This is a genomic window from Candidatus Eisenbacteria bacterium, from assembly GCA_030017955.1.
Taxonomy (GTDB): Bacteria; Eisenbacteria; RBG-16-71-46; order JASEGR01; family JASEGR01; genus JASEGR01.
The window spans coordinates 1-53,805 of sequence record JASEGR010000008.1 but is presented as its reverse complement, the minus strand read 5'-3'; the positions used below and the strand labels follow the sequence as shown (position 1 = coordinate 53,805).

Sequence of the window (53,805 nt, the reverse complement as noted above, 5' to 3'; positions counted from 1 at the left end):
GGTTGATCCGGTCTGACCCTTCGCTGACATATAAATCTCACTCAGAAATCTGGTCCCAGGGGACAGGTACGCCTTCGCGACGACACGCACTCGCTTCCCAACCCGAACCGGGACAGAAAAACACTATCCACAATGCGACTCCCCGCCAACGGACCATGCAAACCGTAACTTGTGGCACTCGATACCATGTTCATGTAAGTTTATGCATAAAGCAGGCTAGCCCATTGCTCTATCAGAAACACAACTCCCTGGCCCGTAGCCTTGTTGCGTCCAAGACTCCCGCCCGATTCTATTGGCTTGCCTGTGACAACGTGGGTGCATCGGTGCCTCTCATGGGGAGGGACTGTGGACAAGTACGTATCCATAATCCAGGCCATGATCTGGGCATTTGTGTTTACATCGGGCGCAGGGATGTCGTACTCAGGTCCAATGTTATTCCCTAGTGCAAACGTAAAGCGACGTGTAATGCGCTCAAGTTCATTCAAGCTGAACCGGGTCGGATCGATCTGAATCCCCCCCTTTGCCCCACCGAAAGGGATATCCGCGATGGCGCTCTTCCATGTCATCCATGTCGCCAGTGCTCGCACTTCGTCAATGTCCACCGACGGATGGTACCGAAGTCCTCCCTTGAATGGGCCCAAGGCGTTGTTGTGTTGGACACGGTAACCTGTGAGCACCTCGATGTGTCCGTTGTCCATTCGCACAGGAAAATGAACGGTGAGCTCGTTGGTGGTGGTGCTAAGAATGTTCCGGATATCCGGGTCGAGTTTCATGATGTCGGCCGCGTTGTCAAACTGCCTGCTTGCATTTCGGTAAGCGCTCGTTCTTTCCTCTTCGACTAGTTCCTTGACTGCTCGCATTGACTATCCTCCTTTGTCCAATGATGATGTAGCATAAGACTTCCGCCGGTTAGCTCAGCAACTAGCCAACGACATGGACCAGTTCCCTCATGTGTTTAGTACACTTCAAGTTCGAACAGACCTGCATCGTTAACCCATGGCGGTCAATCATGGGAACCATCGGTGCTCCGCACTTCCCACAGTTTCCTGCCGGAAGAAACTCTGCGTGGCAGTGGGGGCAGAAGAAATTCACGACTCCTTCCCGCGATAATTCGTACTCGCATTCCACGGAGTAACTGCACGGTATGGAGGAGAACCTCAGCCACCCGCACTCCACGCCGAAGGAGGCTGTAATGTTGATTGATGGATGACCGTCAACCGGATGCTCCTGGCACATCAGACTGTGGTTGCAATGCGAGCATCTGATCTTGCGGGATTGGAGGGCTCCCCTTGCGTCGTTTCGACTGTCCTTGTCTTCCTCCGCGGGTCTGAGCCTGAAAGAGTCGTGGAAGGTAACAAGGGAATAAATGTCAGGCAGTGAACGTCCCGTACTGTAAGCCAAGATTCTCAGGGCTTCTTTCGGGAGGTAGCCGAAGGTGTTCTGTATGTCGAGAAGTATCGAGACAAGCCCACGCTCCTCCTTATCATGTCTCTCTATGATCCGGAATATTGTTTCGGAATTCATATCATTTCTCCTGTGCAGATAATGTTCTCGCGTTGGCTCCCTGGCCGTGCCAGGTGTCAAATTCAGATACCCATTCATTTTCTTGCACTTTTCAAAACCGCCCCCTCTCTCCGGATTTCCCATCTGTCCCGCCTTTCGCTGCGCGGGTCTTCTGAGAGGAAGGGCTCACAATCGTACAGTTTTTGATGACCCCCAACGCAGAAGGGGCCGAGCCTTTGTCCCCGATGGAATCGCCTTTCCCCTCCGGCAGATTCTTTCTCCTCTTGAATTCGTTGAAGGCACGAGCCACATGATCAAGCAACTCAGAAGGACTGAATGGCTTCTCCGCATAGCACAAGCAACCGTTGCGCGAAAGCCCTGCCACGGTGTCCTTGTCCCTGTACCCCGACATGACAAGAACCGGGATGACGGCATTGATCCTAAGCAGCTCTTCGACTAGTTCGGACCCTGTCAGTCCCGGCATTTGGACGTCCACCACCAGGAGATCAAAGGACTTGGAATGCTTCGCTGATTCCACGATCCGTGCCAGCGCTTCAACGCCGTCACTTACGATCGTGACTTCGTACCCAGCTTTCCTGAGTACCAGAGAAAGACCAAGCCGGCTGTGCTTTTCATCATCCGCTACAAGGATATTCTTCTTCCTCACCTTGACTCTCATTTGAATTAGCCTGCGCATTCCGACATCAGCGCTCTACACAGCCGTAAGGCACTTGCAAGGAATAGGCCGATTCCTCGCGTGTTGCTTAATCCTTTGGGAATCTTGAGATTATGGGAGAGTCAGGCGGACGAGGAGGCAGTGAAATGGTGCAACATATGTTGACGAGTCTTTCCTCATCAATGCCAATGTCTTTCGTAATCTAGAGATTGGAAGGATCGAAAACGGAGGGGATGCAAGGAATGTTGCACCCTTCTGACGCTGGAATCTACTCTACTTTGCTCTCAGGCGCCTGTTCAGTGCCTGGCGGCTTATTCCTAACAGCCGGGCTGCAATGCCCTGGTTGTTGCCGGACCGCTTCAAGGCCTCCGCAAGAAGCTGTTCCTCAGCCTTCTTAAGGGTCGGCAGCTCTTCCGGAAAGACAACAGAAGCTCCCTCCTCGATCCGTGAGGGCTCCTTTGTCACGTCGTTGGCTGAGTCTGTTTCTCGGCCAATCGCTTTCTTGAAATGCACCAAGGACAGGATCCCAGACTTATGACTGCTGACAGCATCGAAGATCATGGCCCTCAGTTCCCTAATATTCCCGGGGAAGTTGTAGGTGCCCAGAAGAGTGAGGAGCTCTTTCGGAGCGGTCGGTGCTTTCTTTCCAAGGGCCTTGGCAGCTTCTTTGAGGAAATGGTCGATCAGAAGAGGCAAGTCACTTAGACGCTCACGCAGCGGCGGGATGTGGACATGATGTGTTCGCAATCTGTAATAAATATCCTGCCGGATTTTACCAGATTTCAGTAGGGCATGAATATTTTGGTTGGTTGCCACAATGATTCTGGAGTCCGTGTGTTGGGGAAGATCCGACCCAAGAGGAAAATATTCGCGCTCCTGCAAGAGTCGCAGAAGCTTTACTTGAGAAGAAGGGCTCAGGTCTCCTATTTCATCAAGAAAGAGGGTTCCTCGCTGCGCCTGTTCTATCATACCGCTTCGAGCCTCATCAGCACCCGTGAATGCACCCTTCTTATGCCCGAAGAGAGTATCGGCGAAGACGTTATCGTCCAGGCCTGCCACATTGACGGGAACAAAAACCCCTTCACGTCTGCTTAAGGTGTGGGTTGACTTGGCAATCAGTTCTTTGCCAACTCCGGTCTCACCTGTAATTAGCACTGGCTGGGAGGTCCTGGCGATAGCTTCAACGTATTGGAAGATAGATTTCATGGCCTCGTTTTGGGTAACTGTCTCAAAGAAAGCTTCAGGATATTCCAGCCCGCTCGAAAGAATGCGCGTTCTCAGCATATTGTTTTCACGTCTCAATTCACTCAGCTCAATGGCGCAGTTGACTGTCGTGATGAGCCGGTTTTTTTCCACGGGCTTGACAAGGTAGTCGAAGGCCCCAAATCTCATACATCTGACGGCCGTTTCCACTTCGTTTGCGCCGGTGATGATGATTACAGGAATATCGGGGAAGTCTCTCGTGACACTAACAAGGATCTCCTCGCCCGACATCTTTGGCATCCAGAGATCAAGCAGGATCAACTCCATCTCCTGACTTGCGATCATAGCGATTGCTTTCGAACTGTCCTGACATGCCAAGATGTTGTTTATCCCGCCAGCATACAGGGTTATGCGGAAGCTCTGAAGAGCCTGAGCTTCGTCATCAATAAGCAGTATCGGGAGAGAAGGAAAGATGGGTCTATTCATCGCACCGCTGCATTATTTGAATTCTGATCACTTGAGACAGGCAAGATGAGTGTGGCTACAGTTTCCTTTCCGAGCTCCGACGTGAAACTCAGTGTCCCATTGTGATCTTTTACGATGCCTGCTGAGACCGATAATCCGAGGCCGGTTCCACCGGTTTGTCTCTTGCTGGTGAAGAACGGGTCCATGATATGGGGCAGATGTTCGCGCGGAATCCCTCTACCTTCATCCCGCACTATGACCACAACCCTGCGTGGATTTTTCTCATATTCGGTTGAGACATAGATGCCTTTGTGCCTATCCGGGAGCGCCTCACATGAGTTCTGCACTAGGTTGACGACAACTTGCTCTAACCTGTGGAAATCCCCCTTGATGGGGGGAATCTCTTTTCCATACTGGACAGAGAAACATTTCGTTGACCTTCTTGTCAGGTTGTTCAGCAAGGTCAGAGCTGATTTTACCACCAGGTTGATGTCAACGGACTGCTCCAGGTTCGGCGTTTCTGCCCGGGCAAAGTCCTTCAAGCTCTGAACAATTTTTTTGATCCGTTGAGATCCTTCCAGGATTCCGGAAAACAGGATCGGGATGTCTTCCCGCATTTCAGAGTAGGAAATACCACCCATCATGAAATCCCCATGTTCCCTGTAGTATTGCTCCAATATTGGAGCGATGCTCTCCCACGTTTCAGCTAATATGGGCGCATTCAACATGATGAAGCTGTTAGGATTGTTGATCTCGTGCGCGACCCCTGACACCAGGGTGCCGAGAGCAGCCATCTTGTCGAGTTGGATCAGTTGCTCGCGCTGCCTTTCGGCCTGCTCCTCAGCCTGCTTGTATCCGATGATTCTTTCCACATGTTCTGAAATGGTATCGAGGAGACTCCTCTCTTCCTCTAGAAATGGGGCTGGCTCGTTCTCAGGCACGGCTTTCACATAGTAAACCTCAAGGGTGCCTGCTCTCTTGCCCTGCAGAAAGATATCTGACGACTGTTTCCACTTTGACTTCCGGAAGTTTTTGGTTCTCAACTCTCGGTCCTGGAGAACAAGTCTCGCACATGTGCTTTCAGGATACTGCCAGGCTGACGGAATGAGTTCAACGATGGTTTGAAGCAGATCGTTGAGAGAGACGTCTCGTCTATCACTGAGCCTGGAAATACTGTAAAGACAGTTCAGCTCTTTGACCCGCTCCTGAAGCTGCCGGCTGAGTTCGCGTGCCTGGTCCTCCGCCGATCGATGCTTGGAGTACTTTGATTTCAGATTGGAAAGCTGATGCCGCAGTGTCCGAAGTTCGTGAACGACCTCGGGGTTTGTTTTCGCTTTATTTCTCGCAGTCACAATAGGGACTCCGCCTTGTTTTGCAACCGGTTCTCACCAACGATTCTAAAGTCGCAACGGAATCTTTGTTGAAAGTCCTTGCAGAAATGCAGGGAGACCAGGAAATCATATCACCGACAATCCTTTTCACACCGTGAAAAAGACGCATCAGAGACGCATCGCAGAGCTTGCTTTCTGTCCTTACACTTCCCATTCTGACTCGGCGTGGCAGTGGATCGTCCACCCCCGTTAGAGTCTGTAAAAACGAGCTCGGAGGAGGGGCAACGTTTTTCCTCACGTCCGCCGCACTGGCTGCTACGACTTTTTCCATGCCGAGCTTCACCCATCGGTCTTCTCCCCGACGCCCATGCTGCGTCTGAGGCTTCTCTACCAGCCCCCTGGCTCACAAGCTCACAGTTCCCAAATCCCAGCCTCTCAACAAAGACGAATTTCCTGCTTCGCGCGAAGTAGTACCGTATCTCGTATGCAGCCGAATCCATACTCGTAGGCCGTGGGCCAAACGACCATCAAGTACTTTCCCGGCGAAATAGAGAATGTGAATACTCCCGAAAAGCTGACCTCTGAGGAAACCGTGTCACTCACTGTACCTGTCCGACACTACGTTTCGTCTCAGAATTTGTTCTTCCACCTGCCTGCCCTTTGTGTCATAGAAGACCATCAACATATCTAAGGCAGCCTCAACTCCAGCTTCTGACGACAGTTGCCGGAACTGCCTCACGGCTGGATAACGCCAGAGTTTCTCTCCCTTGCCAAGGCTATTGTCTTTTGTCCCTCCAGTCAAGTGAGACTCACACTTCCCCAGTGATGGTACTCCCGTCCCTTCAGACAACAACAGGACGGTTTTCCGCAGGGCCCATCCAATGAGACCAAGCTTCCCTGAACCATCCGGGGGCCTAACTTCTTCAAAGAGAGAATGAGATTGTATCTTCTTCTGAATTGCCTTTTCACAATCCAGTGCAGAACCACCGCCAAGCGAGTTCGGCAACAGGGTCATACTTGACGTTGCCTGCGCGTTTTTCTCTTTGACTGATACGGCTGGCAATGGTAAGTTTGGACCGCATTTTAATCAGAAACGCTAAATCAGCGAATCGGCAACAGGCAATCTTTGTGGAGGAGGTATTTGATGCCCAGGCACAAATCGCCGGCGAAAAGGGCGAGGCAGACGCTCAAGCGGAGTTTGAGGAACAAAGGAGTGAAATCAAGACTTAAGACCGAGATAAAGAAACTTGGAGCGGCAACTTCCAAGGAAGAGGCTTCAGCGAACCTGAGCGTTGTCTCTTCCCTTCTCGATAAGGCCTCAAGGAAAGGCATACTCAATAGAAGAACTGTCAGCCGGCAGAAATCCAGGCTGAGCATATCTGTGAACAAATTGCAGAAGTGATAAAGATCGGACCCTGCAACCGGAGCCAAGGCGCCGGGCAGAACGGCACGGACTTCCCTTAAATCAACCGCTCAGGAACTTGTTGAGCACTGACGGCAGTTTGTCCCTATCCACCATCTCTACAGCACCCGTTCTTCGATGCCTTACCTCCACCTTTTTCTCGCTCAGCGTTTTTGCACCAACTGTGATTCTCACCGGAATACCAATAAGATCGGCATCCTTGAATTTGTTGCCGGGTCTTTCATCCCGGTCGTCCAGAAGAACGTCAAACCCCTTGCCAACCAGCTCCTCGTAGATTGACTCAGCAATATTCACCGCCTCAGGTTCATTCATGTTCACGACAAGAATCAGCACCTGATACGGGGCAAGCGACGGCGGCCATATAATTCCATCCGAGTCATGGCTCTGCTCAATCACTGCCGCTACCGTCCTCGTTATTCCGATTCCATAGCAGCCCATTATGAATGGCTTCTCTTTCCCCTCCCTGTCGAGGAATTTTGCCCCCATACTGGTGCTGTATTTCGTACCCAGCTCGAAAATCTGCCCGACCTCTATTCCCCTGAATGATTTCAGCTTCTTCTCGCAGCGGGGGCATCTATCGCCTTCACGCGCCACGGCAATATCTGCGTATTCCCCAATCGCGAAATCACGACCAGGATTTGCGTCCACGAAATGGTAGTCTTCTTCATTTGCCCCCACGACAATGTTCTTCATGTTCCTGACGCGGTTGTCAGCAACTATCCTCACTCCCCTCAGGCCAACCGGTCCCGAATACCCCATTGGTCCGCCGGTTACCTTGAAAACCTCTTCGGGCGCTGCCATCTCGAAAGGCATTCCTCCCAGAACCCTTCTACCCTTTGCCTCGCTCATCTCCCTGTCACCCGGAATAAGAAACGCGCAGATCTTGTCCTGAGATTTCACAATCAGGGTCTTTATGAGCCTCCGCGAAGGAACTCCGAGAAATAGTGTCACCTCTTCAACTGACCTCTTCCCCGGCGTGTGGGCTTTCGTCATCGGCCTTTCGGCTTCAGAGGGAGACTCTTCAGTCCCGGTCCCGGCCCTGTCGCTGGAAGCAGCATATCCGCAGTCACAACTTAGGATCTCTGCTTCTCCCGATTTTGCCAGCACCGTGAATTCATGCGTGATATCCCCTCCGATCGCCCCGGAATCGGCTTCAACTATCACGAAGTTAAGTCCGCACCGTGAGAATATTCTTGAATATGCCTCCTTCATGTCGGCATAAACTTTCATCAACGAGTCAGCGTCTTCATGAAAGCTATACGCATCCTTCATCATGAATTCCCGTGCTCTTATCACTCCAAAGCGGGGCCTGATCTCGTCTCTGAACTTCGTCTGGATTTGATAGAGAATGAGCGGAAGCTCCCTGTACGACCTTACCTCTTTCCTCGTAAGGTCGGTGACGACCTCCTCGTGTGTAGGCCCCAGAGCATATTCGCGTTTCTGCCTGTCAATGGGCCGCAGCAATTCCTCTCCATAGATATCCCATCTGCCGGATTCCTTCCAGAGCTCAGCTGGATGAAGAATCGGCATGAGGGTCTCCTGCCCGCCTATCCTGTTCATCTCCTCCCTGACTATCGCTTCCACTTTCTTGACGACCTTCAAGCCAAGCGGGAGAAACGTGTAAACCCCTCCGGTCAGTTTCCTTATCATTCCTGACCTGATCATCAGCTTGTGACTCGTGATCTCCGCATCAGAGGGATCTTCTTTCAATGTCGGTATGAAAGCCTTTGTCCAGCGCAACATTTCCTCCTTTCATCCGGCCCGAGCACTTCTTCTTCCTCAGAAATTCCATCCTACTGAAAATTCAGAATAAGTCCGGGGCTCGATTCTACCGCCGTATATACGCCTGACAAAGTCTATTCTTATGACAGGCAGGTATCCGCTCCCCAGGAATACGCCGACCCCGGTGCTGCCTACCGGTTCCTGAAGAGCCGTATCTCCTGCCGTCGCCCAATCGGTGAAAATGGCGCCCCGCAGGGTCGGGAATTCGAGCGAGCCCATCGGCAGAGAGAAAATGAGTTTATCAATGAGTGGAAACCTTATCTCTAGATTACCAAGAAAAGCCCTTGTGCCGGAGAGTGCCCTCCTCTCGAATCCTCTCAGCGTGCCGCTGCCGCCGAGAAAGTACCGCTGAGGTTCCTTCCCTACGCTCGTTCTGCCGCAGACCCTTGCTGCTACCACGCCGCCCCTGAAGAGCTTTGTGTATTTCCGTGCGTCAAAAAGAAGGCTCAGGGAATTCCCATCCACCCTCTTCAGATCTCTCGTTGCACCCAAAGTCAGATAGAATCTGAGACCGCTGCTTATCCCTGAGGCAGTCCAAAAGCCGGTGTCCCTGACAAGAGAGAGATAAAGTGAAGAGAGAACCGTGTCCTCGACTTTGCCTGAACGGTAGAGATGCTTTTCGACATTTCTCAAGACAGCTGTCCCGTCCAGTCTCTGGAATTTTGAAAATGGATAACTCGTTATGAGAAGCCCGCCCGCCCTCTCCTCTCTTCTCACAACGTCAAGCTCCTCATCGTAGAGCCGGGTAAGTCTGAAGACTCCCAGGCCGTAATTGAGTCTTTTCGAAAGATTGAGATAGGTCATGCCGACGTCGAAGTAGTCAAAGAAGTCACCCCCGAACATCGCTTCGCTTGATACAAGAAAATAAAGCTGCTCATTTCCAAGGACGTCTGTCAGGGCGAGCTGTCCGAGTCCGCCGCTCCCGAAATCCGGGTCGTAAGCAACTGCTGTTTGCGCCGCATCCAGCCCAAACTTTCTTCTGTACGGTCTGACGCGGTAGTTTGTCGTCGACTTGTAGCCCGGAGTCCAGGACTGATGGTAGGGTCTTGCTTCTCCGCTCTGCCAGGCGAGTGAGTCTTTCAGGTCTATCCTGTATATGTGAAACTCCCTTCCTTCGTAGCCGGAGAACAGAAGCCCATTCCCGGACGGTTCCCAGTCGGGATGAAATGGTGATGAAAGAAGTGCCGTGGCTCTTGCATAGCTGCCGTCCCTGGAGACGACATACAGCTCAAACTGTCCGTCCCGGTCAGATCTGAAGCAGACCCGCTCTCCGTCAGGGTTCCACGATGGATCGTAGTCATGATAGGGTCCCGCGGTAAGCTGGAGAATTTTGCCCGATGCAACGCTGAGCACAAAGAGATTCGAACAGCCCGCCTTGCCGTCGGCACCTCTGTCTGACGAGAAAACTACTTCATCTCTTGCCGGTGACCAGTCCGGGTCCCGGTCGTCAAAAGGGTCGTCCGTGAGCTGGGTCGATTTGCCTTCCGGGATCTCGACAAGGTATAGATCGCTTTTCCCGGCCATGGTGGCGCCGCTGAATACTATTTTTGTTCTGTCCGGCGACCAGGATGGGGAAGACAGGGACACAAGTGAAGGAAACTCGAACTTCTTGAGGACCTTTCCCGATTTGATGTCGAGGATGTTCAGGACATCATTCCCTCCGCTTTTCGAGACAAAAGCCAGCTCTTCTTTCGAGTTCACGGAAAGCCTGCTCCGAAAAGGATGAAGTGATTCGAAGCCGCTGGAGAACCCGCTTTTCACCAATCTCCGGGACTTCTGGCTTGAGGAGCTCAACTTGCGCTCGTTGATGTCTGAGTATCCTTTCTCGTTTGAAAGATAGACGAACTCTTCGTCTTTCGACTCGCCATCCTGATTGAAACAGTACGGCCGGATGTTGATCGTCCCGGATGAGGTGAGTCTCTCACCCACTTCCTCCAGGGATTTGCGGTCTCCAATAAGAGGGTAGTATCTTCTTCTCAGCTCCTGAACCCATTCTCTATTGAGGACCGAAAGGTCGCTTCCCGTAACAAATCTTATGACGTCCTCAAACCTTTCCTTCCTCCACCAGTTGTCCATTATGTCCAGTATGCAATTTTCCCCGTACTTCTCAGTAAGGAACAGAAGGAATGAATGTCCCTCTTTGTAGAGAAGAAGACTCCCCGATATCTTCCAGAGTTCTCCAACCGGGACAAGCCGGCCTGTAAGAACAGCATCCCCAAGAATCATGTCCGCTTCGGAATCCCACGGCCCGGACCAGATTTCCGCAAGTCCTTCAGAGAACCAGAGAGGGGGAAACGCATAGCGGGTGGTCTTGTGCTTTTTGAGAACGAAATCAAGTTTCTCAAGCATGAACGCGTGAACAAGTTCATGTCTCAGTACCTTGATGAACCGGTAGTATGACCCGGTGTGAGGGACAAGCACCCTTCCTCTGATGAGTTCGGTAAGCCCGCCAACTTCCTCGGGAATCAGGAAAGGAATGACGTTCGTTTGCTCCATGTAATGATGAGAGCTGTAGACGATGAGCGGAATCCTGCCCGGGGGTTTGAAATTGAATCGTCTCTGGTACTCGACGCAGATAGATTCGGCCTCCTGGGCCGCGAAGTAGGCGAGCTCACGTTCTTCAGGATAGAAATGCAGATTCACGCTCGGGGTCTCGATCACCGACCACCGCAGCCGCGAATACTGGACCTTGTTCATTCCGAATATGCCCTGCGCAGAAAGAAGAGAAGGGAATAGGACCGCGAGGGTAATTGAGAAAGCAATTGCACGGATTAATCTCACGCCTGCTCCATGTCGCGCATCGTGTACCGTCCCGGCCTTCTGCCGATTATGAATTTCGCGGCCTTCAGAGCCCCGGCCGCAAAACAGTCCCTGCTTTCCACCTTGTGGCAGACAGTTATCCTCTCACCTTTTCCTGCAAAGATGATCTCATGTTCTCCGACTATTGTGCCGCCTCTCACCGCGTGGATTCCCAGCTCTGAGGCAGGTCTTGCGCCGACTTTCCCTTCCCTCCCGTGCTTGAGGACATCAGGAAAGCTCCACCCCTTCGCCTCGCAGATTACCTCTGCAATGCCTAGAGCAGTCCCGCTCGGAGAGTCCTTCTTCTCCCTGTGATGTTTCTCTACAATCTCGATATCGTACCCATCACCAAGCTTGGCTGCCAGCATACGGGAGGCCTCCGTGAGTATTTTCACTCCCCAGCTCATGTTCGGAGAAACAAAAATCGGGGAACTCTTGCCGGCAGTCTCTATCTCTTTCATCTCGAGGGACCCCAACCCGGTAGTTCCGATTACCATCGGCTTGCCAATTCTGCCGCAGATCTTGGCATGCATGGCAGAAGCTTCCGGACTCGTGAATTCAATGACCACCTGGCACCGCTCCACAACCCGGCTCAGATCATCGACAATCTCGCAGGGGGGGGGTTCTCCTTTGTAGTCCTTGGCTTCGACCCCGCCAACGACCTCAAATTCACCGGAGAGGCGGGCAATCTCGATGATCCTCCTGCCCATCTTTCCGCCTGCCCCGCAGACGACAATTCTGACAGCGCCTTCGGTTTTCAATTCAGTCATCCTCTCTTTCGCGCACCTATCTGGCGCCCAGAGGTTCTCTTGGTTTGAGGCCGTGCCGTGTCAGCGCCTCTCTTATCACCCGTTCGCTTTCCTTTCCAACCGGGACAAGAGGAAGCCGTAGGTCGCCTTCAATCAACCCCAGAAGTTCAAGAGCCTTCTTGACCGGCGACGGGTTGGTTTCTACAAACATTGCCTTTGAAAGCGGAAAGAGTTTCATATGCTTCTCTCTTGACAGGGCTTCCTTTCCGGAAAGAAAACTCTCTACCATCTCAACTACATCTTCTGGGACAACGTTTGCCGTAACAGAAACCACTCCCTTGGCGCCGATCGACAGCATCGGCAAGGTCAATGAATCGTCGCCCGAAAGAACAGTGATACTGCACTTCGAGAGGATCGCGCTTACCTGGTCGAGCAGTCCGCTTGCCTCCTTTATTGCGACGATGCTCTTGATTTCGGAGAGCCGTGCAACCGTGTCAGGAAGTATGTTCACACCTGTCCTGCCCGGGACATTATAGATCACGAGCGGGATGTTCACTGCTTCCGCCACTGCCTCGTAGTGCCTGAAGAGCCCCTCCTGGGTAGGCTTGTTATAATATGGCGTGATCAGCATCGCACCGTCGAGGCCGCATTCCTTGACGAGTCTTGTAAGTTCAATCGACGTGGAGGTCGCATTCGTGCCGCTCCCGCCCACAACAGACACCCTGCCCCCAGAGATCTCCTTTGTCAGTTTGAAGAGTCTCTTTTTCTCATCCAGAGTAAGCGTTGCAGCTTCGCCGGTACAGCCGGCAGGCACAATTCCCTGAACCCCGCCCTCGATGAGCCGCTCAACGTGAGAGGCAAACGCCTCCTCGTCAACCTGGCCTTTTCTAAAAGGCGTAACGCTTGCCACAAAGACTCCTTCAAACATCTGACTCCCTCCTTTCAACCAATGTATTGCGGTAAGACTTCCCCTTCAAATAATACTTGAGCATCTCCGCGTAACCATATCTCATTAAAAGTTTTACCAGACTCATTGAACGCGGCTTCGAGCCACACTCCGCTTTCGGTCAATACTTTAACCGGAGACGGAATTCCCCATGCCCTTGAAGCTACCAATGCCGCCGCAACTGCACCGGTCCCGCATCCCCGGGTCTCAGCCTCGACTCCCCGCTCATAGGTTCGGACCCTGATTTTCCGGCCCCCTAACCTCTGGACAAAATCCACATTCGTTCCGTGAGGTCTGAACGAAGTGTGATTTCTCAGCGTCCTGCCGAGCCCCGCCACATCAATCGTTCTGACATTGTCAACCAGGACGACAAAGTGCGGGACGCCCGTGTTTATGAGACTCCCGGCCATTTTCTTTCTGGTTACTTCGACTCTCATGTCTTCGCGGATCATGCGGCTGTCTGACATTTTCAGGGAAACTGATGCTCTTTGCACTTTCGCTTCGTGAGGCCCGTCAATGGCTTGAAAACAGACTTCTTTTGTGCCCCGGGCTACGATGGATATGAACCGTGCAAAACACCTCCCGCCGTTTCCACACATTTCCGCTTCACTTCCATCCCTGTTGAAATAACGCATTTTGAGGCCGCGGCGACCCGTGTTTTCGAGAAGAAGAAGGCCGTCCGCGCCGATCAGCTTCCGGTCGCAGAGCCTTCTTGCAGCGAGATTTCTCCTCTTGATGACGCCCTTTCTATTGTCTATCACGACGAAGTCATTCCCGGCTCCTGCCATCTTGAGAAACGGGATCTTTCTGGAGGTCATTGCGTCCTCTACTGTTTCGGAAGAGGAGGGAACTTCGCCTTGCTATCTTCCTCGGGCTTGACCATGACAGTCGTCTTTTCGGAGAAGACCTCTCCGGGATTCTGCTTTTCATTCCCATCGGTGTCTCTGAAGCACCAGACCGAGTACTCCCCGGCAGGCACCCTGTCAATCCTGAAGTGTCCAAGTGTATCTGCCTTTGCCGAAAATGAGACTGTGGAATCGCCGGTAGAAACTGCGCGCCCGAAGATCTGCTTCTCTTGCTTCGCCGAAAGAGAGTCACCGACACTGCCGAGAATAATGCCGGGTTCTTTCGGGTCGGCCACAAACCAGGCTGGCAGTTTGACCGATTCATTTCCCTTTTCCAGTTGAATCGGCCATTTGTATTTCGCAAGTACGTCATCCTCTTCATCGTAGGCCCTGTTTCCATTTCTGTCCACGAAGCAGAAGAGGTCGTAGCTCGTTTCCGGCTCAATTCCCGGCATCCTGAAATCCCCTGCCTTGCCGGCCTGGCAGATTCTGCCGATTCCGTCCTCGGTCGCCCGGAACGGCACCCCGGAGGGAACCATGTACAGCATCGCATTCTCGACCCGGACTCTCCTGCCTTCCAGTTTTCCCGTCACCACTCCATTGAGCATGACCTCTCCGGTCGAGAACAAGAAAAGCTTAGGCTCGCCCATAAGATTTCCATGCGAGTCCCTGGCTCCCGCACCGATCAGAACTGTGTACGTGGTGTCCGGACGAAGAGGTTCGAGGGGAGTCAGAATCAGGTTATTCTGCTTCCAGCCTGCTGAAGAAGTCTGAATCGGAGGCCTGGTGAAGAGCCAGTCCTCTACGGTCCGCCTCTCCATTCTCTCACTGAATCCGATGCTGATCCTGCAATCGAGCGGAACCCTGGCCTGGCCGGAATCAGGAAAGGTCGAACTGACCGCCGGCGGCGAAAAATCAATGGGGCCTCCCGGAGGAGGACCCTTTCTCGCGCAGGATGGAAGAACACCGAGAGCTAGAACAAGAAGGAGCAGGTTCCTTCCATTCACTTTTTTCTCCCGAGTAGAGTTGCAAGAAGGCCGTTTTGAAGGTGCATTCTGTTTTCCGCCTCATCGAAAACGATTGAGTTCGGCCCGTCAATAACATCATCTGTGATCTCATCTCCTCTGTGAGCCGGGAGACAATGCATGACGAGACAGTTCTTCTTAGCCAGAGAAACCGCGGTTCGGTTCACCTGATAGGGCTTGAATTGGCGGGCTCTTGCTTCTCTCTCAGATTCCTTGCCCATGCTTGCCCAGACGTCGGTGTATATGACATCGGCTCCTTTCGCGGCCTCCCGGGGATCCTGTGTCAGCAGAACCTTGCCCTTCCCTTTCTTTCCGGCTTCGGCCAGGACATCCGGGTCAGGTGAATATCCCTGCGGATGAGCGACTCGAAGCTCAAACCCGAATCTCTGCGTGGCATCAATCCATGAATTGCACACGTTGTTCCCGTCGCCAAGGTAAGCGACAATCATCTTGTCCGGGTCAAGATTCTTCTCCTTCAGCGTAAATATGTCGGCAAGCACCTGGCATGGATGATGGATGTCCGTGAGCCCGTTTACCACCGGTATTGACGAAGCTGATGCAAGCCTCTCAACCCATTCATTCCGGAAAGTTCTTATCATTATTCCATCCCCATACCTCGAAAGGACCTTTCCAACATCCTCCAGCTTCTCCCTTGAATCAACGCCGATCTCCTCATCCCTGAGGTGAACGGCTCTCCCCCCGAGGCGCGCCATACCGACCTCGAAACTGACTCTGGTCCTGAGGCTGGGTTTGTGAAAAATCATGATAAGAGTTTTCCCTTTGAGAGGCGCCTGGCCGGTCTCCGACGGAGATCCTCTTTTCAATTCAAATGCCGTGTTGAATATGCCATCTATTTCATCCCTTGTCAGATCAGGAATGCGAATGAAGTCTTTCTTCACAACGCTCCTTTCAGAGAATGTACCTGCTCAGGTCCTGGTCCTCAGCAATCCGTCCAAGCTTCTCCTTTACCATTTCCTTTGTCACAAGTATTTCCTTATCGCCGCAGTCTGGAGCCTCGAAGAGTATTTCTTCAAGCAGAAGGGTCAGAACAGTGTGCAGCCTTCTTGCACCTATGTTTTCTGTTCTCTCATTCACCAGACTTGCGATTTCTGCAATTGCATCTATTCCTCCATCCGTGAAGGCTATCTTCACGGCTTCCGTGTCAAGGAGCGCCGTGTATTGTTTGAGCAGGGCGTTCCTGGGTTCCCTTAGAATTCTCTTAAAGTCGTCACTTGACAGGCTGTCAAGCTCAACCCTTATAGGAAATCTTCCCTGAAGCTCCGGAATCAGGTCGGATGGCTTGGAGCCATGGAATGCCCCTGCGGCGATGAAAAGAATGTGGTCAGTCTTCACCATTCCATATTTTGTTGGAACAGAGCAGCCCTCAACCACAGGAAGAATATCCCTTTGAACTCCCTCTCGTGAGACATCCGGTCCCATCGTGCTCTTGTCCGCAACTATCTTGTCAATCTCATCAATAAATATTATGCCCGAGTTCTGGGCCCTGGCCAACGCCTCCTGAACGACTTTATCCATGTCGACAAGCTTGTCCACCTCTTCCTGGAAAAGGAGCTGCTTTGCTTCCCTGACCTTTACCTTCTTTCTTTTCTTTCTGGTGGGAAGGAGTCCTCCAAATGCTTCCTGGATGTTCAAGTCCATCTCTTCCATGCCCGAGGCCGAGAAGATCTCAATCGTAGGGTACACGTGTGATCTTACCTCGAGTTCGACGATTCGTTCGTCAAGCTTGCCCTCTCTCAGCTGTTTTCTCAGTTTCTCCCTGGTCTCCTGGACATCCGCAACAGCGCCGGAGTTCTCCTGAGTCGGCTCCTCCTTCACTTTCTTTCTCGGTCTCGGAAGGAGAGTGTCCAGAAGCCTCTCTTCAGCTTGTTGGCCGGCGACTTCCATGACCTCGCCGGATTTCTCCTGCTTGACCATGCCCACCGAGAGCTCAACCAAATCCCTCACCATCGATTCAACATCACGTCCCACGTAGCCGACCTCAGTGAATTTCGACGCTTCGACTTTTATAAACGCACATCCTCCAAGCCTCGCGAGTCTCCTCGCGATCTCGGTTTTCCCAACGCCGGTCGGCCCAATGAGTATTATGTTGTTGGGCATGATCTCTTCCTTGAGATCGCCTTTCACCCGCTGCCTTCTCCATCTATTCCTCATGGCTATGGCAACGCATTTCTTGGCGTTGTCCTGCCCGACAACATATTGGTCAAGCTCCTTGACTATCTGCCTTGGGGTGAGCTCCTTCTCTTTTTTCAACACAGTTCCATCAGCCTCAGAAGTCTTGTCAGTCAGCTCGCGGGGCAAAGTTCTCACAGCTCCTCCACAACGATGTTTGCGTTAGTGTACACACAGATTTTGGAAGCTATCTCAAGCGCTTCCTTCACAATTGACGCGGCATCCAGGTCTGAATGTTTCATAAGGGCACGGCATGCAGCCAGGGCATAAGGACCGCCGGAGCCAATCGACACAATTCCATCTTCCAGCTCGATGACCTCGCCTGTTCCGGTTATGATCATTGAATGCTCGTGTGATACAACTGCAAGCTGCGCTTCAAGTCTTCTGAGTATCCTGTCAGTCCTCCATTCCTTGGCCAGTTCAACAGCGGCCCTTCGCAGGTCGCCCTTGAATTCCTCAAGCTTCTCCTCAAACTTCTCGAAGAGGGTGAGCACATCGGCTGCCGCGCCGGCAGAACCGGCCAGAATCTTGCCGTGAAACATCCTTCTCACCTTCCTTGCATTCTCTTTCATTATAGTATCGCCAAACGTGAGCTGACCGTCTCCGCCGAGCGCAGCTCGTCCGCCCTTGCGAACACCAACGATAGTAGTCCCTCTTATCATGCCTTACCCTCCCTCGACTCAAGCCCTCGGATGGGCCTGGCTGTAAGCTCTTTTCAGTCTATCAGGTGTCACGTGCGTGTAGATCTCAGTGCTCCTCAGCGAAGAATGTCCGAGGAGTTTCTGAACAGCCCGGATCTCTGCGCCCCTGTCGAGCAGGTGAGTCGCAAAAGAATGCCTCACGACGTGAGGAGAAAGCTTGGAGAGAGTTGACACTTTCCCCAGCCATCTCTTTACAATTCTCTCCACGGTCCTCGGACTGACCCTGTTTCCTCCCCGTCCCGAGAACAACGGCTCTGCGGTCCGCCCGGGAAATTTCTTTCTCTCGGCAAGATACTCCTGAACGGCAGATATAGCCATTCTGCCCACGGGCACTATCCTCTCCTTTTTGCCTTTTCCCCTTACTCTCAGAAGGCGTTCGCCTGTGTTCAGATCAGTAACATCGAGGCCAACGAGCTCCCTTAATCTTATCCCTGTACTGTACAGAAGTTCAAGGACTGCCCTGGCCATCTTCCCGGCCTCCCCTTTCTCTTCCACAGTCGAGAAGAGCTCTTCCATCTCCTTCGCCGAGAGGAAATTCGGGAGAGATTTCACAATTCTCGGCGAGCGCACTGATTTGCCAGGGTTCTGAGAAAGAATCTTCTTCTCGCAAAGGTAGCTGAAGAAGGACCGGACCGACGACAGCTTCCGTGCGACACTTCTTCCAGAATATCCACGAGACGTGAGCGATGCGGTGAACTTTCTGACTTCTTCATTCGTTATGCTCCACGGACCTTCTCCAGCCTTCCTGCCGACAAAATCCGCGAATTGGGAAAGGTCTTTTCTGTACGACTCAATCGTAAACCCGGAACTGCCTCTTGCCTTGAGCTCAAGGAGAAAACCTTCAACAAGATTCATCATCTCAGAGCTTCTCCAACAAATGGCCTCATGCTCTCCTCGGCCCTTCTGGAAAGCAGCTCCCGCTTTTCCTTTGCAGGTCTCTTTCGCTTCGCCAGCGGGGGAAGGAGCCCGAAGTTGAAATTTGTCGGCTGGAATCTGTGAGGGACAGGCGTAGTCAGGAAGATCATCAGAGAGCCAAGCGCCGTCTGCCTGGGAAGTATGACGGGCGGTCTTCCTTCGACTGCTCTCACGACATTTATCCCTGCATACAGCCCTGATGCAATCGCCTCACTATAACCTTCACAGCCGATTATCTGTCCTGCAAAGAACAGTCCGCGCTCCTTGAGACACTCAAGATTCACGCCTATGAAGCCCGGCGAGCTCAAATACGTGTTTCTGTGAACGCTTCCGTATCTCAGAAAAGTCGCGTTCTCAAGTCCTGGAATCATTCTCAGCACCCGTCTTTGTTCGGCCTGTTTCAGTTTGGTCTGAAACCCCACGAGACTGTACATGGTTCTCTCTCTGTTCTCGGGTCTCAGCTGGACCGCAGCATAAGGTCTTGTTCCAGTCTTCGGATCGACGAGGCCGACCGGCTTCATCGGGCCGAATGCGAGAGTTTCCGGGCCTCTTCTTGCCATCTCCTCTATGGGAAGGCATCCCTCAAAGAAGTACTGTCTCTCAAAATCCCTGAGAGGTGTGACTTCCGCGTCGAGAAGTGCCCTGCTGAATTTCCTGAACTCCTCCCGGGAGAGCGGGAGGTTCAGGTAACCTCCTTTTCCCTTGTCGTAGCGTGACTGAACAAATGCCTTTGAGAGGTCAATGCTCTCTCCGTCCACGATCGGCGATATCGCATCGAAGAAAAAGAGGCTTTCTCTTCCTGCAAGTTTCGCTATCGCATCTGCCATCCGCCGGCTCGTCAGCGGGCCGGTTGCTACTATTGCCGGGGGCTCAGGCAACTCGCAGACCTCCTCTCTCCTCACTTCTATGAGGGGATGCGAGCTGAGAACCCTTTCGACCTCGTTCGAGAACTCCTCTCTGTTAACGCAAAGAGCGGTGCCGGCAGGGACGCTAACAGACTCCGCGATTCTGATGAGGAGAGAGCCAAGCTCCTTGAGCTCCCTCTTGAGAAGTCCCGCTCCGGTGATGGGATCCTGAGACTTGAACGAATTGCTGCAGACTAGCTCGGCAAGATATGGGGTCTTGTGGGCCTCGGTTTCCACGAGCGGTCTCATCTCATGGAGAACTACAGGCACTCCTCTCTCTGCAATCTGCCAGGAGGCCTCGCAGCCAGCAAGGCCTCCACCCGCGACATGAACCTTCTTCACGGTTCTTCATCTCTTTCTGCCTTGCATCGCGGGCACTTCAGCATTACTCCGCCGTCTTTGGCCGTCTTCTCAACAGTCAGTGGGAAGCCGCATTCCCCGCAAGGCGCCCCCCTTGGCTTATCCCATGTCGCAAACTTGCACTTTGGATAGCTGCTGCATCCATAGAATACCTTGCCTCTTTTCGAGGTCTTCTCAACCAGTGAGCCGTCGCAGCCTTCTGACGGACATCGAATCCCCAGACTAAGCGGTTTGGTCCCCTTGCAGTCAGGATACTTCGTACAGGCAAGGAACCGGCCGAATCTCCCCCTCTTTATGGCCATCTTTGAACCGCATAGATCGCAGAAGACGTCTTTCTCCAGCTCATCGCTTTCGTCTTCCACCGGTTTTGTGAATTTGCAGTCCGGGTAGCCGGGACAGGCGAGAAATACTCCTCTTCTGCCGAACTTCCTCACCATTTTCTTGCCGCACTTCTCGCATATCACGTCGGTTTCAGTCTGGACGGAGCTCTTGAACTCAGCTTTCTTTCCTTCAGCTTCCTCAAGGCTCTTGCGGAAAGGCTCGTAGAAGTCTCTCACGACATCCACCCAATCCTCCTTTCCGGATTCAATCCCATCAAGCTCATCTTCCATTTTTGCCGTGAACTCTATTTCAAATATGTCGGGAAACGTCTTGAGGAGAAGCTCAAAGACCGCCATGCCGAGCTCGGTTGGCGTTATGTTGCCCTTCTCCTTCACCACATAATCCCGCGCCGTAAGAGTGCCAAGGATGGTGGCGTAAGTGCTCGGCCTGCCCACCCCCTTTTGCTCAAGGATCTTGATGAGCGTGGCCTCGGAGTACCTGGGAGGCGGCTGGGTGAAATGCTGTTCGGGCCAAAGCTGGTCAAGGTTCAGATTATCTCCTTCCTCAATATGAGGAATCCTGTCTTCCTTCTTAGGTTCGTTTATGTCATAAACCTTTGAGAACCCATCGAAGACCTTGATCGTGGCGGCGGTCCTGAAAATCGCCTTGCCGCCGGCGATATCAACGGTCGTAATGCTGTATCTCACCGGGGTCATCTGGGAGCCGACAAACCTGCTCCAAATGAGCCTGTATATCTTGAGCTGATCCTGTGAAAGGGACTTCGCCACTGATTCAGGGGTCCTGGACGTGGATGTCGGCCTTATTGCCTCGTGAGCTCCCTGCGTTCGTGACCTGTCCGCAAAAAAGTTTGGAGAGTCCGGCAGATAGTCTTTCCCGAACTGACTCGCGATAAGCCTTCTCGCCTCCGATATTGCATCCGCTGAAATTCTTGTGGAATCGGTTCTCATGTAGGTGATAAGTCCGGACGTTCCTTCTTCGCCCAACTCAACGCCTTCATAGAGCTGCTGGGCAATGGCCATGGTCCGCTGCGCGGAGAATCTGAATCTTCTGGATGCCTCCTGCTGAAGAGTGCTCGTAATGAAAGGAGGATATGCAGCTTTAGGCCGTTCAACTTTCCTAACAGCGGCCACCGAGAACTTCTCACCCATGAGCGAGGCGATGACGTCTTTTGCCTCTGCCTCTATCTTGAATTCGGGCTTACCTTCCCCGACCTTCACGAGCTTTGCCTCGAACTTTTCGTCTTTCTTCGTGACAAATCTTCCGTGAACCGACCAGTACTCACTCACCCGGAAGGCCGCTATCTCTTTTTCTCTTTCCGCAACAAGCCTCAGCGCAACGGATTGAACCCTGCCTGCACTGAGCCCCCGCCTCACGGTAGTCCACAGGAACGGGCTGACCTTGTACCCGAAAATCCTGTCCAGGACGCGCCTGGCCTGCTGGGCGTTTACCTTGTTCATGTCTATCTTGCCGGGATTCTTGAGCGCTTCTTCAATCGCCTTCCTGGTTATTTCGTAGAGCGTGAGCCTCCTGACATCGATCCTCCCGCTGTCGAGATGATTTGACAAATGCCAGGCTATGGCTTCTCCTTCGCGATCCGGATCAGGCGCAAGGTAAACCATGCTTGCCTTCCCCGCGGCTTCTTTCAGCTCTTTCAGGATCTTCTTCTTCGCTGTTATCACCTTGTACTCGGGCTCGAAATTGTTTTCGATATCAACTCCAAGCTTGCTTTTGGGGAGGTCAACAACGTGACCGTTCGATGCGGCGACTTTGGCCTTGCCGCCGAGAAACTTGCCGATGGTTCTCGCCTTGGAAGGAGACTCGACTATTATCAGGGGAGTTCCTTCCTTTTGCTTTCCCTTCTGTTTCGGAGCGCGCGATGGAGTTTTAGGCACCGTGACACCTCTTGAATTTTTTCCCGCTGCCGCAGGGACATGGGTCGTTCCTTCCAACCTTCACAAGATGCTTTGGCTGTGCTTTTGGCGCCCAGGCTGCGGCAGGAACTTCACCTCCGAAGGCAGAGACAGAAGCATGCGAAAGCTCTCGCGTTTCCGGCACTCTGGTTGGGACCGGTTCCGGCTCTCTTCTTAGTGTGGTCCGCATTATCCTTTTCAGCGTATCCTCCGAAATCTGCTGAGTCATTTCCATGAACATCCGGAAAGCTTCACTCTTGTATTCGAGCAGCGGGTCCTTCTGCCCGTATGCCCGGAGGCTTATGCCCTCCTTCAGAATGTCTACTTCGTGGAGGTGGTCCTTCCATTTCTCGTCAATAATCATCAGATAGACGTACCTCTCGATTTCCCTCATCAACGGGGGCGAGATCTCTGCCTCTTTCCTCTTGTATGCCTCTTTTGCCTCCGCGGTGAAATGCTCAACCGCTTCTTCCCAGCTGACCCTGGTTTCCATGAATTCCTTGAACTGGAAGGGGCTCAAGAAAATGAGCGCGAGCTCTTCGGCAAACTCTTCAATCTCCCATTCGTCGGAGGGAAGTTTCTTATCGAGCATTCGCTCCGCCTTGTCCCGCACAACATCTTCGATCAGGCGCATCATTTCCTCAGAGAGGTCACCGCCCTCGAGCACGCTTAGCCGCAAGCCGTATATGACCTCCCTTTGCTGGTTCATCACATTGTCATACTCGAGCAGGTGTTTTCTTATGTCGAAGTTGTATGCCTCGACCCGCTTCTGCGCCCTTTCTATCGCCTTGGTCACAAGCGGATGCTCGATCACATCGCCTTCCTGAACACCCATTCTCTCCATTACCGAGGCGATTCTCTCGGAACCGAAGAGCCTCATCAGGTCATCCTCAAGTGACAGATAGAAGCTTGAAGATCCAGGGTCACCCTGTCGCCCGCTTCTTCCCCTGAGCTGCCTGTCAATCCTCCTGCTCTCGTGCCTCTCGGTTCCGATGATATGGAGACCGCACGGCACTTCTTCCAGACACTTCTCTCTTTTCAGAGTCTCCGCGCATTCAGAGCAGTTGTCGCTGCACTCTATGCAGCAGCTTGAGCACTTCACCACTCCGGCTCCAAGCCTGATGTCGGTTCCTCTTCCTGCCATATTGGTCGCGATGGTGACTGCGCCGGGCTGTCCGGCTTTCGCCACAATCTCCGCCTCCATCTGGTGGTACTTGGCGTTGAGGACCGAGTGCGGGATACCCTTTCTTTTAAGCAGCCTGCTCAGGGTCTCAGATACTTCCACGCTTACAGTTCCAATGAGGACAGGTCTCTTCTGCTTGTACAGCGCCTCGATTTCTTCGATTATCTTGTTGTACTTCTCCCTCTTCGTCCTGTATATGAGATCTTCGTAGTCGACCCTTCTAACGGGTCTGTTTGTGGGTATCACAACCACGTCGAGCTTGTATATCTGGAAGAACTCAGGCGCCTCCGTTTCGGCGGTGCCGGTCATACCTGCCAGTTTTTCATAGAGCCTGAAGTAGTTCTGGAGAGTGATCGTTGCGAGCGTCTGAGTCTCTCCCTCTACCTTCACATTCTCCTTGGCCTCAAGCGCCTGATGCAGTCCGTCCGAGTATCTTCTTCCCGGCATCAGCCTGCCGGTGAACTCGTCCACAATCAGAACCTTGCCATCCTTGACAACGTATTCGACGTCCTTCTCAAAGAGAGTGTAGGCCTTGAGAAGCTGGAAGATGTTGTGTATCTTCTCGCTCCTCTCGCCGTACAGCCTGTGAATCTCGTCTTTCTTGATTACCTTTTCCTTGGGGCTAAGCTGCCCGTCCGATTCAATGATTTCAATCTCAACGCTCAGGTCAGGCAGTACAAAGAGATTTCGGTCCTTCGGCGAGAGACTGTCTCTTCCTTTCTCAGAAAGGTCCACGCTGTTTCTTTTCTCGTCTATCGCGAAGAACAGTCCCTCATCAAGCTCGCCTATCTTCTTGTCCCTGATGTGCTCCAGCTCCATTTTCTGGACGAGCTTTTTCAACCTCCCGTCGGTCATGAGCTTGAGGAACCGTTTGTTCTTTGGGCTTCCTCTCGAAACCTGAAGGAGTCTCGATCCAACCTCATATTCAGAGTCACCGCTCTTAATGAGCTCTTCGGCTTCGGAGATAAGTTGGTTGACGAGAACGGTCTGGTTCTTGACAAGTCTTTCAACAACCGGTCTGAGTTCATCGTACATCTGGTTTGATTGGGCGACCGGGCCCGAGATAATGAGCGGTGTTCTCGCTTCGTCTATCAGAACAGAGTCTACTTCATCAACGATCGCATAGTAGTGCCCCCTCTGCACCCTGTCTTCCATTCTGATAGCCATGTTGTCTCTCAGGTAATCGAAGCCGAACTCATTATTCGTTCCGTATGTTATGTCGCAGGCGTACGCCTGCCTTCTTTCCTGGGGCCCCATTTCGTTCTGAATGCAGCCGACCGTCATACCGAGGAATTCATATATCTTGCCCATCCACTGGCTATCTCTCTTGGCGAGGTAGTCGTTCACGGTGACGAGGTGAACTCCTCTTCCGGCAAGCGCATTGAGGTAGAGCGGCATGGTGGCGACAAGAGTCTTGCCCTCACCGGTCGCCATTTCTGCAATCTTCCCTTCGTAGAGCGCCGCTGCACCCATGAGCTGGACATCGTACGGAATCATGTCCCACGTGGTGGGAATGCGGCACACATCCCAGGATGTTCCCAGAAGTCGTACACAGGCTTCCTTGACGCAGGCAAATGCCCTTGGAAGGATCTCGTCCAGGGTCGCGCCGTCTTTGAGGAGGGCCTTAAACTCGGCGGTCTTCCCCCTCAGTTCTTCGTCTGTGAGGTTCTTGACCTCCTCAACATGGCGGTTCATTTCATCAACGACCGGAGCCAGCTTCTTGAGGTCCCGCTCGTGCTTTGTGCCAAACAGTTTCCCCAGAATCGAATCAAGCACTCTTCGCTACCTCCTTAATATGCCGTCTGGACATACTACAAAGTTACCATGCCGGCATGCATGCTTTCAAGCGGGACGGACAGAAAGAAGATTCCTGGCAATTCCATTCAATGGATCAAGAAGGACCAGATGCTCAAGCTCCCTCTTCACTTCGTTCCAGAGTCCGCGCCTCATAAGGACCACACTCAGGTTTATTCTTGCAGCGATGAAAGACGGATTTCTGCGAAGCGCTCTTTCGAATGCCTCGATAGCATCATCCAGCATACCTTCATTCCCGTAGGCGACTCCCAGAAGGTTCTCAAGATCTGCATGGGTCGGTGTCCCACCCAACTCATGCTTGAGCAGCTTCACGGCCGCCATACAGTCACCTTGCGAAATCAATTTCAGGGCTTCCTTGTCAACGCCCCGGGTTTTCTCGCCTGCTTCTCGCCGCGCAGATTTCTTTGTCACCGGATTTCTCTTTCGCTTCGCGGCCTTGAGGCGCGCTTCCGCCTCGGAGATAATTTCAGGACGATGAAGTCTCCCGGAAACCTCCTGCAGGTTCTTTCCGGCCTCCCCGACCATGCCCATCTTGCTCAAGAGCACATAGAGACTCATATGAGCTTCCATGTAGTCGGGATTTATGTCGACGGCTTTCCTGAAATCTGCCAGCGCCTTCTCGTTCTCTCCCCTTTCCCCCCTCAGAAGCCCGAGACGGTTATAAAGGTCGGCGTATGTCGGGTTGAGCTTCAGCGCCTTCATGTACTCCTCCTCTGCAGAGGCGCTGTCATTTTTTCCCTCGAACATTTTCCCCATCTCAATGTGGCATCTGGTCGAATACATTGTGGCCAGCTCCATCGCGGCAGGATTGGCATGCATGCCAAGATACGGCTTCAGATGCTCCAGGCACTGCTTGTACTTTCCCAGCCCGAAGAGCTTCTGAGCCCCGGCAAGCCCCTCCTCGCCAAGAACAACAAACAACCTGTCAAGGTACATAGACTAGTCGGCACTCCTCACCGGAGAGATGTCCTTTCCCTCCTGCCGAAAATGTCGATCCTTCTTAGACTCGCTCACTCGAATTTGCGAACTCGGGCTCTGCCCTCAGACAGCGCAAATTCGTCCCTTCCGGGTCGTTCACTCGTCCAAGAAGGGAGTCCAGATATTTTCAGAAAGTCGGTTCAAGGACATCTCTCCGCCAGTGGCGACCATGTCCGTTGGGCTCGGCCAGGATCGGTGACGCGGCCTTCTCGGAGGTCGCTGTCGCGACGAGCAGGAGCGACGCGTATAGCGACGGGCGCACGCAGCGGAGCGAGCACGCCCCGTGGGCCACACAAATGGTATAGGGTCGTTCTGGCGGTCGAGAGCAGAGGGCTGGCGAGCACCGGAAGCGCAGCCAAGCCCGTGCCGAGGAACCGAACCCGGCCGAGCCCAAGCGCCGACAAATAGCCGTGTTCCTGGACGCATGTTCTCTCCCGCAAGGCTGGGCCACTTCTCACCCGACGAGGCTCATGGCAAAGCCGGCCGAAAGTGGAATGCGGAAATTATCATCCAAGGGTATAGGTAGAAGCTCAAAGATGGTGCCAACAAGTGAGCCGGCAAAGATCTGTGCGGGCGTTAGCCCCGGCACAATCCAGCCGACAATCAGACACGAGACGAAACAGGCCGCGCTGCCCTCAACTGTCTTGCCAAAGACACGAGTCCTGCCAAAAGCTTTTCCGAAGAGAGCCGCCATCGTGTCACCCACTATCAGGAAGGAGACACAGGCGACCGCAGGTGCTTTCGGAAAAAGATGGACTGTGAGCAGCGTGGCAAGAAGCAGATAGGTCGAACCCAGGAGACTAATATCCTCATGGTCCCGTATCAGTTCCCCAAGGAAATAGCGGAAAAAGTTCCTTACTCTCGGCTGATTCAACCGTACTGTATCCACCAGGAGAACAATCAGAGTGACAACAAGAAGAACCCTTCTGGCAACAGTCTCCGTCGGGGCATAATAGTACCAGAGAGGTATGACCAGAGATGCAAAGTGAATAGATTTCCGTTTTAGCTCAGAGAAAAAAAACATGCCTATCCCTTTTACCCCCGCTCCTGAGATCCGGATGCGCCCGCCCGGTTTCCGCTACTCCCGGGACAGATTTGGATACAGCTCAGAATAAGCAGCATAGGATGCGATCACATCTTTCACATATTTTCTTGTTTCCTTATACGGAATTGTTTCGACAAACATGTCGGGATCTTTCTCGCTGCTTGTGCTGACCCAACTCGCTACCGCGTCAGGTCCGGCGTTGTAGGCGGCAATCGCAAAAGTAAGGTTTCCATTGAACCGTTCAATCATTCTGGAGAGCTCGTGCGCGCCAAGAAGCGTGTTCTTTTCAGGCGAGAAGAGTTCCTTCTTCTCTACTCTCTTGAGGCCGGCCTTTCGCGAGATACTTCGCGCCGTCTGGGGCATGAGCTGCATCAGGCCCGTCGCTCCCTTCGGAGAAACCGATTGAGGTTCAAATGAGCTTTCGCTCTTGGCTATGGAGAGGAGAAGAAGCATGTCCACCCCGGCGCGGCTGGAGGCAGTTGAAAACTCACTTACAAAGGCCAGCGGATGAAGCACTTTGGCTTTTCCGTAAGGAAGTGACAGGTTGTAGCTCCCATCCGGAATGGTGCGGCCGACAAGAAGAGACTGCGGCACCATGGATTCATAACTCAGCAGGAAAGCTCTCAGGAGGCGGCATGACGGGTCATAGCTCCTGTGGTTCTTAGTGAGCAGTGAGGCGGCGTCACTTTTCATTCCGCAGGAGAATAGCTCGGTCGCGATTCTGAAGGCCCTGTCGGGGGAGAGAGTTGAATCACTATCTGAGAGTACCTCAAGAAAATAATACATGCTGCCGCCGCGCCATGCCTGGGAACCATCCCTGGCTGCCCCGCCATCTACGCCACGCTCACCGCCTGACATTTCCCCGAGAAGCTCCCTTCCTCTAACGCCGTGGTAGGAATTCTCTCCCATCCTTCCTGCAAGCTCGAACTGAGATAGCGCTTTCCCGTTCAGGCCGAGGCAAAGAAGGGCCTTTCCCGCCCAGAAGTGGGCGGACCCGCGGATTGAGGTGTCAATGTCGGCACGGAAAAGAGACGTCATGAGCTCGAGCGCTTCTCCCGGTCTTCCCAGCCTCAGGGCACAGAGTCCTGCTCTTGAGACCGCCTGAGCTTTTGCATTGCTAAAAGGCGGCACGGAGAAAGATCGCCGGTAGACTACTATGGCACTGTCAAGTTCGCCTATATGCTCCCAGACTCTGCCGAGCTCCCAGAGAGCCGCATCGAAGGTCGCGTCTCCCGGCGAAGCTCGCGACGCCTCGGTGTAGCTTGATATAGCTTCCTTGTACCTTCCAATCGCCATGGAGACTCTCCCAATCTTGAGAGCGATCCCGGCCTTTTCGCCAGGGTCATTCTCCAGCGAGATCGCTTTCCTGTATGCGTCGAACGCCTGAGAATACATCCTTTTGGATTGGAGGTAATCCCCGAGGGATACAAGAGAGAGTTTCATCACTTCCGGTTGCCTTGACCTTAATGAAAGCTGGCGCAGCTGCAGCAATGCCTTTGAGGGGCTCCGGCCGCGCAGGGCTGAGATCGAGGTGAAGTACTTGTCTTCGTCGGTAAGAGGTTTCCGTTGAGTTCTCCTTATCGCCTGAATTCTCTTCCCGGCTTCTTCCGACTCCTTTGTTTTCGGAAAACTCCGGATGATCTCTTTCCAATATTCCAGCGCGCTCTCCGGCTTGGAATTCTTCTCCTCAAGCTGAGCTTTCAGAAAGAGTGCCTGCATGGCAACTCTCTCATCCATAAGAAGTATCGAAAGCTCATCCTCACACTTCTTGGCGTCACCCGACTGAAGATAGAGTCCGGCAAGTGCCAGCCTGGACTTGACCTCGAATGGCTCACCTTTGAATCTCTCAAGGATGACTTTCCTGAGCTGGATCGCCCCCTCCAGGCCGCCGTTTCTCTCCTTCCAGGATGCCAGCTTATCAAGAATCTGACCTTCCAGAAGACTCCCTTCAATGTCTTTCAAATCTGAGGCCGTCACTGTCTCGTACCGGCCGGAGTTCATCGTCAGAAGGAGAAGAATCGAGGCCGCCTTTCTTCTTGCCTCTGGTCCGCCGGCGCCGTCAGTTCTCACGCTTTCGAGGATAAGCCTGGCCTCGGATTCTTTCTTGTCCCGGACCAGCAGCTTTGCGAGTCTCAGGAAACTTTCTGCTTCCTTCTCGCCGGCAGGCACCCCGATCGGACCGGACGAGATCAGAACACCGAGGCTGTCGCGCAACTCTCTCTTCTTCACCGCAACATTCGCCGCCGCTTCCCGGAGTCCAAACTTGCGGTTGAGAACCTCACTGGTTTCGCAGTTCTCTATCGAGTCAACAAGGGAAAAGGCCCTGGAGGCAATTGGATTTCCGAAGCTCTGGCCCATGAAGAGAGCAAGGAAGAAAGCTGCGCTGACCATATGTCTCAAGATATTCAGATTCGTTTTCCTCCGCAGTCTATCTCAGAAGGACGATTGTTCTGGTGACGGAAAGTCCTCCCACCGAGATTCTGGCCATGTATAACCCCGCTGGAGCTCTCTTCCCTTCGTCGGTTTTTCCGTCCCACACGATTTTGTGGTAGCCGGAAGTGATCAATCTCTGCTTGAATGATCTCGTGAGTCTCCCCATGGGATTAAAGATCTTTGCCTCGACAGGGACGTTCAGGACCGCGCCATTCGCCCCCTCTGCCACAAACACAGCGATCTCACAATTAGTGTTTTCGGCAAGAAACGGATTAGGAAAAGGACGCGAAATCGACGAGCTTGCGATCCCGCGCGGGATGTAAATACTCCTGGGACCATGTGTCCTCGTACCCTTTGTGGCCGAGGAATCCTCCAGGATATATGAGTAGGCGTATCCCTCGGTGACTGTCGAGTCAACAAACGAAAGGGTCGAATCGCCGGGGGATGGCTGGATCGGAAGACTGTTCAGCTTGATGTATTGACTCGGGGCAATTCCCAGGCAGGAAATCTCATCGAGAGAAGATGACCTGTAGACGTTGAATCCGTCCCTTGAGTAGGCTCCCGTGATCTCATGTATCGTCCAGGTGAGTGTCACCTTTCCTGATTGGAGATAGGGCGATTCGAGCTGCACGACATATGGATCGTATCTTGTGGTCACGGTGATGTCATCGATGTACCAACCCTCCCCGCCTACGCTGCCGTCTGCGCCGAATCTGAACCTGACTCTGCAGGGTCCGCTTACTGAAGAAAGGTCAAACTCAGCCGGTATCCACCCGCCGGGAACAGACTTCTCGCTGCTTCCAGAAAATGCGCCCCTCCGTGAAATTGGGCTGTCAGGATTGCCTTCGATTGTAAAGGGATAGCCTCCGGCAGGCGCAATCTCTTTCCATGTCTTGCCGTCGGAACTCATCTCGACAGTTCCGCCGTCCCATGCCCTGTTCAGGCTCAAAGTCTCGGCGTCAATCCAGTAGTAGAACGCAAGCTTTGAATCCTCTCCAAGCATGAAGAACGGTGTGACCAGGGCCGCATCCAAGAGGTTGCCGTATGGCGCCAGTCCTCCCATCCCGCATTTCCAGCTGTGAGTCCCGCTTCTTGCTCTCTGACCTGAGATACGCCACTGATCCGAATATCCGCTCCTGACAGGATAATGACTCCAGCCGGCTGCACCGCTCTCAACCTCCTCCGACAGCCCGTACGCATCGCCTATGAGGACAACAACACTGTCTGAGGAAGAATAGGTTCCGGACGTCAGCTTGAATACAATCCATACTGGAAAGGGATCCGAAGGAGGTTGTGACTTGACGTGAAAATCGAAAGTCCCTTCTGCCTCAGAGTCACCGCCGATCTGTCCAAGATCAAGCGAACTCTGTTGAATCTCAAGGTATCCAGGAGGATTGCCCTCACCAACAAAGGACACATTCACACCCGGGGCATCGGTGCCGTCATTTCTCACCGAAAACTTAAGCTTGAAATCCTCGTCGAAATCAGGGCGGCCGTCGCCATTCCCTATGGGAAACGTATCGACAACACTGGCAGTTGAAATCCGCAGTGATGGCGTGGTTTCGACGGTCACGTCTGCCTTCATGACCAGCCCCGGATTTGAAATCCCGGAAACCGCAACCTGGACATCGCTGCCGGAGTATGATTTTGAGCCCGGATTCGTGTTCGGGCCGAATTCCCTGTTCCAGGTACTTCCGGGGAACGGATCTCCTGAGTCAGCTTCTTTGTTTGATTCAAGGTCCCTTCTTCCATCCGCCTGCTCAACTGCCACCATGTAGTGGTTCTTGTCATCATTTCCATAGACCGATTCATCGATATGGTAGATAAGAAGTCCTTCACCCTTCAGATATTCGTCAAAAAGCCGCCTCTTCCTGTTTTCGACGAGGAAGTACTCCTGCCCGGCAAGACCGTTTTTCCAGAGCTTCAGCGAAAAGGCATTGTCTTCTGCAGCCGGGATCGAAACGGATGTCTGGTTTGTCGAAGGCTCGTCAGGGATCACAAAACCAAGAGCTGCCTTTGACCAGGCATCAAGATGGACCGGCCTGGAATCATCGTTGTACGGATCGCCGTCCGACTGGGGACCTCCCCAAACCCCTGTTCCCATCAGAGACCAGAAGCCAACTCCCTGTGAATAAGGGGGGGAAGTGTCATAAAGATCAGGAAGCCCCATGACGTGGCCAAACTCATGGGCAGGGACTCCTATCGAGCCGAGCTCGGGGGCAAAGGCATATTCGAGGATATGAACGCCATCGACAAGAGGAGGGTTCTGCACAAACCAGAAGTGAGAGTGGAAATCAGACGGAGAACCGCTGTTCTCATAGCCCATTCCTGCATGAATGACAATGATACCATCCACAACCCCGTCTCCGTCATTGTCAAACTGAGAAAAATCCACAAGAGGGTCCGCAAGCTGGACCGCTTCCTCAACAAGACCTTGCGCATTCTGTGGGTAGCACGAGGCGCAGAGTCCAAAGTTCGAGGTCCCGCCGTTCATGGTGTAATAGGACATCGGGTGGGGAACCTTGACCCAGACCGTGGTTGTCCCAATCAGGTCGAAGCTCCCATAGGAATTTTCAAGGTAGTAGTCCCGCATGCTGCCGGTGGGATACACCCCCTTGCTGAACAAAAGTGTATCAATATAACCTTTAGTCTTACGGGCTGTTACATCTTGAAATTCAACCAAAATGGCAAGCGTATTCCAGCCTGTCACGAAGCTTCTTGCAGAGAGACGCCTGTTTTTCCTTCGAATAGATTCCCCGGGCTTCTGCGAAGGGCGGTCAACGCCGAGTTTCGCCAATTCCTTCTTTTCCTCGACGAAGAGGCCGAGCTTCCCTTCTGACTTGAGCTGCTCAACCACTTCGGGGTGGAGCGGCGCTGAGAGCAAAGGTCCCGGAAGGAAAAGAACGACAAGAGCCGCCAGGAATACAATTCTTCTCACAGGTCCCTTTCTCTCAGATACGCACGCCGTCTCGCCAACGATGACGACCGGATGGCCAATGAGCCTTGGCTGGCTCCGTTTCTCCTCATTCCCATTCTATCGTTGAGGGAGGCTTTGAAGAGACGTCATAGACCACCCTGCCGATCTCCTTCACCTCATTTACTATCCTGTTTGACACCTTGGCCAGAAATCGGTGAGGAAGCCGCGCCCAATCCGCCGTCATCCCGTCCCGGCTTGTCACAGCCCTTATTGCAACCACCCTCTCATAGCTCCTTTCATCTCCCATGACACCGACTGTTCTCACGGGAAGAAGGACGGCAAACGCCTGCCAGACTTTCCCCAGGAGCTTGGCTACCTTTAGCTCTTCCAGGAATATAGAATCGGCTTTTCTCAGAATCTCAACAGACCTGGCGTCAACTTCTCCAATGATTCTTACTGCGAGACCAGGGCCCGGAAAAGGATGCCTTGACAGCATCGAATCGGGAATCCCGAGAACCTTCCCCACCTTCCTTACTTCGTCTTTGAAGAGGAGCCTCAGGGGTTCGACCACTCTGAGCTTCATGTCACCGGGAAGTCCTCCGACATTGTGATGGCTTTTTATCGCACTCGATGAAGAGCCCACACGGCCGCTCTCTACCACGTCAGGATAGAGTGTCCCCTGTGCGAGAAAGGTCGCACCGGCAGAGCCTGCAATTTCATCGAAGACTCCGACGAATTCTCTTCCGATGACCTTTCTCTTTTCCTCGGGGTCAACTATTCCCTTGAGATTCGAGAGGAATCTATCCCTCGCATCAACGCTCCGTACAGCGAGGCCCAGCCGCTTGACGTTTCTCAGGACTTCTTCCTTCTCTCCTTCCCTCAGAAGGCCGTGATCAACAAAGACTGGAATCAGCGAATCCCCAACGGCTTTCTTGAGAAGAACCGCGGTGACCGTTGAATCAACGCCACCGCTCAATCCGCATATAACCTTCTTCTCCCCGATTTCATTCCTCAAGAGAGCAATTGACTCCTCAACGAATCCCTTGCTTCTCCAGTCTTTCCTGCTTCTACATACCCGAAACACAAAATTGCCTATCACTTTTCTTCCACAACCTGTATGCGTCACCTCCGGATGAAATTGCACCAGGAATATTCTTCTCTCTTCGTGAAATGCCGCGGCATTCCTGCAGTCTTTTGTCCGCGCAGCTCTGACGAACCCGTCAGGAAGAACCAAGACATTATCGCCGTGGCTCATCCAGACTTTCGAATGCATCCCGATGCCGTAGAAAAGCTCGCCCCGCTTGATGAGCTCAAGTTCGGAGAATCCGTACTCTCTTTTCGACGACCGGACTATCTCCCCGCCCAGCAGGCGGGACAGGGCTTGCATTCCGTAGCAGATGCCAAGAATCGGCACCCCGAGCGAGAGAATTCCAGGATGCGGAAGAAGGGCACCATCCTCAGTTACACTTTTAGGACTTCCGCTTAGAATGATTCCTGATACCCGGAGTTTCCTGAGCTCATCCGGGTCAATATCGTATGGATAGAGCAGGCACGAGACACCCAGCTCCCTCACCCTTCTTACAATGAGCTGTTTGTACTGGGAGCCAAAGTCAAGGACCGCAATCATCGGACATCACCCCGGAAATTCGACCTCAAGAACATCCTAACGCGGATTTTCAGTGCTTGAAGCATCTTCTGCCCGTGAAAACCATGGAGATACCGAGCCTGTTGCATGAATCGATCACTTCCCTGTCCCTGATCGATCCGCCGGGCTGGATTATTGAAGAGACCTTTCCTCTGGCACATTCTTCGACGTTGTCGACCATAGGGAAAAAACCGTCTGAAGCAATCGCAGCCCCTTCGGCTCTTTCACCTGCGGTCCTGAGTGCGATCGATATGGAATAGAGCCGGTTCATTTGTCCTGCCCCTATTCCAACAGTGCCTTTGCCCTTTGCTATTACTACCGCGTTCGACTGAACATACTCCACTATTTTCCACGCGAAGAGAAGTGAATCCATCTCTTCCTTCGACGGCTTCCTTTCGGTCACAACTTGAAGTGTCTCCGTCCCCAGAAGTTTCGGCTTGGTCTGGACGAGCATCCCTCCGGGGCACTGTTTGAATTCGAATTCTTCATAATAGCCAGGATCCCCCAGCCATGGGAGAAGGAGAAGTCTCCTCCTCTTGCTTTTCTTTGACAGGGCACCAACAACAGTCTCAGAAAAAGAGGGCGCAACGATTGCCTCGATGAAGCCTGCAGCGTTAATGAGATTTGCCGCATCTTCATCGATTTCCCTGTTGAACCCAATGACGGAACCAAAGGAAGAAACCGGGTCTGACTGGATGGCCAGGGAGAAGGCCTCTGATAAGTTTCTTCCCTCTCCTACTCCGCACGGATTTCCGTGCTTGATAACGCAGGACGCAGGCTCACTGAAAACCCTGAGAATCCTGGAGAGCGAGGTCACGTCAAGCAGATTGGTGTAGGAAAGCCCTTCTCCCGAAACCTGGGTCAAAGAGGAGAGAGAAAACTCCTCCCTGCCAGTTGAATAGAAAGCTCCATCCCTGTCGGGATTCTCACCATACCTCAGTTCCTTCTCCTTCTTGAGCCGCAGCAGAAGCTCCTGAGGCAGGCTGTCATTCTCACCTGCCTCACCCGCCATCGCAAATTGAGAGAAGTATGAGCTTATGTCATTGTCGTATTCTTTGACGTCCCTGAAAGCTATTGAAGCAAGCCCGAGTCTCGTTGCCCTTGAGATTTCGCCGGTCCTGTCGAGTTCCGATATGAAGCTCCCGTAGAGTGAAGGCCTCGAGAGTACCGCCACATGCTCCCAGTTCTTCGCGGCAGCCCTCACAAGAGCGACACCGCCTATGTCAACCATCTCAACAGCGTCTTCCGGTCCAGTTTCACCTTTCTTCACTTGATCCGAGAATGGATAGAAGTTACAGACAACTATCTGAAATGAAATTCCACCGATTCCGCTAAGCTCCTCTTCTTCGCCGGAAACGTTGTCTCTGACAAGTACACCGGCAAGAAGCTTCTCCCTGAGAGTCTTTATCCTCCCGTGAAGAAGCTCTGGAAGTTCAAGTTCCTCTTCAAGAGTAAAGCACGATATACCGGCCTTTTTCAGGAAGCCGGCAGTGCCGCGTGTTGCAAAGACCTCCACCCCGCTTCTCGAAAGCCCTCTTCCGAGCTCGTCAAGCCCTTCTCTGTTCGAAACAGATAGGAGCGCTCTCCTGGGTTTCACTTGTCCCACGACTCCTTTCATTTTGGAGTTAGATTCCCTTTCTGCCGGTGAGCCTGGTCAGCATGTCTTCGTAGCCTAGTCTGGTCTTTTCTACAATTTCCCGTGGAAGGACCGGAGGAGGAGGTTCTCTTCTCCAGCCAATCGAATCCAAATAGTTTCTCACGATCTGCTTATCGAGACTTCTCTGCGGGCTGCCGGGGCAGTACCCCTGAAGCGGCCAGAATCTCGATGAATCAGGCGTGAGGGCTTCGTCGATGAGAGTGAGATTCTCTCCGACCATTCCAAACTCAAACTTCGTATCTGCAACGATGATCCCCTTTTTCATGGCGATCTCATGCGCTTCCGAATAGAGTTTGATGCTTCTTCTGCGCAGCTCTTCCACCAGCTCTGCCCCGAAATCACGGCGGAGCACCTCCATGCTTCTCGGCTCATCATGCCCGGTTGTCGATTTCGTTGTCGGAGTGAAAAGCGGCTCATCAAGCTTTTCGCATTCCTTGAGGCCCGATTTAGCTTTCCTTCCGCCGATGCAGCCTGTCTCCAGATATTCTCTCCAGGCGGAACCGGAAACGTATCCCCGGACAACACATTCGATATCGATTCTCCTGGCTTTCTTCACGATCATCGACCTTCCCTCGAGAAGCATCTTGTGCTCAATCATCTCGCCGGGAAGCGAGTCGAGCGAAGAAGTGATGAAGTGATTCCGGACAACGTGGGACAGTATCTCGAACCAGAAAATCGAGATCTGAGTCAGGATCTTTCCCTTGCCTGGGATGGGAGTCGGAAGCACGCAATCATATGCAGAAATCCTGTCCGTCGCCACTATCAGAAGTCTCTCGCCAAGGTCATAGACTTCCCTCACCTTCCCCTTTATCCAGGGCGAGGCATGTATTAGCGAGAGCTCCGTCAGAATATCCTTTTCATTCATGGGCTGGGCTTCTGGTGCTCGTGGGCTCTGTCCCCATCGAGATGTCCTTTCCCTCCTGCCGAAAGTGTCGATCCTTCTTAGACTCGCTCACTCGAATCTGCGTGATGGCGACTGAGCCCTTCACCGGCTCCGCTCCGGGATGACCCATCTATGGCTCGCCAGGCGGGGAATCTTTACCCCTCCCAGCCTCTAAAGGGCTGGGTATCCCCACCTTGCTCGCCGAGATGGGTTCCCCATCCCTCCCGCGAAAGCCGACTCATGGCTCATCGCCGACACGACTCACTGTTCGCCATCTATTCTTCCGGCCGGACAACGACCCTTCTGCCTGAGACTTCGAGTCTGCCTTGAGCGAAGAGCCTCACGGCCTCCGGATAGATTCTATGCTCCTCAGCCAGAATTCTCTCGGAAAGAGAATGAGCCGTGTCGTTGTCGTAAACAGGCACAACTGCCTGCAATATGATTGGGCCCGAGTCAACGCCTTCATCAACAAAGTGAACTGTGCACCCGGCATACTTGACACCGTACTCAAGCGCCTGTCTCTGCGCCTCAAGGCCTCTGAAGGAAGGAAGCAGCGATGGATGAATGTTTAGGATTCGATTCCGGAAGTTCTCCAGAAACGTTTTTCCGAGGATTCTCATGAATCCCGCAAGCAAGACAAGGCCCACGTCGAAGGACTTCAATATCCGCGTGTACTCCATCTCAGTCTCGGCCGGGAGCCTCGCCTTCTGAGTCCCAGGGCTCACGAAGAATGACGGAATCCCATACTCCTTGGCCTTCTCAAGAGCTCCTGCAGTTTGGACATCGCTGAGGACAACTGCAACTTCCGCACCAAGCACTCCTCTTTTCTGAGCTTTCAGGATGGCCTCAAGGTTTGTTCCTCTCCCCGAGGCAAGCACCCCGCACTTCAGCAACGCTTTTTCTTGCGCCATACCAGAAAGAAGATACCACGCATTACCCGGGCTATCAATAGCGTTGAGGAGCGGCGGAAAGATATTCACGCGTCGCACTACGGGAGAATGACGGTTCAATGCAAGTCTGTGACGGCGGTGCGTTGGAAAAAACTGAGCGCGTCACTGGGCCTCATGACGCGCTCGGTAAGTCCTGGAACTTGATGTGCTGCTTCTCTATCTTATGAAGACCATTCTTTTCGAAAGCTCTTCCTTCCCTGCTGTGAGCCTGTAGAGATAGATTCCGCTCGGTAGACGTCTGCCCTTGCCGTCTCTTCCATCCCAGTTAACCTTGTGAACGCCGGGCTGCAGGTTCTTGTCCACGAGCACCCTGACCAGTCTGCCGGAGACATCATAAATCCTCAGCGAGACATTTGCCTTCTTTGCCACGTTGAACTCAATCGTAGTCACCGGGTTGAAAGGATTTGGAACGTTCTGGGAAAGCGAGAAGCCCTCCGGATTCTTGTATCTGTCGGTACTCACCGGGGCACCTATGACGCACTGTTCGCACGGATTCGCAGTTCCGCCTGCTGCCGCGTACCTTGCCTTGAACTCCTGGAGATAAAGGTTCGCAACCCTTGCGGACTGAATGATAACGACGTTTTCGTCATTGGCGGTTGTTCCTGAGACGGACCAGTTGTACGAGCCGGTCTCAAGCCACGGCTTGCTGTCCGGGCAGTTTCCATCAACTATGAGATACTTGTGATGGAGCGTGCCTGACTCACCGTCAAGCAATACATCACCAACGGGATCCCAGCATTCATCAGGCGGCAGTCCTCCGCACAGTGCACAGCGCATAACGTAGTACATGCCTCCGCAGTCCTGCCCGGAATCGAATACACCGCGAACTGGGATTTGCGGATTACTCATCCACTTCGCTTTCAAGGCAGCCTGAATGTCCCAGCGGGTGAATGCGAGTATCGAAAAGTAAACAGAGTAGTCCGCAGTGTTTATTGTCTCAATCAGGCGGCTGTTCACGGCATCACTTGGACTGAAATAACACCTCACGTCCTGCCCGGCAATCATGAATCTGTGGGGGGTGTTATTCGACTTTGCCGCTCCGGTACGTGAATTCGTTGGGTTCGGTGTATCTCCGGAAGATCCCCACATCTCATTGAACTCGGCAGTGTATGCATTGGCAAGCGCCTGGTCCCAGATCTCCATTGCATTTTCCATGTTGCTGTAGCTCGCAGTCGATGAAGCATTCCAGGAACCTGTCCAGATCATGTCGTCTGCATAAGAAGACGTATCGCGTGCATCAAAAAGATAGAATTTGTTGTGCATCGCGCCGCTGCCGGAGTTGCTTCCATAGCGGTCAGTTATGACTGGGATTCCATTCGCTATGAGACTTTGTATTTGCGACGACGTGCTGTTGTCGTACTCAACTATGACACGAACCTTCACCCCGCGGTTCTTCGCCGCGACGAGAGCATCAGATATATTCGTGAGAAGGAGGTTATAGACGCAGCAGTCTATCGAGTACGATGCGGCGTTGATTCTCAGGATCAGGCGGGCAGGTATATCGACATTTCCCCACGCCTGCTCCCCGGATGCGCAGCTCACATCGACGCTCTTCGTGAAGTAAACATTCATAGCCCCCGTCGAGGTGGGCGCCGAAGCGCTTGAGAAGATGAGATTTCCTGATGAGTTTGTTCCCTGCGCACTCGAAGAGAACGACCTTGAGTTATAGATTGTGCCTGAACGAAGTCCATAGAGGGTCACCATATGGTGCATGACGTGCGCAGTATCAGTGACCGAACCGAGCTCGTACGCCTGTGTCAAACCATAGTGAACTTCGCTGGTCGATGCCACGTCGGTGTCCCATTTGATTGTGACTGACGTTGCCGTCATCAGGGTCTCGACTGGTACAGAAGTGAACATCGGACCCGCCGGGTAGATGATGTCACTCGGATAGCGCGGTATTATTTCGTAACCACTGGTGTAAGGAGGGTTATAGCCGGTATACTGACTCAGAATACCGATCACATCAAATGTTCCGGTCGGTGCCGGAATCCCTGTGGCTGCTGCAATGTACAGGCTGGTTGTCCCTGTCGAGTCGGTAAGAATGTGCGTGACCGGGTCGTATGTCACACGGTTCACCCTTACGAGCCGCGACTCGTTTGGCTCGGTGTAGTCCGGGTAGAAGGAAGTGGCAACCTGGGCACACGTGAGAACAAGCGGAGCAGGCCCCGGGAATCCACTTCCATGTATCGTCCTCATTTCCATGATTGGAACAAGCTCGGTGAGTCCCCTGTACTGATCCACTGTGCCGGCGAGTGTGATCGAATCACCCGGAACAAATACAAGGGTCGAATCTGATGAGTAGAATGCGATTCCGCCAGTTGCATCCTGAATGAAAATATGTGTCTTGTAGGTTCCGAGTGTTCCTGAACCGACTGTCACAACGCCTGTAACTGTCCAACTTGTCCCTTTCAGGTATGGCGCTGCAGGAATCCCCTGAGAGTCATTCTGATGAAGATTGGAAATCGGAATAAGACCGCCGATTACTAGCACCGTTGGAGAACCGGCGATAGAAGTCAAGGTACCACCACTCACTGCTGTCTTGACGACAAAGGTAGCAGTCGCCGGAGATGAAGGAGCTGTGAGGTTAAGAATTGTCACATGGCCGCTATCTGACGCCGTGACCGCAGCCCCAGTCACTTTGATCGTATCGCCGGAGACCGATGGAGTGGCGGACGCGAATCCCGAACCGGAGATTGCCACATCGCTCAGCGACCGCGAGAATCCCCATCCGGTCGGAACGATCACAGCAACATTCGCAAGCGTATATGTACCGTCCCCCGCTATGCTCACCTTCTCGGAGCCGGAGCTGGAGACTACTCTGTACCTGGGAGAGATGGCTGCCGAGCCGGTCCCATCGCCACTGGTACCTGTTCCGTCGTCATTGAAAAGCTCAACAAACTCGTATACAAAGTTTCCCGTCCCAAGTGCGTCGGAGAACTCATTTATTCTTACGCCGGCATTCGAGAGAGTCCCGGCACCACTTCCAGGGTTACCGGTCGCTCTATCAGGACCCCGTGTCCAGCTTGCCTCGACCCCGGCTGGGTCTCCTGGATTGTTTCTTCTGATTGACTGTCCGGCCGTCCCGTACGGAGCCATCGCCACGGTCGGCCCATCAATAACCACAAGCGACGCGTTTTTCAGAGTGAATGTCTCATCGCCGTTTATCTTTGGCGCAACACCAGTTGCATCACCGGTGTTTAGAAAAACGACATTCGGTCCTAATGTGACGCCCCAGAACGTTTCGAACTGAGCCTGAGTCGCATTCCTTGCGACAATCACGTAACCTTTACCCGGAATTGCTGTACCGTTAGGAATCGTGTAGGTCTGGTCGGAGTTCGCCTGAACCACCTTCCAGCCCGAGAGGTCAACCGCTGCAGCAGAGACAAGACCTGGAAGAACCAAAGCTTGAAGCACAAAAGCCAAGATAATAAGTCTGGTTTTCACTTTCCCCCTCCAAGGATAAGAACCGAATGATATGAAAAACCGCCCCCAATCCGCCATTTGCCCAGACGGAAACCAAGAGGCGGGGACCCATTTGTTCTACGCGCATCAGTATTATACCATAGCGCACAGCGAAACGCACCCAGAATCTTTCTTCCCCCGAAACACAGGCTCGCCCGCCGACTGACGCGATCAGTTCAGACATCCAAGAAGGCGGACAATTCAGACGTCCAACAACAGGCGTGTTTCCTGTTGACATCAGGCGTCTCAAGAAAGTATCCTTTGGCGCTGCTTTGTCCCCTCATTCACCTTTTGCGGCAAAAGAAGAAGGAGCAAGATGACATGCGAACCAACTCATTGGCAGGCAAGCTGTTTCTGCATTTTCTGTGTCTTTTTCTCATTATCCCAAGCCTTTCACTCGCTCCGGACACATCGTCCGCAGCTCCTGTAACCAAGAAGGTCTTGCCGAACGGCCTGACGGTTCTTCTCAGCGAGGTCCATTCCGCCCCAATTGTAACCTCCATGATCTGGTATGAGGCCGGTTCAAAGGACGAAGACTTCGGGAAGACAGGTATCGCCCATTTCCTTGAACACATGATGTTCAAAGGAACTTCCAAGTACGGAAAAGGTCAGATAGATCTCACGACGCTCAAGAACGGGGGAATCAACAACGCCTTTACCTGGACAGATTACACTGCGTATTTCTTCGAATTCTCGTCAGATAGATGGTTGGATGCCCTTGAGATTGAAGCTGACAGGATGAATGGATGTCTTTTCGTTTCCGAGGAGTTCGAGTCTGAGAAAAAGGTTGTCATAGAAGAGAGGAAAATCGGAGAGGACACTCCTGAGGAGGCTCTTTCCGAGGAGCTTGACGCCATAGCGTTTAAGGCCCACGGCTATCATCATCCGACGCTCGGCTGGATGTCCGACCTCGAGACAGTTACTAGAGATGACATGATTTCTTTCTACAGCAGGTTCTACACCCCTCGAAATGCAGTGCTGGTTATCGTGGGCGACTTTGATACAAAGGAAGCCCTTAAGAAAATCGAGGAGCTGTTCGGAGGCAAGGAGACGGGTCCGGCTGTCCGGAGGGCGGCGACTGTCGAACCCCGCCAGGTTGGTGAAAGAAGAGTAGTTCTCGAGATGAGTGCCAACGTGCCGCGGGTCTCCGTGGCCCACCATGCAGTTGAGGCGGGGAATAGGGACAACTTCCCGCTCATTCTCAGCCAGAAGCTTCTGGCCCAGGGAAGAAGCTCAAGACTTTATCAGAAACTTGTTGAAGAGCTTCGCGTGGCAACATCGGTCGATGTGCAGAGATACGACTTCAAGGATCCCTGCCTATTCGTCGTGAATTGCGAGCTCAAGCCCGATGCTTCCCCGGCTTTCGCGGAATCAGTGATTGTGAGCGAACTGGTTCGGCTTTCGGATGAAGAGGTCGGCGCGGATGAGCTTCTCAAGGCGAAGAGGCTGGCAGAGTCCGAATTCATCATGGAGTCGGAATCGACCTGGGGTGAGGCGGTGAGGCTCGGAGCGTTTGAGACTATCTTGAGCCACACGTACCTCGACACCTATCTCGACAACATCTATCGAGTGACTCCAAATGACATAAAGGCCGCGGCTGCAAAGTACTTCGTCAGGAAAAACAGGATCGTTGGCTGGCTCATGCCGGAACCTGAGACTTCTTCCAATCCTCGGGGAGAAGAATCATTCAGGGAAGCTTTTGGCTCTCTCGAGAGAACAAACCGTCCGCAATCTGGATTCGAGTTGTATGGGCATGGTGCCGGCTTGCTCAGACTTCCTCCGTCCGTTTGCGAGAAGTCCGCCGTATCAAAGCACGAAGTAGTGCCGTCAGCCAAGGATGCCGCGCATCCAAAGAGCACAAGCCTTTTCAAGGCGCCAAAACCTACAAAGAAAGTGCTGCCCAACGGACTCACGCTTATCACGTACAGAAAGGCGACAACCCCTTCTGTTTCAATAGGTGCATATGTTAAGGTCGGCTCCAGGAACGATCCCGAGGGCAAAGCAGGACTTGCATCGCTGGCCGGCAGGATGCTCAAGGAAGGAACAAAGAAGAGAACTTCCTTCAAGATAGCAGAGGATATCGAATCTGTCGGGGGAAACATATCATCGGATGCATCGGTTTCTTTCAGCTCGGTCTCGGCTTCGCTTCTCTCAAAGGATTTTGACCTGGGCATCTCTCTGGTTTCCGATCTCGTCAGGAATCCTGCTTTCCAGGATGAATCCGTTGAGAAAGAGAAGAACAAGGTTCTTGCGGAAATCAGGGCCTCAGACGACAACCCGCGCCTGGTTGCGAGAAGGAGCTTCAATGAAATCGTCTATGGGACTCACCCGCTGAGCCATCCAGTGGAGGGTTACAAATCCACAGTGAGTTCTATCACGGCGGATGACCTGAGGAAGTTTCACAGGAGCTACTATCTGCCGCAGAATACGTTTCTCATTGTTGTCGGAGATGTCGATGGCTCTCTGGTGGAAAAGAAAGTCAGGGAGTATTTCGGTACGTGGGAGAAAGAGAAGTTCCTCCCTCCATCCATACCGCTTGCGGTGAGACAACAGGAGAAGAGAACAAAATTCGTGAAGATGGAGAAGGAACAAATAAACGTCTATCTTGGGCATCTTGGCATAACCCGCGACAACCCGGATTATTACGCTCTTCAAGCCATGGACGTGATTCTTGGGTTCGGCGGACTTTTCACGTCGAGGATAATCTCCAACCTGCGGGACACACAGGGACTCGCTTACTCCGTGTACAGCGATATAACCCGTTCGAGCGGAATCGACCCTGGCGTTTTCGTTGCATACATCGGAACGTCCCCCGGGAACAAGGATAAGGCCCTTGACGGCTTCCTTGGCGAGATCAGGAGAATAAGGGACGAACCTGTAAAAGAGGAAGAGCTCGAGAATGCCAAGAAGTACCTTACGGGAAACTATGTTTTCGATTTTGAGACCAACGATCAGCTTGCCACCTACTTTTTCAAATCGTCGTTCTACGGCCTGGGGGATGACTACATATCCAGGTATCCTGGTCTCATAAGGAGTGTTACCGTCGGTGACGTTCAGAGGGTCGCCAGAAAATATCTGGATCCCGACAACTACTCGCTTGCCGTGGTCGGAAGGGTCGACGAGAGCGGTAATATCATAATCGAGGAGAAATGAAGTTCGGCAAAGTCACTCTGAGTGTCATAAAGGCCGATGTCGGAGGCTATGTCGGCCATTCCAGCATGCATCCTGCGCTGATGGACTGCGGAAAGGAGTGTCTGATTGAGGCGAAATCAAAAGGCCTTGTCATTGATTCCTGTGTCCTTGCATGTGGAGACGATCTCGAACTTGTAATGACTCACTCAAAAGGTGTGGAATCTGACGAGATACATTCCCTCGCATGGGATGTTTTCGTGAAAGCGACTGAAGTGGCAAAAAAACTCAAGCTTTACGGAGCCGGACAGGACCTCCTCTCGGATGCTTTCAGCGGAACGGTAAAGGGCATGGGACCTGGCGTCGCAGAGATGGAATTCGTCGAAAGGAAGAGTGAGCCGGTAATCATCTTCATGGCGGACAAGACATCTCCCGGAGCGTGGAACCTTCCACTTTTCAGAATGTTCGCTGACGCGTTCACTACGGCGGGGCTTATCATAGACCCATCGATGCACGGGGGATTCTCGTTCACAGTTCTCGATGTGATTGAAAACAAGTCAATCGTGCTGAACGCACCCGAAGAACTCTATGATCTCCTTGTTTTCCTGGGAGCGTCAGCCAGGTTCATGGTCAGCTACGTGCACAGGAAATCGGACGGCGAGATAGCAGCGGCCGCTTCCACGCAGAGACTAAGTCTCATCGCAGGCAAATACGTTGGCAAGGATGACCCTGTAATGATAGCCAGGTCGCAGAGCGGCTTTCCGGCAGTTGGCGAGATACTCGAGGGATTCGCCTTCCCGCACCTTGTTGAGGGGTGGATGAGAGGCTCCCACTGTGGTCCTCTCATGCCCGTTTCATTCACGGACGCGACTCCAACGAGATTCGACGGCCCCCCGAGAGTCATAGCCGCCGGATTCCAGCTCAACGAAGGGAAGCTTGAAGGTCCGGTTGACATGTTCAGAGACCCGAGCTTTGACCTGACCAGGGAAAAGGCTATGGAAGTGGCTGATTATATGAGGAGGCACGGTCCTTTTGAGCCGCACAGGCTCCCTCTTTCCGAGATGGAGTACACGACTCTTCCTCAGATAATGAAGAAGTTGGAGGGAAGGTTCGTCCAGGGAAAGAAATCCTGAAAACATCTTCATTCTGTTTCCTCATGGTTCTTGCGCGCATTTGGCCGTGGTCGGCATAGACCCGTATTGCATGATCAGCATCGGTTCTGAGGACGCGCCCCGCATGATTAAGTCTTCGAATCACCTCTTCTGAGGGATGCCCGAATCTATTGTTCTTGCCGACAGACACCACGGATAGTGAAGGCGCCAATGTCCGGATGAACTGCTCCGTTGACGAGTGCCTGCTTCCGTGATGTGGAACTTTGAGAACCTGGACGGATTTGAGGGCTTTTTCGCTCAAGAGCCAGTCCTCCCCTTTTGACGAAAGATCTCCCGCAAAAAGAAGATCGAACCCCCGAACCTCCACGCGGACGACCAGCGACTTCTCGTTCAGTGCGAAATCGCTCGTATCCTGAAGGTCGCTTGCGAACTCCGGAGAAGGGTGGACAACAATGATTCTGGATGTTTCTTCTTCCAGCAGGGTCTCTCCCCAAGCCGGTACGAATGTCGGGACCTTGGATCGGATGTCGTTCATCAATTGAACCGAAGCGCTGTCTCCGGCGTAGAACCCAGGTTCCGCAATTTCTCGCACCATTCCTCTCATTGCCAATGCACGGAGTCCGCCCGCATGATCCGTGTGCCAGTGAGAAACTACAGCGAGGTCGACCTTTCTTATCCGCCTCTCCCTTAGGAATGGGATGAGAACCTTCTCCCCTGCATCATAGCCACCCTTCACATCGCCTCCGTCTATCACAACGGTCTTCCACGCAGGGAAAAGAAGGACAGCACAGTCTCCTTGCCCGACATCAAGAAAATTCGCTTCAAAACCCGTGATTCTCTTTCTTGGAACACCGAGGAGCATGAGCGTGCCGGAAAGAATGACTATTGCGAGGCCAATCAAGGTCCTCCTCACATCAGTTTTCTTTGAGGCAATAAGAATGGCTCCGCCATAGTAGAGGACGACCTGCCAGGCAAGGGGTTTTACTACATAGGGCAACACAAAAGGCATTTTCGACAACGTTGCAGTCGAGAGCAGGACAGCTTCTGTGAGAAACCAGACACAGCCAGACATCATCTCGCCGCATGTTGATGAGAGGACCGCAGCCATCGGAGTAACCAGAGCAATCGGAAGGAGCAGTGCCGCCAGGGGAACGATGATTATGTTTGCAATGATGGCCGAAAAACTGACGAAGCCAAAGTGGTACATGAGGAGAGGGGCGGTTGCAAGCTGCGCGGAGACGGAAACAACGATTCCTTTAATAAGAAAGCGTTCACATTTGATCGCTTTGCGTCTCAGAAAGATTCTCTCAAGTGGATTGGAGAGAAACAGAATTCCTGCTGTCGCGAGAAACGAAAGCTGAAATCCGATGTCCCAGATGTTGGAGGGTCTAATGACGAGCATTACAAGACAGGCGGAGAGAAGAGAGTTCCGCACCGAGACAAATCTCTTCATCAGGAAACCTGCAATCACCGCGCTCACCATGATGCTGGCCCTTACGCTTGGCGGCGAGAACCCTGAAAGTGAAGCATACAGCCAGGTGCTGATACCGGTGACTATCACGGCTGAACGCGTACTGAACCCAAAGAGCCGTGAGAGGAACATTACGAATGCGGACACGATGCCAACATGAAGACCTGATACCGAGAGAATGTGCACAATGCCTGTGCGCCTGAACTCGAGCATTGTCTCATCAGAGATTTCCTTGTCTTCTCCGAATATGACGCCCTTGAGAAGTGAAAGAGGCTCCCCCGTGATATTTCTCGAGAGGCTGCCTTCGAAGAAAACCCTGAGAGGATGCGAAACATTGCCCAGGAATGTATTCCCGAAACCTCTCCCAACCAGCTCAACGGCATACGGCTTCGTATTTCTGAACCTCGCAGACATTCCCCTTTCGAGCAGGTATCGTTTCTCGTCAAAGCCCCCTGGATTCCTCTGTGTGGCTGGCGCTTCCAGAACCCCCTTGACCTTCAGCACGTCTCCGTAGCGGATGGTGGGCCATTTTCCGGCAAGGACTGCTCTTGCGCAAAGATGCCTGCGTGAAACTCCAGAGTCTTCATTTTTGGTTTGGAGAATTTCGAGCTTGAAGCTGGTCGTGCCCTCTTCTACCACCGGAAAGCTGGAGACTCTTCCGACGACCGTGCATTCATGGCCCGAATTCTCCCGAAGGGCGCCACCTCCGTCCCGAGGGGTACTTAGCTGATACCTCAGAGCTCCGGCGGTAACAACTGACAGGAGGAACAAGAGGTTTGCGGCAATTGAAAGCGGCCGCCTCTTGCCCGGCACGGAGAGGAGGCTTCCCAGCAAAAGAAAGGCCAGCGATGCTGCTGAAAGAAGGAAACCCTCCGGCGCGAATTTTCTACCTAGAAATATTCCGAGAAGCAGAGGCGGTACAATTTTCAGAAGGGGCACATCAAGGGCTATCAGCAAGCTTGGTGCCGGTCGGGGATTCTAATGTGTTGAGGCTCCCGGTGAATCCAATAGTTCACACTTCGTGCTATTTTGTGTCAACTGTGGTTACGGAGGATTTTCCTTTGCGGGCGGACATGAATTTCCTCCGCCACTCTCTCTCCAGTTCCATATCTCCGAGCTTTCCATAGGTTCTTGCAAGAAGTGCGGACGCATGCGGATAGCCCGTCTTGTCTTCGGCGGCCATCTTCAGGAACATGATGGCGTCGGAGGAGTTCCCTTTCTTGAGATGAAGCCTTGCAGTCGAGACCCAGACATCGGGAGATTCAAGGCCGGCCCTCATGGTCTTTTCGTATTCCTCCAGCGCCTCATCCACCCTGCCCAGCTTGGCCAGTGTGGAAGCCAGACTGTTTCTGGCAAACGTATAGCCGGGATTTATGTGAAGCGCTTCCCTGAATCTTCCGACTGCTTTCTCAAGATTACGCTCTTCGAGATAGACCAAACCGCAATTGAATTGGAGATCAGCATAGTTCGGGGCCAGCTCCAGAGCCCTGACAAATGCTATCAGTGCCTTGTCTGGAAGAGCTCGCTTGCTGTATTCAAATGCCAGGGAGCTCCAGCACTCCGGCGAAGCCGGGCTCAGCGCGGCCGCCTTCTTCTTGTAGGTCAAGGTCCCGTCCTCGTCGCCGCTGACTTCCGAGAGCAAGGCAAGGGCAAGCATGTGCTCACCGAGCCGCGGTCTCACCTTCTGTGCCTCGATGAGCCACTCCCTGGCTTCGGCAATCCGTCCGTTCTTCGCACTCAGAAACGCCAGGTATTCAAACAATTCAAAGAGATTTGAGTTGGTGTCAATCTCTTCGAGGGAAAAACCCGCATCAAGGAACGGGAATATCTTGTTGCCGTGTGCCATCTGTTCAAGCCTGCTGATGAGCTCATCTACATCTTTCATTCTCTTCCGTTTCACCGCCGTCCGAAGCCGGAGGTAGGGAGCGAAGGGATCCCCGGGTGAAAGCTCTTCTCCCTTCATTGCAACCTTTTCCGCCTCCTCGAATTTTCCTGTCGTCTGGAAGAAGTTCCACATGTCGAGATAACCTTTGCTGGCAAAGGGAAAGATATCAATCTCCCTCTGAAACCAGCGGGAGGCGCTCTTCAAGTCACCCGATCTCAGGTGGCAGTGAGCAAGATTCGAGAGCGCTGAAAGATAGTCCGGATTGACGGATATCGCCCTCTCGAACTGCTCGCGTCCTCTGCCTTCTTCGCCTTTGAAGAAAAGGAGAAGGCCAAGTCTGTTGCGCAAGTCCGGATAAGAAGGATGCTCGGCAGTTTCTCCCGCCAGCACTTCCTCCGCTTCTTCGAGTGTTCTTTCGAAGGTTGTTCTTATCAGAGTCTTATCTTCCGTTTCCAAAGGCCTCCCTCCTTCGCAAAATCTGCCAGTTTGAACATCACATGACGCACGCCCGGAATTCTTCGAATCTCCTCCTCGACCACCCGAACGAGGGTGAGCGCGAAATTGTCAATGCACTCATCCATGAGACGCTCACGGCCGTACGCGCGCCTCAGAATACCTCTCAAGTAGACGACCCCATTTACCGTTCCATAGTCTATCTTGGAGGTGTCCACCCAGTGTTTCACGAGGACAGCCCTTACCGATGCATTGACCCTGTAGTCTTCAGATTTCACAAATGTCGTAGTTTGTCAGAATTTCGTGTCTTTGGCTGCACAACCGGTCAATCTCGAAAAAAAGCTTGCATTATCTCAATGGTTTCTGTAACATGGCGACAAGTCATCCTCGGGTTATCCTCCTGTTGAGATTATCGGCAATAGTTGGCCTGACTTAAGTGGTCGCCGGCTTTCCCAGAAACGTGAAACCTATTTGGCAGAATACTATGTCTGACCGGAGGAGAATGAAGATATTCGTTTGTGCTGTTGTTTTGCTGCTCGGTTCAGTCCCTTTCTTGAGCTCGCAGATAGCGGCTCAGCCCGCTGCCGCTGCCGGTCCCTCGTTATCTTCCGAGAAAAACGTTTACGGCCCTCCGCGCAGGGAAAGTGAAAGGTATGAGCCCAGCATGGGTCCGCCTCCTCCTGACTCGACGTACATCGGGAGCAGCGAGCTCCTTTTTGTTCCAGAGGTCAATGAGAAGGTTCTTGCGTGGATAGACTATTTCACAGGCGGCGGAAGAAAAGTATTCGAGCGCTATCTTGCGCGTTCTGGCCGGTACATGAATCTCATGGCCGATATTCTCACGAGTGAAGGCATTCCCAGCGACCTTGCGGCGCTTGTCTTTGTGGAAAGCGGATTCAACGTTCACGCAAGATCCTGGGCGCACGCAGTTGGACCGTGGCAGTTCATCAAGGGGACTGCAAGACTATTCGATCTTACCATGAACAGCTGGGTGGACGAGAGAAGAGACCCCGTCAAATCAACGGTCGCAGCTGCCAAGTACCTCAAGCACCTGTACGAGCTCTTCCAGTCATGGCCTCTCGCTGTGGCATCGTACAATACCGGCGAGAATAACGTCTTATCCGCAATGAGAAGGCATGGAACCTCGGATTTCTGGTCGCTCAGGCGGCTGCCCAGGCAGACCCGGGAATATGTGCCGCAGTTCATGGCCGCGCTAATTCTTTCCAAGAACCCTTCGCAGTACGGATTCAACGTGCAATATGATGATCCTCTTGAATTTGACGAGATAGCTGTTGGCGGGCTTGTGGACCTGAAAACCGTGGCATCTATATGCGACGTCCCGCTTGAAGCAATAAAAGCCCTGAATCCGGGACTTCTCCGGCAGAGGACGCCCCCTGGAGCTTCCGGCGTTACGCTCAGGGTTCCGCCGGGGACCGGAGAGCTGTGCCTGGCAAGACTGGCTTCAATTCCCCCTTCGCCTGTCCCTTCCGACGAACCAAAGACAAAGGCAGGCAAATACGTGGTGAGGAAAGGGGATACGCTGAGCGGAATAGCAGCCGAGCTTGGTGTTTCGCTATCTGCCTTAAGAAGGGCAAATCACCTGGGAGAATCCTCAATGATCAAGGCGGGCGGGGTTCTTTCCATCCCGGGATCCAAGAATGCGGCTTCCCCCGCCGTGGGGCCGTCTCGGGACTCATCCCCGAGCTCCGGCAGCTTCGAGTACAAGGTCAGGCGGGGCGATACTCTATATGGCCTCAGCAGGAGATTCGGGGTGAGTTTAGACGAGCTTCTCAAGACAAACGGATTCAGCAAGAACCACAAGCTCGCTATCGGGGAAACAGTGACTGTTCCGGGGCACATGAACATTTCAATGGGGGGCGCCAGCAGGAAGGATTCAAAGGACTCACTTCATCCATCAGCTCCACAACTTCAGTAGTTCTCCACGAATCGTCTCACCGCTCGCTATCTTTGCAGAGTGGAAATTATGCGGCCTGACTCCCGGATAGATCTTGCAGTTTCTCCCTACCTCTATGCCATCCGGTAGAATTGCATTCTTCCCGACGATTGTTATGCCGCTGCTGAGGTGCTCCGGACATTCCTTGTTCGGTGTCATCTCCTCGCCCGCACCAATGACCGACCTGTTTCCAATATGAACTTCTTTGTCGAGAATCACTCTGTCAAGAATGGCACCGGGCCCGATCCAGCAATCGTTCATAACGATTGAGTTCGTAACGCGGGCACCCTCTTCAACAATGGCCCCCGGAAAAAGGACAGACTCAGTGACGGAGCCGTTAACCACGCAGCCCCCTGCTATGATACTTTTTCTTGCAACTGACTTCTTTCCGAATCTTGCGGGCGGCATATCCAGATCGCGGGTATGCACAACCCATCTCCCGCGTTCAAGCTTGATCAACGAACTCTTGTGAACAAGGTCAAGGTTTGCCCTGAAGTACGAATCAAGCGTGCCTATGTCCTGCCAGTATCCTCTGAATCTGAATCCATAGGCAGTCCCCTTTTTCACGAAGACAGGAAGTATGTCGCGTCCAAAGTCATGCCTGCTGTGTTCATCCCTGGAATCTTCCTTCAGGGCCTCGATGAGGGCGCTGGCAGTAAAGACATAGATTCCCATAGAAGCCGTAAGAGACCTTGCGCTCTCAGGCTTTTCCTCAAAGCCCAGGACCTTCCCGTCCGCATCCAGCTCAGCCATCCCCAGATGTTTCGTCTCGCTCCTGTCAACATCGACCACGCCAATCGTAACCTCTGCTCCTGCCCTGATGTGACATCGGAAGAGTCTCCCATAGTCCATGCTGTAAACGTGGTCGCCGGAGAGAACCAGAACGTATTTCACTCCCCTGTCTGTCACTTCCGAAAGATTCTGATAGACGGCGTCGGCCGTACCGCTGTACCAATCGCTTTCCCTCCAACCGATATACGGCTGAAGGACCTTCACACCACCGTTCTTTCTGTCGAGGTCCCACGGCCTGCCAATCCCGATATGGTCATGCAGGGACCCGGGCCGGTACTGGGTGAGGATTCCAATGTCATAGATTCCGGAGTTCACGCAATTGCTTAGAGTGAAATCTATGATCCTGTACTTTCCGCCGAAAGGAACGGCCGGTTTCGCCCTTCCCTCCGAGAGAAGACACAGCCTCTTCCCCATACCTCCCGCAAGAATCATTGCATATTCAAGCCCCATCGCCCTATTTCTTCTCCTCGATCAAACAGCTCCCGGAGCAAATCTCGCTCTCCTTAGAAGGCAGAAGCCGGCCGAGATCGCCCTCGACAATAGAATTTCCCAGAATCCGGAAGCCACCGGGAACGACTGTTCCCTTGCCGAGAATAGAAATGCCGGAGGAGAGATATGCCGGAAACCGGCTATTTGGTGAAAGATCCCCTTCCGGCGAAACTACTGCCGCGTCTCCAACACGGACTCTCTTGTCAAGAATGGCTTTCTCGATTCTTGCATTCCTTGAGACCACCGTCCCGTGCATGAGAATCGAATCCTTGACCAGTGCGTTTCTTCCAACGACCACGCCCGGAAAGAGGATTGAGTTCAGGACCGTCCCTTCTATTTCGCAGCCATTGGCAACCAGGCTGGCAGACACTTCTGCTCCGGCTCCGAGCTTGGCAGGCGGCCTCTCTTCACTCTTCGTGTAGATTATCCAATCAGGATCGTAAAGGTTGAACCGCGAATTCTTGGAAAGAAGCGCCATGTTGGCATCGTAGTAGGCGGATATCTCTCCCATGTCCTCCCAGTAATCCCGGAAAACATAGCCAAGGACCGGTTCTCCCTTCTCGATCATAGGTACGACGAAATTCCTGACGAGGTCAAAGAGCCCCGGGTTTGACGTAACTTCCTTTGTGAGGAGTTTCGCATCATAGACGTAGATTCCCGTGAAAGCCAGCCCTTCTCTTTTGTTCAACGGTTTCTCTTCAAACGACGTCGCCAGGGAGTCTGCATTCAGGTCGACCATTCCGAACCTGTCCGATTTCTCTCTCGACACCGGAGTGACAACAAGCGTAACCTTCGCACCGCGTTTCTGATGGAATGAGAGGATTTCGCTGTAGTCCATCTTGTAAACGCTGTCGCCCGAGACAATCAGCACGGTCTTCACATCTGACCTGTCAATTACGTGCAGGTTCTGCCTGATGGCGTCCGCCGTGCCGCGATACCAGTTGCTTCGATCGCTCCTGACGAAAGGCTGAAGAAGCTTCACACCACCGTCTCTTCTGTCAAGATCCCACGGCTGGCCTATGCCTATGTGGTCGCGCAGCGAAACAGGTGAGTACTGCGTCAGAACTCCGATCCTGAAGATCTCGGAGTTCACGCAGTTACTGAGGGCAAAATCTATTATCCTGTACCTCCCGCCGAATGGCAGAGCCGAAGACGGCCTGTGCTTCGTCAGGATAGTGAGGGCCTCGCCCCTGCCTCCGGCAAGAACCATCGCGACGGCGCCCCTCAAACTCGCTCTCCTTTTGTGGATTTACGCGCAGGATACGGCCGGGAGATGAAGCTCATTCGGGAATGATCGGAGGGTGATGGTTCGTATGCGGGGAATTCCAACTGCCCATGCATCTCTATGTCGGCCTCCCGCGATAAGCCATCTTCTTCAAAGCGGAGCGCGTTAGTCTCGTGTCCCGGAAATTCCGTTGTCTATGTGTCTTTGCCCCTGGACACGACACTTTCATAGGGGCTTCTCGCCCCTCTGACGCT

The 53,805-nt window shown here is 53.0% G+C and carries 35 protein-coding genes and 2 pseudogenes; 4 read left to right on the top strand and 33 right to left on the bottom strand.

Going from position 1 to position 53,805, the window contains the following annotated elements:
* Positions 1-218: 218 nt before the first annotated feature.
* From QME66_02265 to QME66_02240, 6 genes and pseudogenes are all read right to left on the bottom strand, one after another.
* Positions 219-860, bottom strand: a pseudogene (locus tag QME66_02265) (Glu/Leu/Phe/Val dehydrogenase dimerization domain-containing protein).
* 61 nt (positions 861-921) lie between these two features.
* On the bottom strand, positions 922-1,524 hold the full coding sequence (locus QME66_02260) for an NAD(P)H-dependent oxidoreductase subunit E (protein ID MDI6807791.1): 603 nt from the start codon (positions 1,522-1,524) through the stop codon (positions 922-924).
* Between the two features lie 91 nt (positions 1,525-1,615).
* Positions 1,616-2,182: a response regulator gene (locus QME66_02255; protein MDI6807790.1), complete on the bottom strand. Its 567-nt coding sequence runs from the start codon at positions 2,180-2,182 to the stop codon at positions 1,616-1,618.
* 270 nt (positions 2,183-2,452) lie between these two features.
* Complete coding sequence (locus QME66_02250) at positions 2,453-3,868, bottom strand: sigma-54 dependent transcriptional regulator (protein MDI6807789.1); 1,416 nt, start codon at positions 3,866-3,868, stop codon at positions 2,453-2,455.
* On the bottom strand, positions 3,865-5,199 hold the full coding sequence (locus QME66_02245; GenBank protein ID MDI6807788.1) for an ATP-binding protein: 1,335 nt from the start codon (positions 5,197-5,199) through the stop codon (positions 3,865-3,867). The genes QME66_02250 and QME66_02245 overlap by 4 nt, the downstream gene beginning before the upstream one ends.
* 574 nt (positions 5,200-5,773) lie before the next feature.
* Positions 5,774-6,193 (bottom strand): hypothetical protein, encoded by a 420-nt coding sequence (locus tag QME66_02240; protein MDI6807787.1) that lies wholly within the window; start codon positions 6,191-6,193, stop codon positions 5,774-5,776.
* A 129-nt stretch (positions 6,194-6,322) separates the two neighbouring features.
* On the opposite strand from QME66_02240, the gene rpsT reads away from it, so the two are divergent.
* Complete coding sequence (rpsT, locus tag QME66_02235; protein MDI6807786.1) at positions 6,323-6,580, top strand: 30S ribosomal protein S20; 258 nt, start codon at positions 6,323-6,325, stop codon at positions 6,578-6,580.
* A gap of 63 nt (positions 6,581-6,643) precedes the next feature.
* On the opposite strand, the gene QME66_02230 is transcribed toward rpsT, so the two are convergent.
* The 22 genes from QME66_02230 to QME66_02125 all read right to left on the bottom strand — a co-directional run bounded on the left by QME66_02230 (position 6,644) and on the right by QME66_02125 (position 41,023).
* Positions 6,644-8,341, bottom strand: coding sequence for a proline--tRNA ligase (locus QME66_02230; protein ID MDI6807785.1), 1,698 nt, complete (start codon positions 8,339-8,341; stop codon positions 6,644-6,646).
* Positions 8,342-8,380: 39 nt separating this feature from the next.
* Complete coding sequence (locus QME66_02225; protein ID MDI6807784.1) at positions 8,381-11,164, bottom strand: BamA/TamA family outer membrane protein; 2,784 nt, start codon at positions 11,162-11,164, stop codon at positions 8,381-8,383.
* Positions 11,161-11,943: a 4-hydroxy-tetrahydrodipicolinate reductase gene (dapB, locus tag QME66_02220; protein MDI6807783.1), complete on the bottom strand. Its 783-nt coding sequence runs from the start codon at positions 11,941-11,943 to the stop codon at positions 11,161-11,163. Before dapB ends, QME66_02225 begins: the two co-directional genes overlap by 4 nt.
* Positions 11,944-11,968: 25 nt before the next feature.
* Positions 11,969-12,859 carry a 4-hydroxy-tetrahydrodipicolinate synthase gene (gene dapA / locus QME66_02215; protein ID MDI6807782.1) on the bottom strand — a complete coding sequence of 297 codons (891 nt, stop codon included), beginning with the start codon at positions 12,857-12,859 and terminating at the stop codon, positions 11,969-11,971.
* A gap of 14 nt (positions 12,860-12,873) precedes the next feature.
* Positions 12,874-13,695: a diaminopimelate epimerase gene (gene dapF / locus QME66_02210; protein ID MDI6807781.1), complete on the bottom strand. Its 822-nt coding sequence runs from the start codon at positions 13,693-13,695 to the stop codon at positions 12,874-12,876.
* An 8-nt stretch (positions 13,696-13,703) separates the two neighbouring features.
* Positions 13,704-14,729, bottom strand: coding sequence for an Ig-like domain-containing protein (locus QME66_02205; protein MDI6807780.1), 1,026 nt, complete (start codon positions 14,727-14,729; stop codon positions 13,704-13,706).
* Positions 14,726-15,646, bottom strand: a complete 921-nt coding sequence (gene argF / locus QME66_02200) for an ornithine carbamoyltransferase (GenBank protein ID MDI6807779.1) — start codon at positions 15,644-15,646, stop codon at positions 14,726-14,728. Before argF ends, QME66_02205 begins: the two co-directional genes overlap by 4 nt.
* A gap of 10 nt (positions 15,647-15,656) precedes the next feature.
* The gene (gene hslU / locus QME66_02195) at positions 15,657-17,021 is read right to left on the bottom strand and encodes an ATP-dependent protease ATPase subunit HslU (protein MDI6807778.1); all 1,365 of its coding nucleotides are present in this window, start codon (positions 17,019-17,021) and stop codon (positions 15,657-15,659) included.
* A gap of 50 nt (positions 17,022-17,071) precedes the next feature.
* Positions 17,072-17,599: an ATP-dependent protease subunit HslV gene (gene hslV / locus QME66_02190; GenBank protein ID MDI6807777.1), complete on the bottom strand. Its 528-nt coding sequence runs from the start codon at positions 17,597-17,599 to the stop codon at positions 17,072-17,074.
* A gap of 18 nt (positions 17,600-17,617) precedes the next feature.
* On the bottom strand, positions 17,618-18,496 hold the full coding sequence (locus tag QME66_02185; GenBank protein MDI6807776.1) for a tyrosine recombinase XerC: 879 nt from the start codon (positions 18,494-18,496) through the stop codon (positions 17,618-17,620).
* A complete protein-coding gene (gene trmFO, locus QME66_02180; protein MDI6807775.1) occupies positions 18,493-19,800 on the bottom strand; it encodes a methylenetetrahydrofolate--tRNA-(uracil(54)-C(5))-methyltransferase (FADH(2)-oxidizing) TrmFO in 1,308 nt (435 codons plus the stop codon). The genes QME66_02185 and trmFO overlap by 4 nt, the downstream gene beginning before the upstream one ends.
* Positions 19,797-22,052, bottom strand: coding sequence for a type I DNA topoisomerase (gene topA, locus QME66_02175; GenBank protein ID MDI6807774.1), 2,256 nt, complete (start codon positions 22,050-22,052; stop codon positions 19,797-19,799). Before topA ends, trmFO begins: the two co-directional genes overlap by 4 nt.
* Positions 22,045-25,029 (bottom strand): preprotein translocase subunit SecA, encoded by a 2,985-nt coding sequence (secA, locus tag QME66_02170; protein ID MDI6807773.1) that lies wholly within the window; start codon positions 25,027-25,029, stop codon positions 22,045-22,047. Before secA ends, topA begins: the two co-directional genes overlap by 8 nt.
* 66 nt (positions 25,030-25,095) lie before the next feature.
* The gene (locus QME66_02165) at positions 25,096-26,004 is read right to left on the bottom strand and encodes a tetratricopeptide repeat protein (protein MDI6807772.1); all 909 of its coding nucleotides are present in this window, start codon (positions 26,002-26,004) and stop codon (positions 25,096-25,098) included.
* Between the two features lie 496 nt (positions 26,005-26,500).
* The gene (locus QME66_02160; GenBank protein ID MDI6807771.1) at positions 26,501-27,070 is read right to left on the bottom strand and encodes a phosphatidate cytidylyltransferase; all 570 of its coding nucleotides are present in this window, start codon (positions 27,068-27,070) and stop codon (positions 26,501-26,503) included.
* Positions 27,071-27,124: 54 nt separating this feature from the next.
* A complete protein-coding gene (locus QME66_02155; protein ID MDI6807770.1) occupies positions 27,125-29,482 on the bottom strand; it encodes a transglycosylase SLT domain-containing protein in 2,358 nt (785 codons plus the stop codon).
* A 37-nt stretch (positions 29,483-29,519) separates the two neighbouring features.
* The gene (locus QME66_02150) at positions 29,520-32,462 is read right to left on the bottom strand and encodes a M6 family metalloprotease domain-containing protein (GenBank protein ID MDI6807769.1); all 2,943 of its coding nucleotides are present in this window, start codon (positions 32,460-32,462) and stop codon (positions 29,520-29,522) included.
* 85 nt (positions 32,463-32,547) lie between these two features.
* Positions 32,548-34,068 carry a glutamine-hydrolyzing GMP synthase gene (gene guaA / locus QME66_02145; protein ID MDI6807768.1) on the bottom strand — a complete coding sequence of 507 codons (1,521 nt, stop codon included), beginning with the start codon at positions 34,066-34,068 and terminating at the stop codon, positions 32,548-32,550.
* Positions 34,069-34,117: 49 nt separating this feature from the next.
* A complete protein-coding gene (gene purH, locus QME66_02140; protein ID MDI6807767.1) occupies positions 34,118-35,683 on the bottom strand; it encodes a bifunctional phosphoribosylaminoimidazolecarboxamide formyltransferase/IMP cyclohydrolase in 1,566 nt (521 codons plus the stop codon).
* A 28-nt stretch (positions 35,684-35,711) separates the two neighbouring features.
* Positions 35,712-36,608 carry a phosphoribosylaminoimidazolesuccinocarboxamide synthase gene (locus QME66_02135; protein MDI6807766.1) on the bottom strand — a complete coding sequence of 299 codons (897 nt, stop codon included), beginning with the start codon at positions 36,606-36,608 and terminating at the stop codon, positions 35,712-35,714.
* 293 nt (positions 36,609-36,901) lie between these two features.
* Positions 36,902-37,537, bottom strand: a complete 636-nt coding sequence (gene purN / locus QME66_02130) for a phosphoribosylglycinamide formyltransferase (protein ID MDI6807765.1) — start codon at positions 37,535-37,537, stop codon at positions 36,902-36,904.
* A gap of 195 nt (positions 37,538-37,732) precedes the next feature.
* Positions 37,733-41,023: a phospholipase D-like domain-containing protein gene (locus tag QME66_02125; protein ID MDI6807764.1), complete on the bottom strand. Its 3,291-nt coding sequence runs from the start codon at positions 41,021-41,023 to the stop codon at positions 37,733-37,735.
* Positions 41,024-41,362: 339 nt separating this feature from the next.
* Here QME66_02125 and QME66_02120 point away from each other — a divergent pair, with 339 nt between their 5' ends.
* Positions 41,363-44,194 (top strand): pitrilysin family protein, encoded by a 2,832-nt coding sequence (locus tag QME66_02120; protein MDI6807763.1) that lies wholly within the window; start codon positions 41,363-41,365, stop codon positions 44,192-44,194.
* The gene (fbp, locus tag QME66_02115) at positions 44,191-45,303 is read left to right on the top strand and encodes a fructose-1,6-bisphosphate aldolase/phosphatase (GenBank protein MDI6807762.1); all 1,113 of its coding nucleotides are present in this window, start codon (positions 44,191-44,193) and stop codon (positions 45,301-45,303) included. The genes QME66_02120 and fbp overlap by 4 nt, the downstream gene beginning before the upstream one ends.
* Before the next feature lie 88 nt (positions 45,304-45,391).
* Here fbp and QME66_02110 read toward each other — a convergent pair.
* The 3 genes and pseudogenes from QME66_02110 to QME66_02100 all read right to left on the bottom strand — a co-directional run bounded on the left by QME66_02110 (position 45,392) and on the right by QME66_02100 (position 49,369).
* Positions 45,392-47,692, bottom strand: a pseudogene (locus tag QME66_02110) (DNA internalization-related competence protein ComEC/Rec2).
* An 85-nt stretch (positions 47,693-47,777) separates the two neighbouring features.
* Positions 47,778-49,094 carry a tetratricopeptide repeat protein gene (locus tag QME66_02105; GenBank protein ID MDI6807761.1) on the bottom strand — a complete coding sequence of 439 codons (1,317 nt, stop codon included), beginning with the start codon at positions 49,092-49,094 and terminating at the stop codon, positions 47,778-47,780.
* Complete coding sequence (locus QME66_02100; GenBank protein ID MDI6807760.1) at positions 49,070-49,369, bottom strand: hypothetical protein; 300 nt, start codon at positions 49,367-49,369, stop codon at positions 49,070-49,072. Before QME66_02100 ends, QME66_02105 begins: the two co-directional genes overlap by 25 nt.
* Positions 49,370-49,593: 224 nt before the next feature.
* Between QME66_02100 and QME66_02095 the strand changes: the two genes are divergently transcribed.
* Complete coding sequence (locus QME66_02095; GenBank protein ID MDI6807759.1) at positions 49,594-51,027, top strand: LysM peptidoglycan-binding domain-containing protein; 1,434 nt, start codon at positions 49,594-49,596, stop codon at positions 51,025-51,027.
* Here the strand turns inward: QME66_02095 and QME66_02090 are convergent.
* Positions 51,007-52,287: a glucose-1-phosphate adenylyltransferase family protein gene (locus tag QME66_02090; protein MDI6807758.1), complete on the bottom strand. Its 1,281-nt coding sequence runs from the start codon at positions 52,285-52,287 to the stop codon at positions 51,007-51,009. The genes QME66_02095 and QME66_02090 overlap by 21 nt on opposite strands.
* A gap of 4 nt (positions 52,288-52,291) precedes the next feature.
* Positions 52,292-53,554, bottom strand: coding sequence for a glucose-1-phosphate adenylyltransferase subunit GlgD (glgD, locus tag QME66_02085; protein ID MDI6807757.1), 1,263 nt, complete (start codon positions 53,552-53,554; stop codon positions 52,292-52,294).
* Positions 53,555-53,805 lie beyond the last annotated feature (251 nt).

Excerpts from the sequence above, each read along its gene's own strand:
- QME66_02260 (MDI6807791.1), bottom strand. The coding sequence starts at position 1,524 with ATGAATTCCGAAACAATATTCCGGATCATAGAGAGACATGATAAGGAG.
- QME66_02255 (MDI6807790.1), bottom strand. The coding sequence starts at position 2,182 with ATGAGAGTCAAGGTGAGGAAGAAGAATATCCTTGTAGCGGATGATGAA.
- QME66_02250 (MDI6807789.1), bottom strand. The coding sequence starts at position 3,868 with ATGAATAGACCCATCTTTCCTTCTCTCCCGATACTGCTTATTGATGAC.
- QME66_02240 (MDI6807787.1), bottom strand. The coding sequence starts at position 6,193 with ATGACCCTGTTGCCGAACTCGCTTGGCGGTGGTTCTGCACTGGATTGT.
- rpsT (MDI6807786.1), top strand. The coding sequence starts at position 6,323 with ATGCCCAGGCACAAATCGCCGGCGAAAAGGGCGAGGCAGACGCTCAAG.
- dapA (MDI6807782.1), bottom strand. The coding sequence starts at position 12,859 with ATGTTTGAAGGAGTCTTTGTGGCAAGCGTTACGCCTTTTAGAAAAGGC.
- dapF (MDI6807781.1), bottom strand. The coding sequence starts at position 13,695 with ATGACCTCCAGAAAGATCCCGTTTCTCAAGATGGCAGGAGCCGGGAAT.
- hslV (MDI6807777.1), bottom strand. The coding sequence starts at position 17,599 with ATGATAAGAGGGACTACTATCGTTGGTGTTCGCAAGGGCGGACGAGCT.
- QME66_02185 (MDI6807776.1), bottom strand. The coding sequence starts at position 18,496 with ATGATGAATCTTGTTGAAGGTTTTCTCCTTGAGCTCAAGGCAAGAGGC.
- QME66_02165 (MDI6807772.1), bottom strand. The coding sequence starts at position 26,004 with ATGTACCTTGACAGGTTGTTTGTTGTTCTTGGCGAGGAGGGGCTTGCC.
- QME66_02160 (MDI6807771.1), bottom strand. The coding sequence starts at position 27,070 with ATGTTTTTTTTCTCTGAGCTAAAACGGAAATCTATTCACTTTGCATCT.
- QME66_02155 (MDI6807770.1), bottom strand. The coding sequence starts at position 29,482 with ATGGTCAGCGCAGCTTTCTTCCTTGCTCTCTTCATGGGCCAGAGCTTC.
- guaA (MDI6807768.1), bottom strand. The coding sequence starts at position 34,068 with ATGATTGCGGTCCTTGACTTTGGCTCCCAGTACAAACAGCTCATTGTA.
- QME66_02135 (MDI6807766.1), bottom strand. The coding sequence starts at position 36,608 with ATGAATGAAAAGGATATTCTGACGGAGCTCTCGCTAATACATGCCTCG.
- purN (MDI6807765.1), bottom strand. The coding sequence starts at position 37,537 with ATGGCGCAAGAAAAAGCGTTGCTGAAGTGCGGGGTGCTTGCCTCGGGG.
- QME66_02120 (MDI6807763.1), top strand. The coding sequence starts at position 41,363 with ATGCGAACCAACTCATTGGCAGGCAAGCTGTTTCTGCATTTTCTGTGT.
- fbp (MDI6807762.1), top strand. The coding sequence starts at position 44,191 with ATGAAGTTCGGCAAAGTCACTCTGAGTGTCATAAAGGCCGATGTCGGA.
- QME66_02095 (MDI6807759.1), top strand. The coding sequence starts at position 49,594 with ATGAAGATATTCGTTTGTGCTGTTGTTTTGCTGCTCGGTTCAGTCCCT.
- QME66_02090 (MDI6807758.1), bottom strand. The coding sequence starts at position 52,287 with ATGGGGCTTGAATATGCAATGATTCTTGCGGGAGGTATGGGGAAGAGG.